Raw genomic sequence first — 43,740 nt, 5'->3', positions numbered from 1 at the left:
ATGTCGGCTACACCGCGCGCCACCACACCTTCTTCGAGATGCTCGGCAACTTCTCTTTCGGCGACTACTTCAAGGAAAGGGCCATCGAGCTCGCCTGGAACCTGGTCACGAAAGAGTATGGGCTCCCCGCCGAGAAGCTGATCGTCACCGTCTACTCGGAGGACGACGAGGCGCATTCGCTGTGGAAGCGGATCGCCCGCCTTTCCGACTCCAAGATCATCCGCATCGCGACCTCGGACAATTTCTGGGCGATGGGGGACACGGGCCCGTGCGGTCCGTGCTCTGAAATCTTCTACGACCACGGCGACCACATCCCCGGCGGCCCGCCGGGCTCGCCCGGCGAAGACGGTGACCGGTTCATCGAGATCTGGAACCTCGTCTTCATGCAGTTCGAGCAGGTCGCTCCCGGCGAGCGTCTGCTGCTGCCCAAGCCCTCCATCGACACCGGCATGGGGCTGGAGCGCATCTCGGCCGTCCTGCAGGGCACGCACGACAATTACGAGACCGACCTGATGCGGGCGCTGATCCGCGCCGTCGCCGATGCGACGGGCGTGGATCCCGATGGCCCGCGCAAGGCGAGCCACCGGGTCATCGCCGACCATCTGCGCGCCTCGTCCTTCCTGGTGGCCGACGGCGTGCTGCCCTCCAACGAGGGCCGCGGCTACGTTCTGCGCCGCATCATGCGTCGCGCCATGCGCCACGCCGAATTGCTCGGCGCCCGCGAGCCGCTGATGTGGCGCCTGGTCCCGGCGCTCGTGCGCGAGATGGGCCACGCCTATCCCGAACTGGTGCGCGCCGAGGCTCTGATCACCGAGACGCTGCGCCTGGAGGAAACGCGCTTCCGCAAGACGCTGGAGCGCGGGCTCGCCATGCTGGAGGACGAGACGCGCGACCTCGGCTCCGGCCAGAGCCTCAAGGGCGAGGTGGCGTTCACGCTCTACGACACCTACGGCTTCCCGCTCGACCTGACGCAGGACGCCTTGCGCGCCCGCGGCATCGGCGTGGACGTCGACGCCTTCAACACCGCGATGCAGCGCCAGAAGGAGATGGCCCGCGCCGCCTGGGCCGGTTCCGGCGAGGCTGCCACCGAATCCGAGTGGTTCGCGGTGCGCGAGAAGGTGGGGGCCACCGAGTTCCTGGGCTACGACACGGAGCGGGCCGAGGGCGTGGTCACCGCCATCCTGCGCGGTGGCCGCCAGGTCGACGCGCTGGCGTCGGGCGAGGAAGGCCTCGTGCTCCTGAACCAGACGCCCTTCTACGGCGAATCCGGAGGACAGGTGGGGGATTGCGGGCTGATGCTCGGCCCCGACGCCAGCCTGCGGGTCAACGACACGCAGCGAAAGCTCGGCGACCTTCTCGTCCACGAGGTCTCAGTGGAGAGTGGCCGCGTCGCCGTCGGCGATGCGCTGGAACTTGTCGTCGACCATGAGCGCCGGTCGGCCGTGCGTGCCAACCATTCCGCGACGCACCTCCTGCACGAGGCGTTGCGGCAGGTGCTCGGCGACCACGTGGCACAGAAGGGCTCGCTCGTCGCGCCGGAGCGCTTGCGGTTCGACTTCTCGCACCCCAAGCCGATCTCTCCGGAGGAGCTGACCCGGGTCGAGGCGATCGTCAACCGCGTCATCCGGCAGAACGAGCCGGTCGTGACCCGCCTGATGGCCGTCGACGAGGCGATCGCGTCCGGCGCCCGGGCCCTGTTCGGTGAGAAGTATGGCGAGGAGGTCCGCGTCGTTTCGATGGGAACGAACGCCGGCGGCCAGAATGCCGGGTCAACCTACTCCATCGAACTCTGCGGCGGCACGCATGTGGCGCGCACCGGCGATATCGGGCTGCTCTCCATCCTTGCGGAAGGGGCGGTCGCCTCCGGCGTCCGCCGCATCGAAGCGGCGGCAGGCGAGGCCGCGCGGCTGCACCTCGTCGGCGAGGCGCGCATCCTGAAGGACCTCACCGGCCTGCTGAAGGCGCAGCCCGGCGAGGCGGCCGAGCGCCTCGCCGGCCTGATCGAGGAACGGCGCCGGCTGGAGCGCGAGCTCAGCGAGGCGCGCAAGAAGCTCGCGATGGGCGGTGGCGCCGGCGCGGCGGCTGCGGACGGCGTCCAGGACGTCGGCGGGATCAGGCTTCTCGCCCGCGCTGTGAGCGGCATCGAGATGCGCGACCTGAAAAGCCTGGCCGACGAGGGCAAGAAGCAGATCGGCTCCGGCATCGTGGCCATCGTAGGCGTCGCGGAGGACGGCAAGGCCGGCGTCGTGGTTGGCGTCACCGGCGACCTCACCAGCCGCTTCAACGCCGTCGACCTCGTGCGCGCAGGGTCGGCGAAGCTCGGCGGCAAGGGCGGCGGCGGCCGGCCCGACATGGCGCAGGCCGGCGGGCCGGACGGGACGCGGGCCGAGGAGGCTCTCGCCGCCATCCAGGCCGCCGTCGCGGCCGCCTGACATGGCAAGCTCCGGCACGGCTGCCGAGCGCCGCGGGCGCCGGCGGCTGCGCCGGCGTGTCTACGAGATCCTCGAGGAGACAGTCCCGGGCGACAACACGGCAAGGCTCGTCCATGCCGGGCTGATTGCCTGGATCGTCGTCAGCGTCGCCAGCGTCGTTCTCGAAACGGTGCCGCAGCTGATGACGGGGTTCGGCCCGGTCTTTCGCGGGCTCGACGCCGTGTCGCTCGTCCTTTTCACGATCGAATACGGCCTTCGCGTCTGGGCTGCGCCGGACTATCCGCAGTATCGCCGCATGCGCCCCGCTCTCGCCCGGCTCGCCTATGCGCGCAGCCCCGCGGCGATCATCGACCTCGTCACCGTCGTGCCCTTTTACCTCGCCTATGTCATTCCCGCGGACTTCCAGGCCTTCGTCGTCTTCCGCCTGCTGCGCTTCCTGAAGCTGGCGCGCTACTCGCCTGGCCTGAGTTCGCTCTATGACGCCGTCGTCACCGAGCGGCGGGCGCTCACGGCCTGCCTCGTCATCCTGATCGGGGTGGTCGTGGCCACGGCATCCGTCATGCACATCGTCGAGCGTGGGGCCCAGCCGGACAAGTTTGGCACCATTCCGGATGCCATGTGGTGGGCCATCGTCACGCTTGCGACCGTGGGCTACGGCGATGCCGTGCCCATCACCTGGCTCGGCAAGCTGGTGGCCTCCGTCACGGCTGTGATGGGCCTCGTCATGCTCGCCCTGCCGGTCGGCATTATCTCTTCGGCCTTCCTCGAATCGATTCACAGGCGTGATTTCGTGGTCACCTGGGGAATGGTGGCGCGTGTCCCGCTGTTCGCCAGCCTTACCGCGGAGGAGGTGGCGCAGATCATGCGGTACCTGCATTCGCACTCCGCCGAGCCCGGCGAGGTGATCGTGCGTCGCGGCGAGGTGGGGCACAGCATGTACTTCATCGGCTCGGGCCAGGTGGCAATCGAGATGGGCAGCCAGCATGAGCACAGGCTGGGGGCGGGCGATTTCTTCGGCGAGGTAGCGGTGCTGCAGGCGGCGCGGCGCTCCGCGACGGTGCGGGCGGTGGTGCGCACGCAGCTCCTGGTGCTCGACGCTACCGACCTGCTGGTGCTGATGGAGTCGCGGCCCGACATCGGAGAGCGCATCCGCGCCGTGGCCGAGAAGCGCGTCGCCGCCGGGTCTTCCCGCACCGTCGAGCACAGGGAGGCGCTGGAGGAGATGTCGCCGAACGAGGAAGACGGCGCCTGACCGGGCTCGCTTCGGCCGTCCTCGCATGGCCGCCCGCGCCGGACCGCGCGTCTTCAGACGCGCTGTCGCAAGACGCGGGTCCGGAAACCCAGGCTCCACATTATCCGTCCGTGTCGTGGTCTGGATGCTGCCGGTTCTGGATGCGGCCGTCCCGCGTCGGCGGCGGATCGTCCGACGTCACCTGGCCCGGCAGGCCGGGGAGGGCGTCGAACCACGGCATACGGCTCTCGACGCCATAGGCGATCGTCGGCGGCACGCGCGCCGGTTCGTCGAGGCTGCCCAACGCCACGTCGATCATGTCCTCGGCCGTATAGCGGAACGTCAGAGGCGTGCCGCACTGGCGGCAGAAGCCACGCTCCACCGCGTCGGAGCTCATGAAAACGCCCGGCTCGCCGCGCGTCCATTCGAAGTCGGCCAGCTTCACGCCCGCGAGCGGCGCGAAGTAGGAGCCGAAGGCCTTCTGGCACATGCGGCAATGGCAGATGCTGGCCTTCTCGGGCGGCGCGTGCAGCGCATAGCGCACGGCCCCGCACTGGCATCCCCCGGTCAGCTTTCGCTCTCGCCCGTCCATTCCCGTCCTCCGCCACCCGGCGGCATCATCAGCCGTCCGGCGGTGGCCATGCAAGCACGGGCGGAGCTTGCAGCAGCACGTCCGAAGACGCGTGGTTTCATTCCGGTGTTGGAGCGCAGCGACGAAGCAACCCAAGGGTGGCGGAAGGGCCCAGACCTGGGTTGCTTCGCTGCGCTCGCAATGACGTCGGATGGCGTGAATTCCGCGCTCGTCATTGCGAGGAGCGCAGCAACGCGGCAACCAGAAGGTCGCGGCGGCCTCAGGCCGCCATCGCCTTTTTCAGGTTCTCGTCGATCTTGTCGAGGAAGCCCGTCGTCGACAGCCATTTCTGCTCGGCGCCGACGAGCAGAGCGAGGTCCTTGGTCATGAAGCCGGCCTCGACGGTGTCGACGCAGACCTTCTCCAGGGTGTCCGAGAAGCGGGCCAGCTCGGCATTGTCGTCGAGCTTGGCGCGGTGGGCGAGGCCGCGGGTCCAGGCGAAGATCGAGGCGATGGAGTTGGTCGAGGTCTCCTTGCCCTTCTGGTGCTCGCGGTAGTGGCGGGTCACCGTGCCATGGGCGGCCTCGGACTCGACGATCTTGCCGTCCGGCGTCATCAGCACCGAGGTCATCAGGCCCAGCGAGCCGAAGCCCTGCGCGACGATGTCGGACTGCACGTCGCCATCGTAGTTCTTGCAGGCCCAGACGTAGCCGCCCGACCACTTCAGCGCCGAGGCGACCATGTCGTCGATCAGGCGGTGCTCATAGGTGATGCCGAGCGCATCGAACTTCGTCTTGAACTCGGCCTGGTAGACCTCCTCGAAGATGTCCTTGAAGCGGCCGTCATAGGCCTTGAGGATCGTGTTCTTCGTCGAGAGGTAGACCGGGTACTTGCGGTTGAGGCCGTAGTTCAGCGAGGCGCGGGCGAATTCACGGATGGAATCGTCGAGGTTGTACATGGCCATCGCGACGCCGGCGTCCGGGAACTTGAACACCTCCTTCTCGATCACCGTGCCGTCGTCGCCCTCGAACTTGATGGTCAGGCGGCCCTTGCCGGGCACCTTGAAGTCGGTGGCGCGGTACTGGTCGCCGAAGGCGTGGCGGCCGACGATGATGGGCTGTGTCCAGCCGGGCACGAGGCGCGGCACGTTGCGGCAGATGATGGGTTCGCGGAAGATCACGCCGCCCAGGATGTTGCGGATCGTGCCGTTGGGCGACTTCCACATCTCCTTGAGGTTGAACTCCTTCACGCGTGCCTCGTCGGGCGTGATGGTGGCGCACTTCACGCCGACGCCGACCTTCTTGATGGCCTCGGCAGCCTCGACCGTCACCTTGTCGTTCGTCGCGTCGCGGTGCTCAACGCCGAGGTCGAAGTACTGCAGGTCGACGTCGAGATAAGGGTGGATCAGCTTGTCCTTGATCAGCTGCCAGATGATCCGGGTCATCTCGTCGCCGTCGAGTTCGACGACGGGGTTGGCCACCTTGATCTTCGCCATCGGCATATCCTCGCAGGCAGGGGTCCGGACCGGCCGGACAGGATGTCGGCGCCCCTATAGCACCCGCCCCGGAGGCGACCAAGCACGCCTTTGGAAGGAACGGCGGAAGGAATGGCGGAAGGAACGGCGCCTCAGCCGTGGCCCCGGACGGCGCCGTTCGCGCGCTCGGCGACCAGCGCCCATGGCTCGACGATGGCGCTGAAGCGGTCGGCCGGGGACAGCTCCGCGAGGGCGGTCCGCAGTTCCGCCTCGAACTCCTCGCGCCGGTCGGCCAGGCGGTCGGGCGAGGTCGCGGAGTAGGAATAGGCGCGGCCGACAATGTCGTCTGCTGTCAGCGTCTCGGTCATGACGAAGCCGTGCCGCTCCATGCAGGGGAAGGGAGAAGCGGCCATCACGGCCTCATGCGGCAGCCAGCCGGGCGCGCGCCGGGCGGCGCGGGCCGTGAGACCGCCGGTGTCGTAGGCCTCCGCCAGCCGGTCGTAGACGGCGCGCCAGCCGTCGTCCCAGAGGCGTTCGTCGCCGAACAGGACCACGGCACCACCCGGCTCGACCAGCCGCTCCAGCGCCTCCAGCGTCGGCTGGCGGTCCATCCAGTGGAAGGAGCGGCCCATGGTGACGATGCGGAAGGGCCCGTCGATGGCCTCCAGGTCGTCGGACGAGGCTTCGACGAGGGTCACCGTCACGCCCTCGCGCTGGGCGGCACTCCGGGCCGCGGCCAGCATGGCGGGCTCGGGGTCGAGCGCGACGACCTCGCAGCCGAGGCGGGCGAATGGCACGGCCAGCGTGCCGGGCCCGCAGCCGAGGTCGAGCACCCGGTCAGACGGCCCCAGCGCCGTCCGTCGCGCCACCCAGTCGATCAGGGCGGGAGGATAGGCGGTGCGGTGCCCGTAATAGGCCACCGCGCTGCGGAAGCGGTGTTTCTCGAAGGGTATCCGCCCGGGATCGTCGGCCATGGCCGGTTCCCCTCACTTGATGCCGAAGCCCAGATACTCCAGGCCGAATGCTCCTGCCCCCAGCATGACGGTGGACCACAGGAAAGCCGATGTCCAATTAGCGACCTGGAAGGCGAGAAAGGGCATGGTGCAGGCCCCGGCGACCAGGGGCACCACGGCCCGCAACGGGCCGACAAAACGGCCGAAGAACACGCCGGCCATGCCCCAGCGCTCGAAGAACGCGTGACCGCGCCGAAGCAGGCCCGGATTCCTGGACAATGGCCACATGCGCGAGATCGGCTCATGGAAGTGGTAGCCGAGCCAGTAGGAGAGCCAGTCGCCCAGTCCGCCGCCGATGGCCGCGGCCAGCCAGATGGGCCAGAACGAGATGCCGCTGACGCCCACCAGCGCCCCGATCCCCCAGAGAAGCACGGTCGCCGGGATGAGCAGGGAGAAGAAGGCGATCGATTCCCCGAAAGCGAGCAGGAAGACGATGGGGATCGCCCACTCCTCGTGCTCCTGCACGAACGCGATCACCGGCCGGGCGAACTCTGGCATCTCCACGCGGGCGGGCTCCTGGCTGATCCGGATCGAGGGCGGGGTCGAAAAGGCTCCGTCCTGACCGCCGGATGAGACAGCCAGGCCTGTGCCTCAGATGTTGCGCCGTGCCGGGGATGCAAGGCACCGGGATCGCCGGACCGTGAGCGGTTGCAGTCTGGCCACGGCGGGTGCCGGCCCCTAGGTTCCTGCCACACGCCACCGCCGGGCGCGAGTCGCCCGGCGCAGATCCGACAGGAGAGCCCCCCATGAGCGCCGCGCCCGCGCCGATCGAACTTTATTTCTGGCCCACCCCGAACGGGTACAAGGTCACGATCATGCTGGAGGAAGCAGGGCTTCCCTACACCGTCGTTCCGGTGAACATCGGCAAGGGCGACCAGTTCAAGCCCGAGTTCCTCGCGATCTCACCCAACAACCGGATGCCGGCGATCGTCGATCCCGCGGGTCCCGGCGGTGCGCCGATCTCGGTCTTCGAGTCGGGAGCGATCCTGCAGTATCTCGGCCGCAAGACCGGGCAGTTCTACCCGTCCGACGAGCGCCGGCGCGTCGCGGTGGAGGAGTGGCTGTTCTGGCAGATGGGGGGCTTCGGCCCGATGCTGGGCCAGACCCACCACTTCCGCATCTATGCGCCGGAAAAGGTCGAGTACGCGATCAACCGCTACACCAACGAGACCAACCGGCTCTACGGCGTGCTGAACAGGCGGCTCGCGGACAACGAATTCGTTGCGGGCGAGTACTCGATCGCCGACATGTCGATCATCGGATGGGCGCGCGGGTGGGAACGCCAGGGCCAGGACATCGCCGACTTCCCGCACGTGAAGCGGTGGATGGACACGGTGCTGGCGCGCCCCGCCGTCCAGCGTGGCCTGGCCGTCGATGTCAAGGATGACAAGCTTGACCTCAGCGCCGACAAATCCGCGCAATCCGTTTTGTTCAACCAGAGAGCGCGTTGAAGGAAGGTACTTCCGCCAGATTGTAGCGATGGTGAACGCCTTCTGAAGGCATTCCGGCCATTCTGGACAGATCCGGCCCATAATGCGTCAAATTGGGCCGGATTTTCCACTCAAATGCAGCTTTCGATTGAAACGTTCACAAATGATTCAGGGCGCGGATTCACGCACCCTTAGCAGAAATGCGGCTCAAATCTGTCTCATCCGAGGCGGCATTGCGTAGTCAAGCTGCCGGACTCAAGAACGAGGGCGATCCTGGATGGATCGAGGAGAGGACAGAGTTATGGCGCGTATGGAGATTGCCACCGACACCGCTGCGCTGCATGCCGCGCACGATGCAGATGGCCGGGCCTTTTTCGAACTCGGGATGATGTACGCGGCCGGCCGGTCGGTCGACGTGGACCGGATCGCGGCTCACAAGTGGCTGAACATCGCCGCGATGAGGGGCTGCCGCGATGCCATCCCGGTACGCTCTGAACTGGCGCACGAGATGACGTCCGACGAGATCGCCGCCGCCCAGCGCGAGGCGCGCCTCTGGCTCTCCCAGCACTGACGCGGGAGAGCCAGCGCGCCGGCTGGTTTTACTGGCAGACCTTGACGTTCCGGTAGCCTGCGACCTCACCGTACTCGTCGAAGAGCGGGCGGCGCTCGCGATGGCACACGACCGGTGGCGGCTCCTCGTAGACGACGACCGGGGGAGGCGCGGGTTCGGCATAGGCCGGGCGCGTGGCTCCAACGAGCGCGCCGCCGAGCAGCGCGCCGGCGGCCAGGCCGCCGAACAGCGCGGCATTGCGGCCTTCAGCGGCGACCGCGGGCGTCTGGGCAAAGGCCCCGCCCAGGACGGCCAGCGCGAGGCCGGCCGATACGATCCGTTTCATGGGACGTCCCCTTCATCATCGCCCTCGCTGGGCGGCGTGGGGGGCAGCATCGCCGCCATTCTTGAACGGTTCGTAAAGATTGACCGCAAGTGAACGTGATCGGTCTAATGCAAGGTGTCGCGGATCACGAACAGGCAAAACTCAGTGCAGCAGGGGCCGCCCGGGTACCGGCAACGCGGTAGCAGGTGCAGGCGGATTGGGTGAGGGCAGGGCGGTCACGAACCGTCAGGCGGCAGCGCGTGGAGCGGATGAGCCGGCGTCCCTCGAGCTCGTGCAGCGCCATTGTCACGCCCGCCCTGCGCACCCCGAGCGCCTTGGCGAGCCTTTCATGGGTGATGTTGAGTTCGTCCTCGCCGCCGCGGTCACAGACCTCCAGGATCCACCGCGCGAGACGGGGCACGAGGCGGTGTTGCGCATTGCAACCCGCCGCCTGCAGCGAGTGGTCCAGCAGCGAGGCGGCATGCTGCAGGCAGGTGCTCCGCAGCTCCGGCATCGCCGCCAGCGCCTCCTCAAAGCGCCGGCGCGCGATGCGGTAGCCGGACCCCGAGATCCGCATGACGGCGCCGTGCGCCGGAACGGACTGCCCGAGGACGAGGCCGATGCCGACGGCGTTCTCGGGCCCGATGAGCACGAGGTCGACGCCCCTCAGCCCCTCGCCGCCAACCAGCGCGGCGGTCCCGGTCTCCAGCATGTGGACGAACTGGATCTGCTGACCGGCCGTCATCAGCGTCGTGTCAGCGTCAAGGACCACGTAGTCGGACGACTCGAGCAAGGCGTCCCGTGTTTCATGAGACAGGCTGGTCAGCAGCGCGTTGACGGGTGCCGGCCGGTCCGGGGAAATCCTGTCCTGCTGAAGATTGCGAACGGCGTGCATGGCCTTCTCCCTGGAGAGGAGTGCAACCTGCCCTGCGGCTCCCCGAGGAGAGCAGGTACACAGCATCCGTCATCACAACGCCACGCTTGCGTTCGGGTTCACCGGCAAATCGCCGCAACCGAGCGGCGCTCCGGTCGAGAAGACTCATGTGAAGCGCTTAGTAAGTGAGATTGCGAGCCAATCCCGCCTTGAGTACGGTTATGTACTAAGATCATGCTCTCGCGTGATGGCGCTCAAGAACGCCGGCCGGCATCCATCAACTCGACGCCGTGCCATAGAAGCGGGCGGCTGCCTCAGGCGACACATAGCCCTCCCGTATGTCTTCCGCGAGGGCCTCGGGATCCCGCTTGCCGGGTTCGCCATAGCCGCCGCCTCCGGGTGTCGTGAGGAGGATGCTGTCGCCCGGCTCCAGCGTGATGTTGGCGAACTTGCTCGTCGAGACCTTGCCGTAGAGCTCCCTGACGGTGCTCCACTCGGCAGTTCCTGTCTTCTTGATGGCCGTGCCGCCATTGCCACCGGGCTCGCCGCCGAAGATGGCCCAGGGCTTCACCTCGTGCCGGTCGCTGCACTGGCTGCCGGTGATCGGCACGGCGGTCGCCAGCAGTTCGCGCCGGTAGCCGAGGCCTCCGCGCCACTGGCCCGCACCGCCGGAGTCGGTCAGCATCTCGCACCGGATGACGCGGAACGGGAACCGCGTTTCGAACACCTCGGTCGGGTTGAAGCGGCAATTGCCGTTGATGGCGATCACGCAGTCATTGCCGTCATGGCCGTAGCGGCCGCCCCAGCCGCCCGACATGATGTCGTAGCAGGCGAAGTATTCGTCATAGTCGGGATGATTGCCGCCGAAGACGAAGTTCGTCCCCGTGCAGCTTTCCGACGCCATGACCCGCTCGGGCACGCAGGCGCCCATGGCGCCGATCGTGATGTTGGCGAGGCGGGGATGCGTCTCGGTGTTGCCGGCCACGAGCGGGCCGGGATAGTCGACATTCGTCACGCGCCCGGGCGGGGAGACCACCCTGATCGGCCTGAACGCCCCGGAGTTCTTGGGAATGGCGGGGTCGGTGATGTGCAGGAGGCCGTTGTAGACGGCGCCCGTGGCAACGCCAAGGGTGGCGTTGATCGGCCCCCTGGCCTGCTTCGACGAGCGGTTGTAGTCGGCGACGATCTCGTCGCCGTTGACGTACATGTCGATGGCGACCGTGTAGGGCTTGTTCTCGATGCCGTCGTTCTCGACGATGTCGTGGAAGCCGTACTTGCCGTCGGGGAACACCGAGATCTCGGCCCGCATGCGGCGTTCGGCATAGTCCATCAGGTCCTCGCACGTGTCGCGGAACACCTGCTTGCCGTATTTGTGGATGATCTCGGTGATGCGGCTCACGCCGAGATCCACGCTGCCGATCATGGCGCGCAGATCGCCGTAGTTCTGGCGCGGCGTGCGGCAATTGGCGAGCAGCAGCTTCCAGACCTCCTCGACGTCCTCGCCCTGCTTCTGGATCTTCACCGGCGGCACCCGCAGCCCCTCGTGGAAGATCTCCGTCGCCTCGCCGCAGAAGGCGCCGGGCACCATGCCGCCGATCTCGGCGATGTGGCCGATGCACACGGCGAAGCCCATCAGCTCGCCGTCAACGAAGAACGGCTTGAAGAAGGTGTGCTCGGGGCAGTGCAGGCCGCCACGGTAGGGGTCGTTGTGGAGGATGACGTCACCCTCCTTCAGCGTCTCGAACGGGATCTCCTGGGCGCAGGTCTTGATGAGCAGCGGCATGCCGCCGATCATGGTCGGGCAGAACTCCGCGCAGGCAATCATGTCGCCCTTGGTGTCGGCGAGCGCGCAGGTGAAGTCGAGGCCCTCGTTGAAGATCGTCGAGTAGGACGTCTTCATCAGGAGGATGCCCATCTCGCGGCAAATCGAAACCATCGTGCTGTCGAGGATCTTCATCATCACCATGTCGGGCGGGCTGGTGCGCGCGGGGCGCGGGCCCTTGGCGATCTCGACGGGCAGCTTCGGCTGCACGATCGACAGGCGGAAATAATCCTCGCCATTCGCCGCCCTCAGGCCTGCCCATTCCACGCACCACGGCGTGCAGAAGAGCTGCTTTCGCCCGGCCGGCTCGGCCTTGATGCCCGGCCCGTAGACCAGCATCCCGCAATTGTCGCACTTGACGTATTTTTCGACGTAGTAGCCGTTGTCCGAGAAGCGCATCGCCTCACTCCGTCGTGTCGATCATCATGTGGCCGTGGTGGTGCATGGTGAGCCGGTGACCCGGCTCCAGCACCGTGACGGAGGCGGCTTCCTCGACGAGGGCCGGCCCTTTGACGCTCTGCCCCGCCTTCAGCGTCTCGCGCCGGTAGACCGGGACGCTGTGCGCTCCGCCGATGAACCAGACGGTGCGCTTCTCGTGCGGCTCGGGGGTCTCCGTGGACGCCTCCAGCACCGGCAGGTCGGGCTTCGGCGTCACGGCAATTGCTGTGACGGTGTAGTTGACGATCTCGATGATCTCGCCCGGCGTGGAGAAGCCGAAGCGGGCCTTGTGCGTGTCGTGGAACAGCGTCCACAGCCCCTCGAGACTGTCCTCGGAGAACCGGCCGATGGTGAGAGGCAGCTCGAGCTCGTAGTTCTGGCCGAGGTAGCGCATCTCCAGCGCCCGGTGCACCTCGATGCCGGTCTCGTAGCCCTGCGCCTTCAGTTCGGCGAGGCTTTCGGCGACCAGCTCGTCCATCACGGCATTGGCGCGGTGGACGTCGAAGCGCGTCGAGATCAGCTGCGTCGTGCGCTGCCTGTCGACCCGGGCGTTGGTCATGATGAAGCCATACGCCGAGAACTGGGCAGGATGGATCGGCACGATGGCGCGCGGGATGCCCATCTCGCGCATCAGCGCGCTCGCGTGCAGCGGCGTCGCGCCGCCGAAAGCGCACAGGGTGAAGTCGCGGGGATCGAGCCCGCGCTCGATCAGGACCGAGCGCAGCGCCCCCACCATGTTGTTGTCGACGATGCGCGAGATGGCGAGCGCGGTGTCCTCGACCGACTGGCCGAGCAGCGTCGCGACGTCGCCCACCGCCTTTCGGGCCGCCTCGACGTCGAGCGTCATGCGCCCGCCCAGGAAGTTCTGCGGATTGATGCGCCCGAGGAGCAGGTTGGCGTCCGTGACGGTCGCCTGCGTGCCGCCGCGGCCGTAGCAGGCGGGGCCGGGACGTGCGCCGGCGCTCTGCGGGCCGACCTGCAGCATGCCGCCCTTGTCGATCCAGGCGATGGAGCCGCCGCCGGCTCCGATCGTGCGAATGTCGATCATCGGCACCTGGATGGGCACGCCCCATTCGATTTCGAACGCGGTGGTGAAGCTCTCCTTGCGCCCGATCACGGTGGAGACGTCGGTTGACGTGCCGCCCATGTCGATGGTGACGAGGTGGTCGATGCCGAGCTGCTCGGTCACGTAGCGGCTGGCGATGACGCCTCCGGTGGGGCCCGACAGCACCATCTGCACCGGCGCATCCGCCGCCGCTTCGATCGTCATCTCCCCCCCGTTGGAGCGGATGATCACGGCGGGCGCCTTCAGGCCCGCATCGTCCAGGCGTCCGCGCATGGCGCGCAGCTGCTTGCTGACGACCGGCTTCAGGTAGGCGTCGGCGATCGTGGTCGAGGCGCGCTCATACTCCTTCCACTTCGGCAGCACGTCGTAGGAGATGGACAGCGCCTTCTCCGGCAGTTCCTCCGCCAGGATGTCGCGCACCCGGAACTCGTGGCCGGGGCTCAGGTAGGAAAAGAGCAGGCACACCGCGACGGCCTCGATCTCCGGGATCGCGCGGATCTCGGCCGCGATGCGGCGCACCTCGTCCTCGTCGAGCGCCTTGATGACGTGGCCGTAATTGTCCACGCGCTCGTCCAGCTCGAAGCAATGCCGGCGCTTGACCAGCGGCTTCGGCTTCACCCAGCTCATGTCGTAGTGGTACTTGCGGTTGCCGCGCTGGATGAAGGGCACGTCCCGGAAGCCCTTGGTCGTGACATAGGCGACCACGGCGCCCTTGCGCTCCAGGACCGCATTGGTGGCCACCGTGGTGCCGATGCGCAGATTGGCGAGCTTGTCGCGGGCGGGATGGCCGGCGAGGCCCGACAGGATGCCCGTCACCGGGTCCGTCGGCGTGGACAGTTCCTTCCAGACGTCGACCTTGCGGGTCGCGGGGTCGTAGGCGACGAAGTCGGTGAACGTGCCACCGACGTCGACGCCGAGAACGTGGCGCATGCTGCTCATGGCGGGACCCTGGACAAGAAGGAACGGGAAGGCGCGGGCAGGGCGGCCCGTGCCGCCCAGCGCCGTCAGGCCGAGGCGGGCAGGTCGGCGAGGACCCTGTCGAGGGCCGCACGCAGGCGCCGGCCGAGCTCGTCGATCTCGGCCTCGGTGATGATCAGCGGCGGCGCCATGACGAAGCAGCCGGCGAGCGGGCGGACGATAATGCCGTGCTCGAGGCCGGCTTCGTAGACCGCCTTGACGATGCCGCCCACCTTGAGGCTCGTCGCGGGGCCGGCCGGTCCGGCGCCGGGTTCGGCCACCTCCACCGCGCCCATCAGGCCGAACTTGCGGTTGCGCACGACCAGCGGGTGGTCGAGCAGACCGTCCAGCATCCGGTTCCAGTGCGGCATGATGCGCTTCACGTGGCCGAGGATGTCGCGCCTCTCGAAGACGTTCAGCACCTCGACGGCGACGGCCGCGGAGACCGAATGGCCATGATGCGTGCCGCCATGCGCGAACCAGCCCTTCTCCTCATTGCCCAAGTCGAGGCGGCGGTTCATCTCCTCGCCCATGACGATGCCGGCGATCGGCATGTAGGCACCGGTGATGCCCTTGGCGCAGGTGAGGCAGTCGGGCTCGATGCCCATCGCCTCGCTCGCCCACATCTCGCCCGAGCGGCCGAATCCGGTGACGACCTCGTCGCAGAAGAACTGGATGCCGTAGCGGCGCAGCACTGCCTGCACCTTCTGGAAGTACCCGCGCGGCGGCGGGAACATGCCCGACGACACGGAAACCGGCTCGGCGATCATCGCCCCGATCGTCTCAGGCCCCGCCTGCACGATCGCTTCCTCGAGCTCGACGACGAGCCGGTCGCAGAAGGCGTCCTCGCTCTCCCCGGGATGCGCGTCGTTGGGCCAGCTGGGGTGGCTGATCTGGACGGAGAAGCCCATCGGGATGCCGAAGCTGTTGTGCAGCTCGCTGCTGCCACCGAGTGCGGCGGTGGCGATGGTGGAGCCGTGGTAGCTCGCCTTGCGCGAGATCAGCTTGCGGCGGTCGGGCTCCCCGGCAAAGCCGTTGCCGTACCACATGAACTTGATCAGGTAGTCGTTCGCCTCGGAGCCCGTGGTGGCGAAGTAGATGCGCGGGTTCTTGACAGGCGAGATCGCCGCAAGCCGCTCCGTCAGCTCCATGATCGCCGGGACGGTGCGGTGGATGGCGCTGGGATAGACCGGCAGCGTGCGCAGCTGGCGCACCGCGGCCTCGATCAGGTCCTCGTCGCTGAAACCGAGCGAGGCGCAGTAGAAGCAGGACACCGCCTCGATATAGTCGCGGCCGGTTTCGTCGAAGACGAAGATCCCCTGGCCACGCTCGAATACGAGCGGCCGCTCCGACTTGAGCCGCCGAAGGTCGCTGAAGCCGAGCAGGACGGCCTCGTTGCGGTAGTTGCCTGACACGCGCAGGTTCATCGGCCGACCCTCCCCGATCGTTTTTCAAACGATAAAGGGGAGGGGAGGGCTGTCAATGGAGCCGCAAGCGCAGCGGCGGCGCGGCGGCGCATATCTGGTTTAGGCAAGAGGGGTGAGGCGATCCAAGCCACCGTCATCCCGTGCGCGCCGCAGCGCGAAGCGGTGCGGCGCAGACACGGGATCCAGGAACTCCGAAGCGTTGTGGGCCTGGATCCCGGCTCTCCGCTTCGCTTCGGCCGGGAAGACAGCACGCTTGCGCCTTGTGATCACCCCTCCTTCGCAGGCAGGTCGATTCCGGCCACCTTCGCGAACAGCCTCGCGACGGACGCATCGTCGTCGCGGCCCATGCCGGCCGCTGCAGTCATGAGGAACAGCTGCAGGGCGGAGGACGCGACCGGGACCGGGAAGGTGTTGGACCGGGCCATGTCGGCGATGATGCCGAGGTCCTTGGTGAAGATGTCAACGGCGCTGCGCGGGGAGTAATCCCCTTCGAGCACGTGTGGGATGCGGTTCTCAAACATCCAGGAATTGCCCGCCGAAGCGGTGATCACCTCGTAGACCTTGCCGATGTCGAGCCCGAGGCGGGCGGCAAAGGTTATCGCCTCGCAGGCGGCGGCGATGTGCACGCCGGCCAGGAGCTGGTTGACCATCTTGAAGGCCGCGCCGGTGCCCGGCTCCGGCCCGAGCTCGTAGAGGCGGGCCGCCATGGCGTCGAGCGCCGGGCGGGCGGCGGCGAAGGCCGCATCGGATCCGGAGGCGAGGATGGTGAGCGCGCCTTCGGCGGCGCGCTGCGCGCCGCCGCTGATGGGAGCGTCGAGGTAGTGCAGGCCCTTTGCCTCTACCGCCGCCGCGAGCTCCTTCGCCTTGTCCGGGCTCATGGTGGGGCTGCAGATCACCACCGCGCCGGGTTTCGCCTTGCCGAGCGCGCCGTGTTCGCCCAGCAGCGATTGCCGCGCCTGGTCGGCGTTGACGACCACGACGACGATCGCGTCCGCCCCCTCGGCCGCCGCTTCCGGGCTCGCGGCGGGCACCGCCGTGGGAAAGTCCGCCGTGAAGCGGGCGACGCTGTCGGCGCGGACGTCGTAGGCCCGCACCCGGTGGCCGGCGCGGGCCAGCGCCCCTGCCATGCCTGAGCCCATCGAGCCGAGGCCGAGGACGGCGACCTCCAGTGTCTTCGTCGCCTCGCCCGCTCCGCTCATGCGCCTGCTCCCTGTGGTTGTGTCGCCTGCTTGCCGGAATGGTGGAGCGAATCCGCGACTGCGCAAGTGGCGCGCCGCGCATGGCTGCCCCGGCGAGTGTCACCTGGGCGCGGGGGAGCGCGTCTGAAGACGCGCGGTCCACCGTCTGGAGCGCGGGTCTTCAGACCCGCTCTTGTTCCAACGCGCTCATGACGCGCGGTCCGGGAAGCGGCACGCCCTTGCCCGACTGGTATAATGAGTTCATAAGCACATCAGTGCCGGGGCACTCTGACGAAAGGACTCCACCATGACTGCGATCGCGCTCTTCGGGGCCGGCGGCAAGATGGGCTATCGGCTCGCCACCAACCTGCGCGGCTCGCGTTTCGAGGTGCGCCACGTCGAGGCGGCCGAAGCCGGGCGCCAGCGCCTGAAAGAGGGTCTCGGCTTCGAATGCCTGCCGGTAGAGCAGGCGCTGGATGGCGCCGACGTCGTGGTTCTCGCGGTGCCTGACACGGTCATCGGCAAGGTCGCCACCTCGATCGAGAAGCACCTGAAGCCCGGCACGATGCTCGTCATCTTGGACGCTGCCGCCCCCTTTGCCGGCCACCTGCCGGATCGCAAGGACCTGACCTACTTCGTCACCCATCCCTGTCATCCGCCAATCTTCAACGACGAGACGGACCCGGTCGCCAAGAAGGACCATTTCGGCGGCGTGGCGGCCAAGCAGCACATCGTCAGCGCGCTCATGCAGGGGCCCGAGAGCGCCTATCCGCTCGGCGAGGAGATCGCCAAGGTGATCTGGGCGCCGGTCATGCGCTCGCACCGCGTCACCGTGGAGCAGATGGCGCTGCTGGAGCCCGGACTGTCCGAGACCGTCTGCGCCACGCTCCTCGTCGTCATGCGCGAGGCCATGGACGAGGTCGTCGCCCGCGGCGTGCCGCGCGAGGCGGCGCGCGACTTCCTGCTCGGCCACATGAACGTGCTTGGCGCCGTGATCTTCGGCGAGGTCCAGGGCGTGTTCTCCGACGCCTGCAACAAGGCCATCGAGTTCGGCAAGCCGGTGCTGATGAAGGACGACTGGAAGAAAGTCTTCGAGCCCCAGGAGATCGCCGACAGCATCAGGCGGATCACCTGAACCGGGCTTGCACTGAAACGACGCATGGGAGGATCGGATGAGCGTGCTGCGCGGCGCGGTGATCGGGTGCGGCTTCTTCGCCGTGAACCAGCTGAACGCCTGGGCGGAGATCGAGGGTGCCGAGATCGTCGCCATCTGCGACCGGGACCCCGCCCGCCTCGCCCTCGTCGGGGACCAGTTCGGGATTACGGCCCGCTACACGGATGCCCGCGAGCTCCTCGCGGCCGGAGGCCTCGACTTCGTCGACATCGCCACGACGGTGCAGAGCCACCGGCATCTGGTGGAGCTCGCGGCGGCGCATCGGGTGCCGGTCATCTGCCAGAAGCCATTCGCATCCTCGATGGGCGATGCAAGGTCGATGGTCGCGTCCTGCGAATCTGTCGGCATGCCCCTGATGGTGCACGAGAACTTCCGCTGGCAGTCGCCCATACGCGCCGTGAAGCGCGAGCTCGATGGCGGCGCGATCGGCGAGCCGTTCTGGGGCCGGGTGACGTTTCGTTCCGCCTACGACGTATTCAGCGGCCAGCCCTATCTCGCCGAGGGCGAGCGCTTCATCGTCGAGGACCTCGGCATCCATGTGCTCGACATCGCCCGCTACCTCCTCGGCGACGTCCGCACGGTCACGAGCCGGCTGCGCCGTGTGAACCCCCGCATTAAGGGGGAGGATGTCGCCACCATGCTGCTCGACCACGAGAACGGCGCCACCACCGTCGTGGACTGCAGCTACGCCACGAAGCTGGAAACGGAGCTCTTCCCCCAGAGCCTGGTCGAGATCGACGGCACGGAGGGCACCATCCGCCTCACTGCCGGCTACCAGCTCACGGTGACGAACGGGGAGGGCACGCGCCACCTCGACGTGGAGCCACAGGTACCTGCCTGGGGCGGGAAGCCCTGGCACGTCATCCAGGACAGTGTGCGGGCCATCCAGCAGCACTGGATCGACTGCCTGCGCGAGGGCCGCGAGCCCGATACCTCCGGCCGCGACAACGTCAAGACGCTCGCTTTGGTGGAAGCCGCCTATCTCGGTGACAAGGCCCGCATGCCTGTCCACACCGACGAGGTGTGACGGCCCGGAGCGCGGGTCTTCAGACCCGCCGTTCCGACACATCGGTCGCAAGAGCGTCTGCAGGCGAGCGGTCCGGAGCTAGCCCTGGTGCGCGTAGAGCGCGGCGGAGCGATCCAGGTGGGCTGCCATGGCCTGCGCTGCGGCCTCGGGTTCGTGGGCGGCGACGTGGGTGACGATGCGCTCGTGCTCGGCCAGCGTAAAGTTCTCCTTGCCCGACCAGATCAGCATCTCCGTATGGTACTGGCGCAGCCAGGAGAGCATGGCCTCGCTCACCGCCTCGAAGATCGGATTTCCGGACATGGCGGCGAGCTTCGTGTGGAAGCGCATGTCGGCGCTCATGAAGGCGTCGGCGTTTCCCAGGCTGGCGCGCTGGCGCTCGAGCATCTCGCGCAGCACTTCCGTGTCGGCCTGCGTCGCGTTTCGCGCTGCTTCCCGCGCCATCTCCGTTTCGAAGAAGCGCCGCGCCGCCTTGAGATGCTCCAGCGACGCCGGCGAGGTGGACAGCATGATCTGCGCCGCCGTCTCCACCTGCTTCATCAGCGACCGGGCGGTCAGCTCCCGCACGCGGGCGCGCTCGCCATGCGAGATGGTGATGAGGCCAAGATTGGCGAGCGACTGCATGGCCTCGCGGATCGGCAGGCGGCCGACGCCGAACCGCTGCATCAGCTCGCGCTCAGAAGGAAGCGTGTCACCCGGCTGCAGTTCGCCGCCGGTGATGAGAGCTTTCAGACGGTCGAAGATCTCGTCGGCCAGCTTGCGCCGGACGATGCGTTCCGATGCCTCGATCATGGCGCGTCTCCCGCCGCCGGCGCTCGATTGCAATCGCAGGTCGGACGATTTACTCATCATACCAGTTGGGCGTCAACGCCGCCGCGGCCTTCGCCGTGGCCAGGTGCAAGCGGGTGCCATGTCGGACGAGCTGGTCAGGATCACGTACCGGATCGAGACGGCGGGCGATCCGAGGAGACTGGCGGACAAGATCGCCAGCGACCAGTCGACCGGAACGTTCGTTCCCGTCCCGGGCGAGACTCCCGAGCTGAAGGCGCGGGTTGCCGCGCGGGTGCTCTCAGTGACCGCGCTGGAGCCGCTGGCGTCGCCCTCCTTTCCGCAGTCGGGAGCACCGGCGGGAACGCCGTTCAACCGCGCCGACGCGGAGATCGGCTTCCCCATCGAGGCGGTCGGCACCGATCTCGCCGCCCTGATGACGATCTGCATCGGCGGCGCCTATTCAATCGCCGGCCTCTCCGGCATCCGTATCGTCGGGCTGAAGCTGCCGCAGACCTTCGCCGGTGCGCATCCCGGGCCGCAGTTCGGGACGGAGGGCACGCGCCGGCTGACCGGCGTACAGGGCCGGCCCGTCATCGGCACCATCGTCAAGCCGGCGCTTGGTCTTCGTCCTGACGAGACGGCGGCGCTCGTGGGTGAGCTCGTCGAGGCCGACGTCGACTTCGTCAAGGATGACGAGAAGCTGATGAGCCCGGCCTATTCGCCGCTGTCCAGGCGGGTCGAGGCGATCATGCCGCGCGTTCTCGACCGCGAGCAGCGCACCGGGCGCAAGACGATGATCGCTTTCGGCATCTCGCACGCGGATCCGGACGAGATGATGCGCAACCACGACGCCGTGGTCGCGGCAGGCGGCAATGCCGCCGTGGTCAATATCAACTCCATCGGCTTTGGCGGCATGGCCTTCCTGCGCAAGCGCTCGCAACTCGTGCTGCACGCACATCGCAATGGCTGGGACATCCTGACCCGCCATCCCGGGCTGGGCATGGACTTCTCCGTCTACCAGCAGTTCTGGCGCCTGCTGGGGGTCGACCAGTTCCAGATCAACGGCATCGGCGCGAAATACTGGGAGCCGGACGAGAGTTTCGTGCGCTCCTTTGCGGACGTGACGACGCCGATCTTCACGCCCGCTGACTGCGCCATGCCGGTCGTCTGCTCCGGCCAGTGGGGCGGGCAGGCGCCGGAGACCTATGCCCGCACGGGGCAAACGCTGGACCTTCTCTACCTTTGCGGAGGCGGCATCGTCAGCCATCCCGGCGGGCCGGCCGCCGGTGTCCGCGCCGTGCGGCAGGCGTGGGAGGCGGCTGTCGCGGGCATTGCGCTCGACGCCTATGCTCGCGAGCATCCGGAACTCGCCCAATCGCTCGAAAAATTCTCCGGGGGCAGCAGCGCATGACACGCCGCCTGATGGCCGGCACCGGCTGGAAGATGAACATGACGGCGGCGGGGACCGGGGCCTATGCCGCCGCGCTGGCCCCCCTCCTGGCGTCCTCCGACGTTTCTGGGATCGACCTCTTCGTTCTGCCGCCCTTCACCTCGTTGCACGCGGCACGGGAGGCCTTCGCGGGATCTCCGGTCCGCTACGGGGGCCAGAACATGCATTGGGACGAGGAGGGCGCCTGGACCGGCGAGATCTCCGCGCCGATGCTGGTCGAAGCCGGCTGCACCTACGTCGAGCTCGCCCATTCCGAGCGGCTCTACCATTTCGGCGAGACCTACGACCTTGTGCGCAGGAAGCTCAACACCGCGCTGGCACATGGTCTCACCCCCATCCTGTGCCTCGGCGAGGTCGGCGCCGAGCGCGACGAGGGAAGGGCCGACGATGTGCTGGCCTGGCAGGTGCAGACCGCGCTGGCCAACCAGCCACCGGGCCGCGTCGTGGACGTCGTGCTCGCCTACGAGCCGCGCTGGGCCATCGGTGCAGCCGATGCCGCTTCGCCCGACTATGTCGCCGAGCGCCACGCCGGGCTTCGTGCGCTCGTGTCGCGCATGGCGGGCGAAGAGGCCGCCGCCCGGACACGCATCCTCTATGGGGGGTCGGTGAACCAGCAGAACGGGCCTGGTCTCGTCGCGCTGCCCGACGTGGACGGGCTCTTCGTCGGCCGCGCCGCTTGGACCGCCGCAGGCTTTGCCGAGATTGCCCGGATCGTCGCCGAGGCTGCCCGCCGCAAGGCTGCGTGATGGCCGACCTGCTCCTGTCCTATTACGGCGACGATCTCACCGGCTCGACCGACGTCATGGAGGCGTTGTCCTCGGGCGGAGTGCCGACCGTGCTCTTCATGCGCGAGCCGTCTCCGGACGAATTGGCCCGCCTCGAGGGCGTGCGCGCCATCGGGCTTGCGGGCACGAGCCGAAGCGAGAGCCCGGCCTGGATGGACGAGCACCTCATGCGCGCCTTGTCCTGGCTGAAGGCGCAGGGAGCGGTGTTCTGCCACTACAAGGTCTGCTCGACCTTCGATTCCAGCCCCACGGTCGGCAGCATCGGGCGCGCCATCGACATCGGTGCGCAGGTCTTCGCGCAGGACTGCGTGCCGCTGGTGGTGGGCGCCCCGGCCCTGAAGCGATGGACAGCGTTCGGGCAACTCTTCGCCGGCTTCCGGGGCGAGGTGTTCCGCATCGACCGGCACCCGGTGATGAGCGTCCACCCCGTTACGCCGATGGACGAGGCGGATTTGCGCATCCACCTGTCCCGGCAGACGGCACGAACCATCGGCCTGGTCGACCTGCCCTCGCTCGGCGGGCGCGATCCCGACGGCGCTGTCGATGCCGCGCTGGCGGGCAAGCCGGGCGTGCTGCTGTTCGACGTCGCCGATCTCGGCTCGCAACGGCAGGCCGGACGGCAGCTCTGGCGCACGCGGCTCCCGCAAGGCACGTTCGTGGCCGGTTCGTCGGGCATCGAATACGCGCTGCTCGACGCCTGGGCCGAGGAGGGCATCGCGTCCGGCACCGCCTCTTTCCCGGCACCCGGCCCGGTGGACCGCATCGCGGTGGTGTCGGGCAGCTGCTCGCCCACGACCGAGCGACAGATCCACCATGCCGCCCGGGACGGCTTTGACGCCGTGGCCCTCGACCCGCGCCTCCTTGCCGCCGGTGGGCCGGAGGGCGAGGAAGCCCGCAGGGGCATCGCCGCTGGCCTTGCCGCGCTCTCGGCCGGGCGCAGCATCGTGCTCTACACCGCGCTGGGGCCCACGACGGATATGGGAGCCGAGATCGACCGGGATCCCGGAGCGCGGCACGCCATCGGCCGCGCGCTCGGCAGAATCCAGCGCCGGCTCGTCGAGGAGCAGGGGTTGCGCCGCGCCGTGATCGCCGGAGGCGATACGTCAAGCCACGCGCTGCGCCAGCTCGACGTGTTCGCGCTGACGACGCTGCTGCCGCTGCCCGATACACCGGGCTCGCCGCTCTGCCGGTGTTCCAGTTCCAACCCCGCTTTCGACGGGCTGCAGATCGCCCTGAAGGGCGGGCAGGTTGGAGGCGACGACTACTTTTCGCGGATCCGCGAGGGACGGGGGTAGGCCTGCCGGCGATTCCGGCCGGCCCCGCTGACAAACGCTTCTGCCGCCCCACATGGTCGGAATGGCCGCGCCCTTGGCCGCAGGAGCATCCGCATGCCACCGAGCCCCTTCCGCCTTGCCGCAGCCGCGGCATTCCTCGCCCTGCTCGCGCTGGTCTCCAGGCCGGCGGCTGCCGAGAGCGTCGATCTCGAACTCGTCTTCGCCGCCGACGGCTCGGGGTCGATCGACGACGACGAACTGCGTCTGCAGAGGCGCGGATGGGCTGAGGCGCTCGCCAGCCGTGAGGTGCTCGACGCCGTGCGCGCCGGGCCGCTGGGAGCGATCGCCGTGGCGTTCATGGAGTGGGGAGGTCCGCAGTCCCAGGTGCTCATCGTCGACTGGCACATCGTCCGCGACGAGCCCAGCGCCCGCGCATTCGGCGACAAGCTGCTCGCTGCGCCCCGTGGCGCCGTCGGGTGGAACTCGATCTCCAACGCCGTCGACTTCTCCGTCCGCCTTGCAGACGGCAATGCCATAGAGGGGACGCGCAAGGTGATCGACGTGTCGGGCGACGGGCCCAACATTGGCGGCCGGCCCATGGCGGAGGCGCGGGAAGAGGCGGTTGCGAAAGGCTTCACGATCAATGCGCTCGCCATCAGGCGCCCGGGCGGGCGGCCCGGCGGGCCCGGAGGGCAGAGCCTTGAGGACTACTACCGCGAGCAGGTGATCGGTGGGCCGGGAGCTTTCGTGGAGATCGCCGACGCGGAAAAGCCATTCGCGATGGCGGCGCGTCGCAAGCTGCTCAGCGAGGTCGCGGCGGTGCCGCCACCGGTGTCCGTCGCGGAGCGGTGACGCTCAGGGGCGCCCGCGTGCCCCGGTGCGGCGCTCGGCCGCGATCCGGTCGAGGTCGAGGAGGGCGGCCTCGATCTCATGGGTCATGTCGATGCTGAAGAGGTCGACGACGAGGAGCTCGTCCAGCAGGTCCTGACAAGGCACCGGCAGATCGCCCGTATGGCTTGCAGCAGCAGCTTCGAGCGCGATCTGGAGGGCCGCATTGCGGCTGGCCAGTCGCCAGCGCTGCTCGTTGGAATTCTTCGCCTTCATCGGATGTCTCCGCCGTGTCCAGAACAGTTGATCGGACCGGGTGTGTATACAATCGGTATGAGTACGCACTCGCGTCATCCCGGATGGTGGAACTGGTCCGCCGCCCATGCATTCCCGTCCCTCCAGTCCAGCAACCGGGGAGACCGGCATGAAGTCCCAGTTTATAGCCGGCGCCATCGTGGCGCTGCTCGCCGCAGGCGTTCCCGCCATGGCCCAGGGGATCGAATTCGGCCCCGGTGGGGTCCGGATCGACCGGGGTGACGAGGATGGCCGCTACCGTGACCGCAGCGACGCCGTGAGCCGGGGCGAGGCCGTCCGAATCGCCCGCGAGGAGGGGCTGCGTGACGTCGACGACGTGTCGCGCCGCGGTTGGCGGTGGATCGTGGACGGCAGCGACCGTCGCGGCCGCGACATCCGGGTGACCGTCGACGCCCGCTCCGGCAACGTCCTCGACGTCGAGCGCTTCTGACCCGCGCCGTGGCAGGCGCACTGCGCGAGCAATCCAATGAACCGGCCGGGCCGCGCAGGCCCGGGCGCCTGTCGCGCGTGCTGCGCCTACTCGCCCGGCCGGTGCGCCGTGCGCAGGGCGGGGAGGGCGGCATCGTGCTCGAGCCCTATCGCGGCTACGGCACGCGGCAGGAGGTTTTCCTGATCGGCCGCGCCTTCCGGCAGTCCACGGCCGACGGACCTGAGGGCGGCCTTGCGGGAGAGCTGCGCGATATCGCTCGAAGGTTGGTACGCCGGCCCGTTCGGGAAGCGCCAGTGACGGCGAGGATGGCCGGCGCGGAAGTGGCGACCCGGACCGACCGCGACGGCTATTTCCGGATCCGCCTCGCGCCGCGCGACGACCTCCCGGCGGATCGCTGCTGGCACGAGATGGAGGTCGTGCTGCACGACCCCGCCACTCCTGACTTGCCTGTGGTGAAGGCGGAGGGCGAGGTGTTCGTGCCACCTCCCGATGCGAGCTTCGTCGTCATCAGCGACATCGACGACACCGTGGTGAAAACCGGCGTCGCCAACACGCTTGCCATGCTCTGGCGCCTGTTCGTGCTCGACGCCGATGAGCGCACCGCCTTTCCCGGCGCGGCCGCGCTTTACCGCGCCCTGCACCGCGGCGACGACGGGCGTGACCGCAACCCGTTGCTTTACGTCTCCCGTGCGCCCTGGGGCACCTATGACGTGCTCGAGGAGTTCTTCCGGCTGAACGACATCCCGGTCGGTCCCATCCTGTTCCTGCGCGAATGGGGGGTGAGCTGGACATGGCCGTTCCCGCGCCGGGCGGAGAGCCACAAGCGCGACCTGATCGCCCACATGCTGGAAATCTATCGCGACCTGCCCTTCGTCCTCATCGGCGACAGCGGGCAGCACGATCCCGAGATCTACCGCTGCGTCGTCGAGGAAAATCCCGGCCGGGTGCTCGCCGTCTACATCCGCAACGTATCTCGGGACCGCGCGAGGCTGGCCGAGATCGAGGCCCTGGCCGCAGTCGTCGCGAAGGCTGGAAGCTCCTTTATGCTGGCCGCCGACAGCGCCGCGATCGCGTCTCACGCCCAGGGGTTGGGGCTCATGCCTGCCGCCGCGGCGGAGACGGTGCGGGAGGCTTCGCTCGCCGAGGGCGGGAGAGGGCGCTCGCGCATCCGCAAGCTGGCGCGCGGCACCGCCCGCGCCACCGCCAAGGCCGTCGAGCGGGGCGGCCTGGGGCCACTGGTGGGTCGCCCGGGAACGCCGCCCCGCAACGTGCTGGTCGAGCCGGAGAAGCGCGAGGATCCTTAGGCGGAGCGCGCGTCTTTGGACGCGCTTCCAGGAAAGGCCAAGGGCGGGTCTGGAGACCCGCGCTCCAGAGTTGCGTGGCCGCTCAGAGCCGCTTGCCGGTCGCCTTGTCGAAGAGGTGGACGCTGGCGAGGTCGGGGGCGAGGTGGATGGTGTCGCCGGGCTTCAGCTGCACGCGCTCGCGGAAGACGCCGGTGATCTCCTGCCCGGCCAGGCGGGCGATGACCTGCGTCTCCGAGCCGGTCGGCTCGATCACGGCAACCTGCACGGGGATGCCGTGCTCGGAAATCGAGAAATGCTCGGGGCGGATGCCGTAGACCGCCGCCTTGCCGGCCCAGCCGTCGGGAACACGGGCGAGCGGCAGCTTGGTCCCGTCGTTGCTGGTGAAGGCGGGGCCGCCGTCGGAGGCGCCGATAATGCCCTCGATCATGTTCATCGCGGGCGAGCCGATGAAGCTGGCGACGAAGAGGTTCGCCGGGCGGTCGTAGAGCTCCAGCGGCGGGCCGGCCTGCTCGACGTGGCCGTCATGCATGACGACGATCTTGTCGGCCATGGTCATGGCCTCGATCTGGTCGTGCGTGACGTAGACGGTCGTGGTCTTCAGGCGCTGGTGCAGTTCCTTGATCTCGGTGCGCATCTGCACGCGCAGCTTGGCGTCGAGGTTGGAGAGCGGCTCGTCGAAGAGGAAGACCTGGGGATCGCGCACGATGGCGCGGCCCATGGCGACACGCTGGCGCTGGCCGCCGGAGAGCTGTCGCGGCAGGCGCTCCAGGAGGGGCTTGAGCGCCAGGATCTCGGCGGCGCGGTTCACCTTGGTCTGGATCTCGTCCTTGCTCGCGCCCTTGAGCTTGAGGGAGAACGCCATGTTCTCGGCGACCGTCATGTGCGGGTAGAGGGCGTAGTTCTGGAACACCATGGCGATGTCGCGGGCCTTGGGCGGCAGGTCGTTCACGACCCGGCCGCCGATGCGAATCTCGCCGTCCGAGATCTGCTCCAGCCCCGCCACCATGCGCAGCAGCGTCGACTTCCCGCAGCCGGACGGCCCCACGAGAATCACGAACTCGCCGTCGCTGACGTCCACGGACACGCCGCCGATGACCTGGACGGACCCGAAGGACTTCTTGACGTTGCGAATTTCAACCGACGCCATCGCGACCTGCTCCCTATCGGCGCGGTAGGCCTTGCCCCGCGCCTCCCTGTTTCGCCCGTCCCGCCATCGCGCGGCCGCTCGCCGGCCGTCGCGTGCCCGTTCCTGCCGCAAGCATCACCGAAACCGGGCGCTCGGCAAGTGCGGCGGTGTGCAAAGTTGCGTTCGATCCGTCCGCCCGTTCCGCGTGCGGCTCACCAGCAGGTGAACCCGCCATCGGCGAGCACGATCGAGCCGGTCATCAGGCTCGACGCATCGGAGGCGAGGAAGTGCACGACGGACGCGATCTCGTGCGGCTGCCCGAGCCGGCCCATCGGCGTGTCCCTGAGCCATCCCGGGACGAGCTCGTCGGCGTTCTCCAGGGTCTGCAGCAGCGGCGTCTCGATATAGGTCGGTGCCACCGCGTTGACGCGCACGCCGAGGGCGCCCCACTCGGCCGCCAGCGACTTGGTGAGGTGGTGCACGGCGGCCTTCGACGCGTTGTAGTACGCCTGCTTCTGGGGCCGGTTGACGATGAAGCCGGACATCGAGCCGATGTTGACGATCGAGCCTCGCCCGGCCTTCAGCATGTGGCCGCCGAATTCGCGGCAGCACCAGAACACGCCGTTCAGGTTGACGTCGTTGACGTGCAGCCAGAGCTCGTCCGGTGTCTCCTCGCCGCCCTTGCCGCTGCGCGCGATGCCGGCATTGTTGACGACGGCGTCGATGCGCCCGTGCTTGGCGACGACCTCGTCGGCGACACGCTTCACGGCCGCCGGATCCGTCACGTCGAGCTCGACGACGTGAACGGCGTGGCCCGCCTTGCGCATCTCGTCCTGGCCCGCGGCTGCGACGTCGCGGTCGAAGTCGGCGATGATGGTGGTCGCCCCTGCTTCGGCGAGCGCCTGCACGCAGGCGAGCCCGATGCCGCGACCGCCGCCGGTGACCAGCGCAACGCGGCCATCCATCCGCAACTTCTCCAGGAACATGCGTACCTCCCGTCTTTTCTGATTTGGCGCACCGTGTCACCGCGAAGGCGGAGGGTCAATGGCACATGCCACAGGGGTCTGACATTCGCCAAACGCTCGGCTGAATGGGGCATTCCGGGCGTGCAGCGTTGCACCCTTGAGCGTGGCCGGCTTGCCGTATACCTGTTCAACGTGTTGGCCCGCTGGAGGTGGCATGGCGTTCGTCTCGGGCATCGTCGCGAGCTTCCTCGTCGCCTTCCCCGCGCTCATCTCCATCGTCAATCCGTTCGGCGGGGCGCTCATCTACAGCCAGATCACGGCAAGCCGGCAGCATTCGGAGCGCGTGACCCTGGCCTGGCGCATCGCGCTCTACGCCACCATCGTCATGCTGGCCTCGCTCCTCATCGGCGCGACACTGATGAGCTTCTTCGGGGTCAGCATCGAGGCCCTGCGCGTGGCGGGCGGGGCGGTGGTCGCCGCCAGTGCCTGGACGATGCTCACCGCGCCCCAGGTCAACGAGGACCGCAAGCAGGAGCAGGCCAGCTACGCGGGTCACGACGACGGCGGCGATGTCGCCTTCTTCCCGCTCACCATGCCGTTCACGACAGGTCCCGGCACCATCTCGGTCGCCATAGCGCTCAGCGCGAACAGGCCGGCGGAAGCGGTCGAGGTCGCGGCTTACTTCGTCGGAATGTCAGCTGCGGCGGCGGCCGTCGCCGTGTCGGTCGGCCTGTGCTACGCATCGGCCGACCGGGTGACCGACTGGCTGGGCCCAGCGAGAGCGCGCGTGTTCGCCCGCCTCTCGGCCTTCCTGCTGCTGTGCATCGGCACGCAGATCCTGATCACCGGACTGCAGGGCGTTCTGGCCGCCGCGCTCGTGCGCAACGGCTGAGTCGCCCCACCAGCTCACTGAAGAGGCGCGGGCTTGCAGTCGTGGACCTTGCCGTCGAGGCCGCGGTAGGTGCCGCTCTCGGCGTTATAGGACTTGAAGGTCGTGCAGATCAGCCCGCCCTTGGCCGTCTTCACCTTCTTCGGCTTCTCCGGCGCTGGTGCAGCCGTAGGCTGATCCGCGGGATCGCTGAGAGCGCCAGTGGCCGGCAGAGCAGCCGGTGTATCGGGCTCCGCGTCGGCCGTCATCTCGTCGGGCGGAAGGGCCGGTTCAGGCGCCGCAGCCGCCTGGGCTGGGGCAGCAGCCGGGGCCGCGGCTGCGGGCTGTTCGGGAGCGGTTCCAGTTGCCGCGACGCTCGCGGCCGGCAGCGGCGACGAAGCAGGTGCCGTCGCATGCTGCTCGGCTGTTGCCGCCTGCGGCGCCGGCGCGGCTGTCTGCACGGCATCCATTGCGGGCTTGAAGACCGGCGCGGGTTCGGCCGGAGGCGTCGGCGTGGCCGCAATGGCCTCGCCAGGTCGCAAGTCGGCCTGCAGACCGGCGCCACCCTTCGGACGCCCGAACTCCATCACCGCATAGAGACCACCGGTGATCACCGCAGCCGCGATGACCAGCCTGAGCAATGTCTTGAACCCCAGCATTGTGTCCCCTTACGCTGCGTTTCTTCCCTCCCGGGCGTTCCGCCGCTGTGTCCCGGTTAACGCCGAAATTCGGCCTAAAGCTGTCCATCGCTCGATTTCTCGTGGCGCATGTATGGTCCAGTCCGGATCACGGATGGAGCCAGTTTGCGCCACGCAGGCTTCTGGACGCCCCGGGCCTTCGCGTCCAGCATCGGACCGGATACCCTCCGGGGCAAGCGTTACGAACAGTGATCGGGCAATTCGATGCGCACCTCCCGCGTTGTTCAGGTGGTCGGGTGCCATGCGGAGGGCGAGGTCGGCGACGTGATCGTGGGGGGCGTGGCGCCTCCACCCGGCGACACGGTCTGGGAGCAGTCCCGCTTCATTGCCTCTGACGGAGCGCTGCGCAACTTCGTGCTCAATGAGCCGCGGGGTGGAGTGTTCCGGCACGTCAACCTGCTGGTGCCGCCGAAGGACCCGCGTGCGGCGGCGGGCTTCATCATCATGGAGCCGGCCGACACGCCGCCCATGTCCGGCTCCAATTCCATATGCGTCGCGACGGTGCTGCTCGACACCGGCATCGTGCCGATGACGGAGCCGGAGACGCGGTTCTTCATGGAAGCGCCGGGGGGGCTCGTCGCGGTCGCAGCCGAGTGCCGGGACGGCAAGGCGCATCGTGTCACCGTGCGCAACGTGCCCTCCTTCGCCGACAGGCTGGCTGCATCCCTGGAAGTGCCGGGGCTGGGCACGCTGACGGTGGACACGGCCTATGGCGGCGACAGTTTCGTCATCGCCGATGCCCATGACCTCGGCTTCGCGCTGACGGCCGACGAGGCGCGCGACCTCGCCGAGACCGGGATGCGCATCACCTCGGCCGCCAACGAGCAGCTGGGATTCCAGCATCCCGAACTCGCAGGGTGGGACCACATCTCGTTCTGTCAGATCGCCGCACCGGTGGTGATCGAGGACGGCATCGCGACCGGACTGAACGCGGTCGCCATTCGTCCGGGCAAGATCGACCGCTCGCCGACCGGCACCGGCTGCTCGGCCCGCATGGCGGTGCTGCATGCGCGCGGCGTGCTCAAGGTCGGCGACGTCTTCGTCGGGCGCTCGATCATCGGGTCCGAGTTCCGCTGCCGCATCGAGGAAGAGACCACCGTCGCCGGGCGCAGCGCGATCCTGCCGTCCGTCACGGGCCGGGCGTGGATCACGGGGACGATGCAATGGATGCTGGACCCTGACGATCCCTGGCCCTCGGGCTACCGGCTGTCCGACACCTGGCCGAGCCTCGGCCAATGATGCGCCGGGCCGGCGCGGGAGACGTCGCGCCTGCGCCGTCCTGACCAGGCGGGCTGGCGGCTCGACCCGTCCGCAAAGTCACTCCTGACGGATGCGCCTCGACACCGCTATGGTCCTGCCAAGCGGCCGCCCGAGCCGTTCGGGAGGAACCGCGATGATCGCCCAGCAGGACGCACGCGAGAGGCTGCGCGGCATCGCGCTCCTCGTCCTCTCGTCCTGCCTCTTCGGCTGCGTCGACGGGCTCAGCAAGATCCTGTCCGACCACCAGTCGGTGGCGCAGATCGTCTGGGCGCGATACGCGCTCGCCCTGCCGGTGCTCTTCGCCACCACGGCACCTCGCCAGTGGACCAGCCTCTTCCGCACCGGGCGCCCGGGCCTTCAGGTGCTGCGCGGGCTGGCGCCGCTCGTCATCAGCAGCACGATGGTGCTGGCGGTGCGCAACCTTCCCCTCGCGGAGGCGACGGTGATCCTGTTCGCGGGGCCGTTTCTCGTCGTGGCGCTGTCGGGTCCCATGCTGGGCGAGAAGGTGCCGGTGGCGAGCTGGATCGGCGTCGTCGTCGGGTTCCTCGCCGTGCTGATCGTCGCGCGCCCCGGCTTCGGCACATTGTCGGTCGCCGTCGTCTATCCGCTGATTGCCGCCGTGTTCTACGCCCTGTTCCAGATCTTCACCCGCAAGCTCGCCGCCGGGGGCGAGACGCCGTCGGGGACGCTCGCCTGGACGCTGGCGGTGGGTGTCGCGATCTCGACGCCCTTCGTGATCTGGACGTGGGAGCCGCTCGATGCGGCCCATACCTGGCTGATGCTTGGGCTCGGCCTCGTCTTCGGCATCGCACAGGTCCTCATGATCCGCGCCTTCGGGCTGGCGCCGGCGGGAGTTCTGGCGCCCTTCACCTACGCGCAGATCATCGCCGCGACGGTGTTCGGAGTGCTCGTTTTCGGGGCCGTGCCGGACCTCTGGACGCTGCTCGGGATCGTCATGATCATCGCCGCGGGCGTCTACGTGGTGCGCAGCCGCGGAGACTGATGTTTCGCGAGCGGTCCTTGTCGGAACCACGCAGCCGCGAGCGTCCTTTGCAGGGGAGGAGCCGGCCATGCTGTACGCCCTGCTGTGCTACGATTGCGAAGACGTTGCCATGAGCTGCGAGGAAAACGGATCGGTCATGGAGCGGATCGGCCGCGTGACGGAGGCCCTGGCATCCGCCGGGCGGCTCGGGCCCACGGCTCGCCTCCTGCCCACGACCGCTGCCACGACCCTTCGCAAGGGGCGCGAGGCCACCGTCATCGACGGCCCCTATGCCGAGACCAAGGAGCAGCTGCTGGGCTTCTTCCTGGTCGACTGCGCCGGGCTCGAAGAGGCCATCGCCACCGCGCGCGAGCTCGCCGAAGCCGGCGGCGGTGCAGGTGCATTCGAGATCAGGCCGGTGGCCTTCGCGCAGCCCGGGACCTTGCCGCGGTGACCGCCTCGGCCTGGATCGAGGCGGCGCTGGTTGCCGCGCGGCCGCAGGCGGTTGGCGCGCTGATGCGCTACTTCCGCGACCTCGACACGGCCGAGGAGGCCTACCAGGACGCCTGCCTGCGCGCCCTGAGAACCTGGCCCGAGAACGGGCCGCCGCGCGATCCAGCGGCGTGGCTCATCTTCGTCGGGCGCAACGCGGCGCTCGACAGGTCCCGCAAGCTGGCGCGGCAGCAGCCGCTGCCGCCGGAAGAGACGATCTCCGACACCGGCGACGCGGAGACGGACATGGCCGAGCGGCTGGATGATTCCCACTACCGCGACGACGTCCTGCGCCTGCTCTTCATCTGTTGTCATCCCGACCTGCCGCCGCCGCAGCAGATCGCCCTCGCGCTGCGGGTGGTCAGCGGCCTGTCGGTCCGCCAGATCGCGCGAGCCTTCCTGGTGAGCGAGGCCGCGATGGAACAGCGCATCACGCGCGCCAAGGCCAGGATCGCGCAGGCCGACGTCGCGTTCGAGACGCCCGGTCCGGTGGAGCGCTCTGAACGCCTGGGCGTGGTGGCGGCGATGCTCTACCTCGTCTTCAACCAGGGCTATTCCGCACCCGATCCCGACGGCGCGCGCGCCCCGCTCTGCGACGAGGCGATCCGTCTCGCCCGCCTGCTGCTGCGCCTGTTCAAGACGGAACCGGAGATCATGGGTCTCCTGGCGCTGATGCTGCTGCAGCATGCCCGCACCCGAGCCCGTTTCGACGCCTCCGGGCAGATCGTGCTGCTGGACAACCAGGACCGGACGCTCTGGTACCGCCGGATGATCGCGGAGGGGCTGGCTCTCGTGGACAAGGCCATGCGGCACCGCCGGCCCGGCACCTATCAGGTCCAGGCCGCCATAGCGGCGCTGCATGCGCGCGCCGCGACGCCTGCGGAGACCGACTGGACGGAGATCGAGCTTCTCTACGCGCTGCTGGAGCAGCTGCAGCCCTCGCCGGTCGTGACGCTGAACCGGGCGGTTGCCGTGGGGAAGGTGCGGGGGCCGCAGGCTGCCCTCGACCTGATAGACCCCCTCGCGGGCCGGCTCTCCGCCTATTTCCAGTTCCAGGGTGCCCGCGGGGCCTTTCTTTCCCAGCTCGGACGGACGGAGGAGGCCCGCATTGCCTTCGACCGCGCCATCGCGCTGGCCGGCACGCCGGCCGAGGCCGCCCATATCCGGCGGCATCTCGACCAGCTCGCCCCCTGAGATGAAGCGGACCTGCCGTGTCCATCCGCGCGTTTCCGGGCGGCGCGGGCAAGGCTAGTGTGGCGACCCCGCACGGAGTCTCCTCATGCACAGCCTGCCTGCCGGACCGCTCGACCAGGAGGCCTTTGCTCCGTTTGGCTCCGTGATCGAGGCGGCGGGGATATCCCGCCGCGTCAATGAGGGCAGGGGTCTTCGCACCGATGTCCCGGCGTCCCTCGTGCACAGCACGGGCGCGGCCTCGCCGTCGCTCGCCTTCTACGAGATCGCGCCGTCGCACTGGCCGGTGTCGCTCGCCCTCGTCGAGCGGCACCCGCTGACCTCGCAGATGTTCGTCTCCGTGGACGGGGGGGACTTCCTCGTCGCGGTCGCCCCGCTGGCCGGCGACGGCGGGCCGGACATGGAGCGCGCACGCGCTTTCATCGCCCGCCCGGGCAGCGGCATCGTCTATGCGCCGGGCGTATGGCACCTGCCGCTCGTCGCTCTGGAGCGCCCGGGACGTTTCCTGATGATGATGTGGGAGACCGGCACGGAGCGCGACTGCGAGGAGCGCACGCTGTCCCGGCCGCTGATGGTCGTGCCGGACGGCCACGGCTCGGCGGCGCCGCGGCCCATGGCGGACCCGCTTCCCCGGCCGTAGTCAGGCCGCTCCGCGGGTCGCCTCGGGCTGGAGTCCGCGGTTCAGCCGCCACATGGTGAAGTTGAGGATGCCGGCGAAGGTCACCCAGCAGAGGTAGGGCACGAGAAGCCACGCGGCGCCGGGCTCGACCGCGTGAAAGCTCACGATGGTCGCGAGGATGGCAATCCAGAGCAGGCACAGTTCAGCGAAGGCGAGGTCCATCCGCTTCAGGCTGAAGAAGATGCCCGACCACGCCGCGTTCAGCACGAGCTGGATCCCGTATATGGTGAGGGGAAGGGCGGCGCCCTCCCAGCCCGCCTTGCGCCAGACGAGCCATCCGGCGACGGCGATGGTGCCGTAGAGGATCGTCCAGGCCGGAGCGAAGAGCCAGTTCGGCGGACGCCACGACGGCTTCCGCAGTCCTTCGTACCACCGGCCGGGCGGGAACAGGACCCCGCTCAGGGCCGCGGCCACGCAGACCCCCACGAAGATCCAGAGTCCGAACCAGGAATCGTCCATTGCGATGTCCCCACCGATGCGTGCGGCCAGTGTGACCGTTCCCGGCCCGACAGGCCAGCGCCCAGAGATCGCAGGAGAAGCGCGTGCCCACACCGGGGGGCGTTTCGGGTCCTGGTAATTGACTTAATTCATGCCAAGCCGGGATGGCTGCGGCCGATGTTTCATTCGGAAGCTGAACCCGTTAGGCCCACGGCACAATCCCGGCACGGGCAATGTTAAGTTTACATTAGGTTTGGACTGCAAGTCTGCGGGTCATTAAAATTTGAGTCCAAACTCGCATATAGTTTAATGATCTGTTCGATCCGTACAGTTTGTCTCGAATGTGGCACGCGTTTGAGCGAAATCAGCGTTGACTGTCGTGCATAACTCGTCACTTGCGTTCATTTATATTTATAGAAGCTTGCGCAACCTGATTCACAGCCTATAATGCGTGTGAGTTAAACAAGTATGGATTCGAGGCCGCAATGGCGAAGCAGCCAGCCACGCCCCCGCAGGACGTTCCGCCCAGCCGGCGCCGTTGGTCGTCCTCGGACAAGGTCAGGATCCTCGAGGAGGCAATGGCCCCGGGAGCCACGGTCCTGGGAGTTGCGCGCAAGTATGGTGTCAGCGCGGTCTCGATTTACGCGTGGCGGAAGTCGTTGATGGGCGACGCAATCGGCCATGAGACGGCCGAACCTGCGAGTGGACGTGTGCCGTTGTCGGAAAGGCGAATTCATTCAGAGCGGTCGCGTCCGCAGGGCGGGTTGCTCTTTTCCTATGGTGACGTGCTGTCCTCCGGCGCGCGGCGCCCGGCCGGGGCTGCCGAGGACGATGTCGTGCGCGGACTCGAGCGTCGCGTGGCTGAACTGGAGGCGCGCTGCCGCACGTTGCAAGGCCATATCGATGCCTGGGAGGCGTCTCGGCGCAATCTGGGCGACGTGCTCCGCACCATTGGGTCACAATTGAATTTGCTGGCGCATTTCAGTGAGGCGGACCACGGACGCGGGGAGCCTGAAGGGGCTTGAACATCGGCGTCCAACGTGGTGACCGTTAACCAGCTCTGCTCGTAGGTTATCGTCAAGTTTTTTCAATTCTTGACGTGGGCAGGACCCGCTCTCCATACACTCACTTAAAGTCAATTGAACCGGCTTGCGGTCGTGTACTGGAGCGCGCAGTGAACCATCCCGGAGTACACCGGAGCCTTCACGAGGCCGAGCTGCGCATCATGGCGCGATGCGCTGAGAAGCCCTGCGCGAGGCTCGATGTCAGCGGCATCGACCGGATGACCCTGCAGCTCCTGGCCGCGCGCGGCTGGCTGGAGCCAGTCTCCCTGGATGGCCGCGAGGCGTTCCGTCCGACGGCATCCGGGCTGATTGCGCTCAGCCTCGCCCAGCTGACGGCAGCCGGGTAAGTCTGGCAGATCGCGGCCCTGCCAGGTCGCCAGGATCTTCTGCAGCACTGCAGAAGGCGGATCATTTCTTCCGGGCGTTCGTCCGCCGCGCGACGTTGACCGCCACCGCGCTGCGCACGATAGCCATGAACGCGTCTTCGTCGACCTGCTCACCCCGGCGGATGTCGATGGCGCGGCGTGTGCCGCCCCCGAAGCCGGCGTTGAACACTCCGGAGGGATCCTCCAGCGCGGCGCCGTGGGCGAAGGTCAGCTTGACGTAATCCTTGTAGACCTCGCCTGTGCACAGGATGCCGTCGTGTTCCCAGGTCGGCACACCCGACGGGTTCGTAGGCTTGACCCACTTCACGGTCTCGACGACGGCGGGATCAGCCTTCCGTACCAGGGCGCGCATGCGCGCCAGCACGTCGCCGCGCCAGTCGGCGAGGCTCGCGATCCGGGCATCGATGCGCGCGGAGGCGTCGTCCTGCTCGCTCATGTGTCCTCCTGCAGGACCGGTGCATTGACCCCGGCAGGCGCCGCGCCCCGCGTGCCAGAATCGTCCGGAGGCGGCCGGAGATCAACCCGTGATCAGCCGACCCCGGGTGCCTCGTGGCCGGTGCGGGCGACATATTCCGTGTAGCCGCCACCATACTGGTGCACGCCGTCCGGCGTCAGTTCCAGGACGCGGTTGGACAGGGAGGCGAGGAAGTGCCGGTCGTGGGAGACGAACAGCATCGTGCCCTCGAACTGGGCCAGCGCGTCGACGAGCATGTCCTTGGTGGCCATGTCGAGGTGGTTGGTCGGCTCGTCGAGGATCAGCAGGTTCGGCGGGTCGTACAGCATGAGCGCCATCACCAGCCGGGCCTTCTCGCCGCCCGACAGCACCCGGCAGCGCTTCTCCACGTCGTCGCCGGAGAAGCCGAAGCAGCCGGCCAGCGTGCGCAGGGAGCCCTGGTTGGCCTGCGGGAAGCTGTCTTCCAGCGTCTCGAACACGGTCCGTTCGCCGTCCAGGAGCTCCATGGCGTGCTGGGCGAAGTAGCCCATCTTGACGCTGCTGCCGAGCGTGACGCGTCCTGCGTCCGGCTGCGTCGTGCCGGCCACCAGCTTGAGCAGCGTCGACTTGCCGGCGCCGTTGATCCCCATGATGCACCAGCGCTCGCGGCGCTGGACCTGGAAATCGAGGTCGGCATAGATACGCCGGCTGCCATAGGCCTTGTGCACCCCCTTCAGGCTGACGACGTCGTCGCCGGAGCGCGGGGCAGGGGGGAACTCGAAGGACACCGCCTGCCGCCTGCGCGGCGGCTCCACCCGCTCGATCTTGTCGAGCTTCTTCACCCGGCTCTGCACCTGCGCGGCATGGGATGCGCGGGCCTTGAAGCGCTCGATGAACTTGATTTCCTTGGCGAGCATGGCCTGCTGGCGCTCGAACTGGGCCTGCTGCTGCCGCTCGTTCATCGCCCGCTGCTGTTCGTAGAAGCCGTAGTCGCCGGCGTAGGTCGTCAGCGATCCGCCGTCGATCTCGACCACCTTGCGGACGATCCGGTTCATGAACTCGCGGTCGTGCGAGGTCATCAGCAATGCGCCTTCGTAGCCGCGCAGGAAATTTTCCAGCCAGATCAGGCTTTCGATGTCGAGGTGGTTGCTCGGCTCGTCCAGCAGCATCACGTCGGGGTTCATCAGGAGGATGCGCGCCAGGGCGACGCGCATCTTCCAGCCGCCGGAGAGCGCGCCGACATCAGCGTCCATCATCTCCTGGGTGAAGCTGAGGCCGGCGAGCACCTCCCGCGCGCGGCCTTCCAGCGCGTAGCCGCCGAGTTCCTCGAAACGCGCCTGCACCTCGCCGTAGCGCTCGATCAGCCCGTCGAGCTCGTCCATGCGGTCGGGGTCGGCCATGGCACCCTCGAGGGCGTGCAATTCCGTCGCGACCACGCTGACCGGGCCGGCCCCGTCCATCACCTCGGCCACCGCGCTGCGGCCGGCCATCTCGCCCACGTCCTGGCTGAAATGGCCGATGGAGATGCCCCGGTCGACGGACACCTGGCCCTCATCCGGCGTGTCGCGCCCGGTGATCATCCGGAACAGCGTCGACTTGCCCGCTCCGTTGGGGCCGACCAGCCCCACCTTCTCGCCCCGCAGAAGCGTGGCGGACGCCTCGATGAAGAGGATCTGGTGGCCGTTCTGCTTGCTGATGTTCTCGAGGCGAATCATGGAATCCCGCTGACCGGCCGTCCCGCGCCGCCCTTGCGGCCAGACAGGCGCCAGGGGCACCCGCTTCGCGCCGGGCGTTCAATGCCGGCAGGCCCGGCACACGCAGACGGAAATGACGCTGGCGGAGACGGAGGGATTCGAACCCTCGATAGGGCTTTACAACCCTATAACGGTTTAGCAAACCGCCGCCTTCAGCCACTCGGCCACGTCTCCGGCGGGGATTTCCCTACCGTCCCGGCGCGGGCGGGTCAAACCCTAAGTCGGGGCGGGACCCCGCGCCCGCAGCCGGTCAACGCGTTGCCGCGGCCGCCTGCACCGCCTTGAGCAGTGTCGGCGACGGGTGCGCGTCGGCGGGGTGGTACCCGGTGGCCTTCTGGAAGGCGTGGATGGCGGCGCGCATGGCCGGCCCGATCTTTCCGTCGGCAACGCCGTCATAATAGCCGAGCGCCGTGAGGCCGCGCTGCAGGGCCGCCTGCTGTGCCCGGGTGAGCACCGGGTCGTCCTTGGGCCAGGCGGGAGAGGTGGCGCCGTCGATGGCGTCGGCCAATAGCCCGACGGAGAGCGCGTAGGAATCAGACGTGTTGTATTCCTTCAGGACGAAGAAGTTGGCGGTGAGCAGGAATGCGGGCCCTCTCGCCCCGGCGGGGAAGTAGAGGGTCGCCTGTGCATCCCCCGGCCAGGGCCCGCCCTCGGCCGGCACGACGCCAGCGGCCTTCCACTGCGCCAGCGTCTGGCGGTGAGCGGCGTAGTCGAAGCCTGGCGGGATGACAGCGGGTGCGCCCCACGGCAGGCCTCGCGTCCAGCCCTCGGCCTCGAGCAGATGGCCGATAGAGGCGAGCACGTCCCCCGGGGACGCCCAGATGTCGCCCCGGCCGGGACCGTCGAGCTTCACCGCGTGGGCGAGGAAAGTGGACGGCATGAACTGCGGTTGGCCCATTGCGCCCGCCCAGCTGCCTGTGAGCCGCTCACGCGGCAGGGCGCCGGTTTCCAGGATGGTGAGCGCCGCCACGAACTCCTGGGCGTAGAGGGGGCGCTCGGGGTGCGCAAAGGCGAGGCTCGCGAGCGAGCGCAGCACGTCCTTGCCGCCGCCGAAGCGGCCATAGTCCGTCTCCATGCCCCAGATCGCGAGGAGGATCGCCCCGGGCACGCCCGTGCGCTCCGCCACGCGTTGCGCCGCTGAGCCCCAGCGCTCCGCCTCCGCGCGCCCGCGGGCGACGCGTGCGGGCGCGTCGCGCTCGCGGACATAGGAGCCCACCGAGCGCAGGAACTCCGGCTGCGCGGCTGGTACGCCCACGATCGACGGATCCGGCTTCAGGCCGGCGACGACGGAATCGAAGGTGACGCGACTCACGCCTGCCGCTTGGGCCTGAGGCCACAGCGTCTCCAGAAACGAGGAGAAGGTGCCGACCGCCTGCTGCGCCGCCGCTTGTCCCGGCTGCTGCGCCCGGGCCGGCGCGGCTTCGAGCCCGGCGGTGCAAAGGCAGGCGAGGGCGCCGGCCACGGACAACAGGCGGATTCGCGTGCGCAGCCGGGGGGTGGCAGGGCAGGTCATGGCGGCGATTCCCCCGGGCTTCTGCGGGGAAAGTGGGTTGCCGCCGCCGGAGCGTCAACGCCGGACGGCGGTTGAGGTCCACGCCGATTCTGCCGCGGGGAACGGCTTGGACCGAGCAGGGCGCCACGATTTTCGCCATGTCTCGCCGGAATTGTCCTCCAGTTGATGTCGTCAACGTTTCATCAAGATGATCCCGCAGTTTAGCCGGATCCGGCCATATCACTGTGAAACAACGATGTTTTTGGCTTTTTCGGCCGAAACCGTGTTTGTTGCACGTTTGCAACGCGGGTCTCCAATTGGCCCCAATTAGCCAAAAACGACCGTGAGTTTAGTTGATTGAGCGGTGGGGCTAGCTAAGGTTGCGTCGTGACAGGGATTCACCTGTCGCGAGTTAGGGCCTCCGCCAGAAACGGGGGCTCGTCGGACAGGGTTCGTCACTCTGCGCTGTGGGGCACAACGCGGCCGACTCGGCGGGGCGATCGACACTTTTGGAGGTCAGTATGAAGCTCACCAGGAGCCTTCTGCTCGGGACGGCCGCAGGTTTCGCTGCGGTGGCCGGGGCTCAGGCCGCGGATCTTCCCGTGCGGAAGGCTGCGCCTGTCGAATATGTGCGCGTTTGCTCGCTGGGCGGCGGCGCGTTCGTTGGTTATGTCATCCCGGGCTCGGACGTCTGCCTGCGCGTGGGTGGTTTCGCTCGGTACCAGTACACCTGGAACCCGCCGAGCAACTCGCTCATCAACGTGCTTCCCGGTGGCATCGTGGCACCTGGCGTCTACGGCGCCCGCGGCTACAACCAGCGCTTCTCCGGCCAGTCGGCCACGGGCGCCCTGGTTCTCGACGCCCGCACGCAGACGGAGTACGGCCTCGCCCGTGCCTTCATCGACATGCGCGTCGGCGAGGGCTTCAACGAGTCCGGAGCCTACATCGACAAGGCGTGGTTGCAGCTGGGCGGCTTCCAGGCCGGTAAGTACCAGTCGTACTTCGACTTCTTCGCCGATGCCTACAACAACATCGGCCAGCTGGGATCCGACCACTCTGCCATCGGCGCGGCCTACACCGCGATCTTCGGCAACTTCTCGGCCGCGATCTCGATCGAAGACTATGTCGGCACGGATGGCGTGGCTTCCTCCACGTTCTCTCTGCCGAACTACTACGGTCTTGCTCCGGTGCCCGGCTCGCTGGTTCCCGGCGGCTACCGTGTTCCCGACGTGATCGGCCGGTTGCTCTATGCCGACGCCTGGGGTCAGGTCCAGCTGACTGGTGCCCTGCACCAGGTGCGCGCCACGACCTTCGACGTGTTCGGCACTCAGGACGACAACACCAAGTACGGCTGGGCCGTGCAGGGTGGTGTGAAGCTCAACACGCCGATGTTCGGCCCGAGCGACGCGCTCTACCTGCAGGCTGCCTACACCGAGGGCGCGCTCCTCTATGTCGGCGCCAACGGTACGCGTGGCTTCGGCCAGTCGAACCAGCTGACGGTCGGGTCCGACGCTCTCGCCACCGGCGACGGCGGCAGCCTCAAGCTGACCAAGGGCTGGAACGCTCTCGCGGCGTTCTCTCACACCTGGACGCCGACTGTGTCGACGGCCATCTGGGGCGGCTACACTGCGGTCGACTACTCCGGCAGCTACGTGACGGGCTCGGTTGACCCGCTCACGGGTATCGGTCTGCCGGGTCGTGACTTCCACTACTGGCAGGTCGGCGCCCAGGCCAACTGGAGCCCGATCCGCAACCTGACGGTGGCGGGCACGGTGAACTACGTGAACACCCAGGCCAAGCGCGTCGCCTTCGACGCGGTTGCTCTCGGCGGCGACACCTACCTGCGCCGCAGCACGGACGGCGTCCAGTTCGCCATCCGCGTCCAGCGCGACTTCTGATCCTTCCCAGGATCGGTACCTTCAGGCCCCGGCGCGCATGCGCCGGGGCTTTTTCATGTCCGGGGTAATGCCCTCATCGTGAGAACCGGACGCGCGCTGCAACTGTTGGTCGGTACGTTTGTGGTCCACCGGCCACGCGGTTATGTCATAAACATGTAATACTTCGATCTGGCCAAATGGCGGCCTGTATTCGGCCTGCTGCGATGGTAATGCAGACGATGTTTCAGGGCCTGTTTCGGGCCGTCATTTCAAGACTTCCTATTGACGGGGTTTTTCATGCGATCCTTTGCGACCGTTTCCGGTCTCGCTCTGCTTGTGGCGAGCGCAACCGTGGCCCAGGCGGGCAGCCTGCCCACCAAGGCCGCCCCCGCCGAACCCGATTATGTCCGCGAATGCACGATCGGGAAGTTCAAGGGCTTCCTGATCCCCGGCAGCGAGACCTGCCTCAAGCTGGGCGGGCGTGTCCGCGCCGAGGGCTATTACAACGAACGTTTCACCCGCGTGGCTTCGGACAACGTCACCCGGTTCCGCATCCGCGGCTACCTCAGCGCCGACACCATGACGCCGACCGAGTATGGCGGCCTCAGCAGCCGGATCCGGATCTACGTCCAGCAGACGACGGGCGGTACGCTCCCCAACACGACCGCGACGGTCAACGCCGACGGCGCCTATATCGACTACGCCTTCGTCCAGTTCGCCGGCTTCACGTTCGGACGCTACCTGAACTCCTACTACGACTTCGCGCAGATCCCCGGGAACAACGTGTCCTATGCGCTGGGCGGCTCGAACGGCCGTGGTTCCGACCTGCAGGGTCTGACCGGCCCGGTGGCAGCCGCCTACACCTATAATTTCGACGACGTCGCGGCGACCATCGCGATCGAGGACCCGACGGCCCGCCGGGCGGGCATCACGGTCAGCGGCGCCGGCGTGGCGATGGACCCGAATGCGGGTGCCAGGGTGCCGGACATCATCGGCCGCCTCGAATACTCGCAGGGCTGGGGCACGCTGGCGCTCACCGGCGCGCTGCATCGGGTGTCGTACACCGCTGCCACCGACTCCGAATGGGGCTACGCCGGACAGCTGGGGGCCAAGATCAACCTTCCGATGCTGGAGAAGGGCGATTTCATCGTCGCCACCGCCGCCTTTGCGGACGGGGCGAGCTCGTTCACGGGCATGGCGAGCAACGCCTTCCAGAACGAATCCGTCCGCGCTGGCACGGTCAGCATCGTCAGCTCCGATGCCATCCTCAACGGCAAGAAGCTCGAGACGTCGAAGACGTGGTCGCTCTACGGCGGCGCGGTGCACTTCTGGATGCCGACCGTGTCGCAGAGCGTCTTCGGCTCTGTCGGCAACGTCAACCAGTTCGGCACAGCCCTGGACGGCCGTGTGTTCAGCGGCGGCACCCAGGTCGCATGGAAGCCCGTGAAGGGGCTGGAGATCGGCGTGGAGGCCGTCTACGCCCGCATCGGCAATCTCGGCAAGGGCAAGGTGGTGACCGCCTCCGACAGCAAGGACGACTGGACCGGCCGCATCCGCCTGCAGCGCGACTTCTGACGCGCGAGGCCGCTCGATCTGAAGCCCCGGCCCCCGGCCGGGGCTTTTTCGTTTCCGAGGGATTCGCGCCGGCTCGTGCCGGAAGCCGCCGGCAGGGCATCGGAGCGGGAGTGGATCCCGCAACCTCTGGTTAACACCACAACCGACATTGCAACCATAAGTATTCATTTCTGTGATTTCTGTGTCACATCTCCCGCTGCATCGTTTTCGACCGCACCATTCCACGCATTTCGCCGTTGAAACGCCAGTCGCCGTCCGACATCGTCCACTCGTTCTTCCTGCGGGCGGCCAATTTCACCTGCAGGTGCGATTTTTTC

Annotated in this window: 41 protein-coding genes, 1 tRNA gene and 1 pseudogene; 23 read left to right on the top strand and 20 right to left on the bottom strand. The window is 68.1% G+C overall.

The annotated features are described in order from the left end of the window. On the top strand, positions 1 to 2,432 hold a 2,432-nt coding region (alaS, locus tag AC5JCN_RS10350), incomplete at its 5' end, for an alanine--tRNA ligase (RefSeq protein WP_495754941.1). 1 nt (position 2,433) lies between these two features. Continuing rightward, positions 2,434 to 3,684, top strand: coding sequence for a cyclic nucleotide-gated ion channel (locus AC5JCN_RS10345; RefSeq protein ID WP_495754940.1), 1,251 nt, complete (start codon positions 2,434 to 2,436; stop codon positions 3,682 to 3,684). A 100-nt stretch (positions 3,685 to 3,784) separates the two neighbouring features. Here AC5JCN_RS10345 and AC5JCN_RS10340 read toward each other — a convergent pair whose 3' ends face one another. From AC5JCN_RS10340 to AC5JCN_RS10325, 4 genes are all read right to left on the bottom strand, one after another. Continuing rightward, positions 3,785 to 4,255, bottom strand: coding sequence for a GFA family protein (locus AC5JCN_RS10340; RefSeq protein ID WP_495754939.1), 471 nt, complete (start codon positions 4,253 to 4,255; stop codon positions 3,785 to 3,787). Between the two features lie 259 nt (positions 4,256 to 4,514). Beyond that, positions 4,515 to 5,729, bottom strand: a complete 1,215-nt coding sequence (locus AC5JCN_RS10335; RefSeq protein ID WP_495754938.1) for an NADP-dependent isocitrate dehydrogenase — start codon at positions 5,727 to 5,729, stop codon at positions 4,515 to 4,517. A 131-nt stretch (positions 5,730 to 5,860) separates the two neighbouring features. Further along, positions 5,861 to 6,682: a class I SAM-dependent methyltransferase gene (locus AC5JCN_RS10330; RefSeq protein ID WP_495754937.1), complete on the bottom strand. Its 822-nt coding sequence runs from the start codon at positions 6,680 to 6,682 to the stop codon at positions 5,861 to 5,863. A 12-nt stretch (positions 6,683 to 6,694) separates the two neighbouring features. Beyond that, complete coding sequence (locus AC5JCN_RS10325; protein WP_495754969.1) at positions 6,695 to 7,219, bottom strand: DedA family protein; 525 nt, start codon at positions 7,217 to 7,219, stop codon at positions 6,695 to 6,697. Between the two features lie 248 nt (positions 7,220 to 7,467). Between AC5JCN_RS10325 and AC5JCN_RS10320 the strand changes: the two genes are divergently transcribed. Further along, positions 7,468 to 8,172: a glutathione S-transferase N-terminal domain-containing protein gene (locus tag AC5JCN_RS10320; protein WP_495754936.1), complete on the top strand. Its 705-nt coding sequence runs from the start codon at positions 7,468 to 7,470 to the stop codon at positions 8,170 to 8,172. Positions 8,173 to 8,452: 280 nt separating this feature from the next. Further along, the gene (locus tag AC5JCN_RS10315) at positions 8,453 to 8,722 is read left to right on the top strand and encodes an SEL1-like repeat protein (RefSeq protein ID WP_495754935.1); all 270 of its coding nucleotides are present in this window, start codon (positions 8,453 to 8,455) and stop codon (positions 8,720 to 8,722) included. A gap of 28 nt (positions 8,723 to 8,750) precedes the next feature. Here AC5JCN_RS10315 and AC5JCN_RS10310 read toward each other — a convergent pair whose 3' ends face one another. From AC5JCN_RS10310 to ltnD, 6 genes are all read right to left on the bottom strand, one after another. Further along, complete coding sequence (locus tag AC5JCN_RS10310) at positions 8,751 to 9,047, bottom strand: hypothetical protein (protein WP_495754934.1); 297 nt, start codon at positions 9,045 to 9,047, stop codon at positions 8,751 to 8,753. 124 nt (positions 9,048 to 9,171) lie between these two features. Next, positions 9,172 to 9,921 carry a Crp/Fnr family transcriptional regulator gene (locus tag AC5JCN_RS10305; protein WP_495754933.1) on the bottom strand — a complete coding sequence of 250 codons (750 nt, stop codon included), beginning with the start codon at positions 9,919 to 9,921 and terminating at the stop codon, positions 9,172 to 9,174. A 256-nt stretch (positions 9,922 to 10,177) separates the two neighbouring features. Continuing rightward, positions 10,178 to 12,121, bottom strand: a complete 1,944-nt coding sequence (locus AC5JCN_RS10300) for a hydantoinase B/oxoprolinase family protein (protein WP_495754932.1) — start codon at positions 12,119 to 12,121, stop codon at positions 10,178 to 10,180. Positions 12,122 to 12,125: 4 nt separating this feature from the next. Continuing rightward, positions 12,126 to 14,165 carry a hydantoinase/oxoprolinase family protein gene (locus AC5JCN_RS10295; RefSeq protein ID WP_495754931.1) on the bottom strand — a complete coding sequence of 680 codons (2,040 nt, stop codon included), beginning with the start codon at positions 14,163 to 14,165 and terminating at the stop codon, positions 12,126 to 12,128. A gap of 65 nt (positions 14,166 to 14,230) precedes the next feature. Next, positions 14,231 to 15,610, bottom strand: coding sequence for an aminotransferase class III-fold pyridoxal phosphate-dependent enzyme (locus tag AC5JCN_RS10290; RefSeq protein ID WP_495754930.1), 1,380 nt, complete (start codon positions 15,608 to 15,610; stop codon positions 14,231 to 14,233). A 266-nt stretch (positions 15,611 to 15,876) separates the two neighbouring features. Next, positions 15,877 to 16,809 carry an L-threonate dehydrogenase gene (ltnD, locus tag AC5JCN_RS10285; protein ID WP_495754929.1) on the bottom strand — a complete coding sequence of 311 codons (933 nt, stop codon included), beginning with the start codon at positions 16,807 to 16,809 and terminating at the stop codon, positions 15,877 to 15,879. A 286-nt stretch (positions 16,810 to 17,095) separates the two neighbouring features. Between ltnD and AC5JCN_RS10280 the strand changes: the two genes are divergently transcribed. Both AC5JCN_RS10280 and AC5JCN_RS10275 read left to right on the top strand, forming a co-directional pair. Next, positions 17,096 to 17,923, top strand: coding sequence for a phosphogluconate dehydrogenase C-terminal domain-containing protein (locus AC5JCN_RS10280; RefSeq protein WP_495754928.1), 828 nt, complete (start codon positions 17,096 to 17,098; stop codon positions 17,921 to 17,923). 37 nt (positions 17,924 to 17,960) lie between these two features. Then, positions 17,961 to 18,989, top strand: a complete 1,029-nt coding sequence (locus tag AC5JCN_RS10275) for a Gfo/Idh/MocA family protein (RefSeq protein WP_495754927.1) — start codon at positions 17,961 to 17,963, stop codon at positions 18,987 to 18,989. Positions 18,990 to 19,067: 78 nt separating this feature from the next. Here the strand turns inward: AC5JCN_RS10275 and AC5JCN_RS10270 are convergent, their stop codons facing one another. Next, positions 19,068 to 19,778, bottom strand: a complete 711-nt coding sequence (locus AC5JCN_RS10270) for a transcriptional regulator NanR (RefSeq protein WP_495754926.1) — start codon at positions 19,776 to 19,778, stop codon at positions 19,068 to 19,070. A gap of 130 nt (positions 19,779 to 19,908) precedes the next feature. On the opposite strand from AC5JCN_RS10270, the gene oiaX reads away from it, so the two are divergent. The 4 genes from oiaX to AC5JCN_RS10250 all read left to right on the top strand — a co-directional run bounded on the left by oiaX (position 19,909) and on the right by AC5JCN_RS10250 (position 24,118). Then, positions 19,909 to 21,168 carry a 3-oxo-isoapionate-4-phosphate decarboxylase OiaX gene (gene oiaX / locus AC5JCN_RS10265; protein ID WP_495754968.1) on the top strand — a complete coding sequence of 420 codons (1,260 nt, stop codon included), beginning with the start codon at positions 19,909 to 19,911 and terminating at the stop codon, positions 21,166 to 21,168. Continuing rightward, the gene (locus tag AC5JCN_RS10260; protein ID WP_495754925.1) at positions 21,165 to 21,953 is read left to right on the top strand and encodes a triose-phosphate isomerase family protein; all 789 of its coding nucleotides are present in this window, start codon (positions 21,165 to 21,167) and stop codon (positions 21,951 to 21,953) included. Before oiaX ends, AC5JCN_RS10260 begins: the two co-directional genes overlap by 4 nt. Then, the gene (locus tag AC5JCN_RS10255; RefSeq protein ID WP_495754924.1) at positions 21,953 to 23,287 is read left to right on the top strand and encodes a four-carbon acid sugar kinase family protein; all 1,335 of its coding nucleotides are present in this window, start codon (positions 21,953 to 21,955) and stop codon (positions 23,285 to 23,287) included. Before AC5JCN_RS10260 ends, AC5JCN_RS10255 begins: the two co-directional genes overlap by 1 nt. A gap of 93 nt (positions 23,288 to 23,380) precedes the next feature. After that, positions 23,381 to 24,118 carry a DUF1194 domain-containing protein gene (locus AC5JCN_RS10250; RefSeq protein WP_495754923.1) on the top strand — a complete coding sequence of 246 codons (738 nt, stop codon included), beginning with the start codon at positions 23,381 to 23,383 and terminating at the stop codon, positions 24,116 to 24,118. Between the two features lie 3 nt (positions 24,119 to 24,121). On the opposite strand, the gene AC5JCN_RS10245 is transcribed toward AC5JCN_RS10250, so the two are convergent. Then, complete coding sequence (locus AC5JCN_RS10245) at positions 24,122 to 24,370, bottom strand: hypothetical protein (protein ID WP_495754922.1); 249 nt, start codon at positions 24,368 to 24,370, stop codon at positions 24,122 to 24,124. 148 nt (positions 24,371 to 24,518) lie between these two features. Here AC5JCN_RS10245 and AC5JCN_RS10240 point away from each other — a divergent pair, with 148 nt between their 5' ends. Beyond that, positions 24,519 to 24,839, top strand: a complete 321-nt coding sequence (locus AC5JCN_RS10240) for a PepSY domain-containing protein (RefSeq protein WP_495754921.1) — start codon at positions 24,519 to 24,521, stop codon at positions 24,837 to 24,839. 8 nt (positions 24,840 to 24,847) lie between these two features. After that, positions 24,848 to 26,143 (top strand): App1 family protein phosphatidate phosphatase, encoded by a 1,296-nt coding sequence (locus AC5JCN_RS10235; protein ID WP_495754920.1) that lies wholly within the window; start codon positions 24,848 to 24,850, stop codon positions 26,141 to 26,143. Between the two features lie 82 nt (positions 26,144 to 26,225). Here the strand turns inward: AC5JCN_RS10235 and AC5JCN_RS10230 are convergent, their stop codons facing one another. Both AC5JCN_RS10230 and AC5JCN_RS10225 read right to left on the bottom strand, forming a co-directional pair. After that, the gene (locus AC5JCN_RS10230; RefSeq protein ID WP_495754919.1) at positions 26,226 to 27,290 is read right to left on the bottom strand and encodes an ABC transporter ATP-binding protein; all 1,065 of its coding nucleotides are present in this window, start codon (positions 27,288 to 27,290) and stop codon (positions 26,226 to 26,228) included. 191 nt (positions 27,291 to 27,481) lie between these two features. Next, positions 27,482 to 28,255, bottom strand: coding sequence for an SDR family NAD(P)-dependent oxidoreductase (locus tag AC5JCN_RS10225; RefSeq protein ID WP_495754918.1), 774 nt, complete (start codon positions 28,253 to 28,255; stop codon positions 27,482 to 27,484). Between the two features lie 193 nt (positions 28,256 to 28,448). Between AC5JCN_RS10225 and AC5JCN_RS10220 the strand changes: the two genes are divergently transcribed. Continuing rightward, the gene (locus tag AC5JCN_RS10220) at positions 28,449 to 29,126 is read left to right on the top strand and encodes a MarC family protein (protein ID WP_495754917.1); all 678 of its coding nucleotides are present in this window, start codon (positions 28,449 to 28,451) and stop codon (positions 29,124 to 29,126) included. A gap of 14 nt (positions 29,127 to 29,140) precedes the next feature. On the opposite strand, the gene AC5JCN_RS10215 is transcribed toward AC5JCN_RS10220, so the two are convergent. Then, positions 29,141 to 29,761 carry a hypothetical protein gene (locus tag AC5JCN_RS10215; protein ID WP_495754916.1) on the bottom strand — a complete coding sequence of 207 codons (621 nt, stop codon included), beginning with the start codon at positions 29,759 to 29,761 and terminating at the stop codon, positions 29,141 to 29,143. 243 nt (positions 29,762 to 30,004) lie between these two features. On the opposite strand from AC5JCN_RS10215, the gene AC5JCN_RS10210 reads away from it, so the two are divergent. The 5 genes from AC5JCN_RS10210 to AC5JCN_RS10190 all read left to right on the top strand — a co-directional run bounded on the left by AC5JCN_RS10210 (position 30,005) and on the right by AC5JCN_RS10190 (position 34,365). Continuing rightward, positions 30,005 to 31,039: a trans-3-hydroxy-L-proline dehydratase gene (locus AC5JCN_RS10210; RefSeq protein WP_495754915.1), complete on the top strand. Its 1,035-nt coding sequence runs from the start codon at positions 30,005 to 30,007 to the stop codon at positions 31,037 to 31,039. A 154-nt stretch (positions 31,040 to 31,193) separates the two neighbouring features. After that, positions 31,194 to 32,063: a DMT family transporter gene (locus AC5JCN_RS10205; RefSeq protein ID WP_495754914.1), complete on the top strand. Its 870-nt coding sequence runs from the start codon at positions 31,194 to 31,196 to the stop codon at positions 32,061 to 32,063. Between the two features lie 67 nt (positions 32,064 to 32,130). Continuing rightward, entirely contained in the window at positions 32,131 to 32,496 is a 366-nt protein-coding gene (locus AC5JCN_RS10200) for a YciI family protein (RefSeq protein ID WP_495754913.1), read from the top strand. After that, positions 32,493 to 33,728: an RNA polymerase sigma factor gene (locus AC5JCN_RS10195; protein WP_495754912.1), complete on the top strand. Its 1,236-nt coding sequence runs from the start codon at positions 32,493 to 32,495 to the stop codon at positions 33,726 to 33,728. The genes AC5JCN_RS10200 and AC5JCN_RS10195 overlap by 4 nt, the downstream gene beginning before the upstream one ends. Positions 33,729 to 33,813: 85 nt before the next feature. After that, on the top strand, positions 33,814 to 34,365 hold the full coding sequence (locus tag AC5JCN_RS10190) for an ureidoglycolate lyase (protein WP_495754911.1): 552 nt from the start codon (positions 33,814 to 33,816) through the stop codon (positions 34,363 to 34,365). On the opposite strand, the gene AC5JCN_RS10185 is transcribed toward AC5JCN_RS10190, so the two are convergent. Beyond that, positions 34,366 to 34,863 (bottom strand): TspO/MBR family protein, encoded by a 498-nt coding sequence (locus tag AC5JCN_RS10185; RefSeq protein WP_495754910.1) that lies wholly within the window; start codon positions 34,861 to 34,863, stop codon positions 34,366 to 34,368. It abuts the gene before it with no gap. 464 nt (positions 34,864 to 35,327) lie between these two features. On the opposite strand from AC5JCN_RS10185, the pseudogene AC5JCN_RS10180 reads away from it, so the two are divergent. From AC5JCN_RS10180 to AC5JCN_RS10170, 3 genes and pseudogenes are all read left to right on the top strand, one after another. Next, positions 35,328 to 35,495, top strand: a pseudogene (locus AC5JCN_RS10180) (transposase); the annotation flags it as partial. Positions 35,496 to 35,504: 9 nt separating this feature from the next. Continuing rightward, positions 35,505 to 35,867, top strand: a complete 363-nt coding sequence (locus AC5JCN_RS10175) for a hypothetical protein (protein ID WP_495754971.1) — start codon at positions 35,505 to 35,507, stop codon at positions 35,865 to 35,867. Positions 35,868 to 36,016: 149 nt separating this feature from the next. Next, positions 36,017 to 36,253, top strand: a complete 237-nt coding sequence (locus AC5JCN_RS10170; protein ID WP_495754909.1) for a hypothetical protein — start codon at positions 36,017 to 36,019, stop codon at positions 36,251 to 36,253. A gap of 61 nt (positions 36,254 to 36,314) precedes the next feature. On the opposite strand, the gene AC5JCN_RS10165 is transcribed toward AC5JCN_RS10170, so the two are convergent. From AC5JCN_RS10165 to AC5JCN_RS10150, 4 genes are all read right to left on the bottom strand, one after another. Next, positions 36,315 to 36,728, bottom strand: coding sequence for a DUF1801 domain-containing protein (locus AC5JCN_RS10165; protein WP_495754908.1), 414 nt, complete (start codon positions 36,726 to 36,728; stop codon positions 36,315 to 36,317). Between the two features lie 92 nt (positions 36,729 to 36,820). Beyond that, positions 36,821 to 38,440 (bottom strand): ABC-F family ATP-binding cassette domain-containing protein, encoded by a 1,620-nt coding sequence (locus tag AC5JCN_RS10160; RefSeq protein ID WP_495754907.1) that lies wholly within the window; start codon positions 38,438 to 38,440, stop codon positions 36,821 to 36,823. 119 nt (positions 38,441 to 38,559) lie between these two features. Continuing rightward, positions 38,560 to 38,653 (bottom strand) — tRNA-Ser (locus AC5JCN_RS10155). Positions 38,654 to 38,729: 76 nt separating this feature from the next. Continuing rightward, a complete protein-coding gene (locus AC5JCN_RS10150) occupies positions 38,730 to 39,992 on the bottom strand; it encodes a lytic murein transglycosylase (protein WP_495754906.1) in 1,263 nt (420 codons plus the stop codon). Between the two features lie 500 nt (positions 39,993 to 40,492). Between AC5JCN_RS10150 and AC5JCN_RS10145 the strand changes: the two genes are divergently transcribed. Continuing rightward, positions 40,493 to 41,869 carry a porin gene (locus AC5JCN_RS10145; protein ID WP_495754905.1) on the top strand — a complete coding sequence of 459 codons (1,377 nt, stop codon included), beginning with the start codon at positions 40,493 to 40,495 and terminating at the stop codon, positions 41,867 to 41,869. Between the two features lie 276 nt (positions 41,870 to 42,145). Further along, positions 42,146 to 43,423, top strand: coding sequence for a porin (locus AC5JCN_RS10140; protein WP_495754904.1), 1,278 nt, complete (start codon positions 42,146 to 42,148; stop codon positions 43,421 to 43,423). The last annotated feature ends 317 nt before the right edge of the window (positions 43,424 to 43,740 follow it).

This window comes from Alsobacter sp. (genome assembly GCF_059501845.1).
The sequence above is the reverse complement of the archived record's forward strand: the minus strand, read 5'-3'. Positions and strand labels throughout refer to the sequence as shown.

Bases quoted from the DNA above. Each gene is read 5' to 3' on its own strand.
- AC5JCN_RS10345 (WP_495754940.1), top strand. From the start codon at position 2,434: ATGGCAAGCTCCGGCACGGCTGCCGAGCGCCGCGGGCGCCGGCGGCTG.
- AC5JCN_RS10340 (WP_495754939.1), bottom strand. From the start codon at position 4,255: ATGGACGGGCGAGAGCGAAAGCTGACCGGGGGATGCCAGTGCGGGGCC.
- AC5JCN_RS10335 (WP_495754938.1), bottom strand. From the start codon at position 5,729: ATGGCGAAGATCAAGGTGGCCAACCCCGTCGTCGAACTCGACGGCGAC.
- AC5JCN_RS10330 (WP_495754937.1), bottom strand. From the start codon at position 6,682: ATGGCCGACGATCCCGGGCGGATACCCTTCGAGAAACACCGCTTCCGC.
- AC5JCN_RS10325 (WP_495754969.1), bottom strand. From the start codon at position 7,219: ATGCCAGAGTTCGCCCGGCCGGTGATCGCGTTCGTGCAGGAGCACGAG.
- AC5JCN_RS10320 (WP_495754936.1), top strand. From the start codon at position 7,468: ATGAGCGCCGCGCCCGCGCCGATCGAACTTTATTTCTGGCCCACCCCG.
- AC5JCN_RS10315 (WP_495754935.1), top strand. From the start codon at position 8,453: ATGGCGCGTATGGAGATTGCCACCGACACCGCTGCGCTGCATGCCGCG.
- AC5JCN_RS10310 (WP_495754934.1), bottom strand. From the start codon at position 9,047: ATGAAACGGATCGTATCGGCCGGCCTCGCGCTGGCCGTCCTGGGCGGG.
- AC5JCN_RS10305 (WP_495754933.1), bottom strand. From the start codon at position 9,921: ATGCACGCCGTTCGCAATCTTCAGCAGGACAGGATTTCCCCGGACCGG.
- AC5JCN_RS10300 (WP_495754932.1), bottom strand. From the start codon at position 12,121: ATGCGCTTCTCGGACAACGGCTACTACGTCGAAAAATACGTCAAGTGC.
- AC5JCN_RS10295 (WP_495754931.1), bottom strand. From the start codon at position 14,165: ATGAGCAGCATGCGCCACGTTCTCGGCGTCGACGTCGGTGGCACGTTC.
- AC5JCN_RS10290 (WP_495754930.1), bottom strand. From the start codon at position 15,610: ATGAACCTGCGCGTGTCAGGCAACTACCGCAACGAGGCCGTCCTGCTC.
- ltnD (WP_495754929.1), bottom strand. From the start codon at position 16,809: ATGAGCGGAGCGGGCGAGGCGACGAAGACACTGGAGGTCGCCGTCCTC.
- AC5JCN_RS10280 (WP_495754928.1), top strand. From the start codon at position 17,096: ATGACTGCGATCGCGCTCTTCGGGGCCGGCGGCAAGATGGGCTATCGG.
- AC5JCN_RS10275 (WP_495754927.1), top strand. From the start codon at position 17,961: ATGAGCGTGCTGCGCGGCGCGGTGATCGGGTGCGGCTTCTTCGCCGTG.
- AC5JCN_RS10270 (WP_495754926.1), bottom strand. From the start codon at position 19,778: ATGATCGAGGCATCGGAACGCATCGTCCGGCGCAAGCTGGCCGACGAG.
- AC5JCN_RS10260 (WP_495754925.1), top strand. From the start codon at position 21,165: ATGACACGCCGCCTGATGGCCGGCACCGGCTGGAAGATGAACATGACG.
- AC5JCN_RS10255 (WP_495754924.1), top strand. From the start codon at position 21,953: ATGGCCGACCTGCTCCTGTCCTATTACGGCGACGATCTCACCGGCTCG.
- AC5JCN_RS10250 (WP_495754923.1), top strand. From the start codon at position 23,381: ATGCCACCGAGCCCCTTCCGCCTTGCCGCAGCCGCGGCATTCCTCGCC.
- AC5JCN_RS10245 (WP_495754922.1), bottom strand. From the start codon at position 24,370: ATGAAGGCGAAGAATTCCAACGAGCAGCGCTGGCGACTGGCCAGCCGC.
- AC5JCN_RS10240 (WP_495754921.1), top strand. From the start codon at position 24,519: ATGAAGTCCCAGTTTATAGCCGGCGCCATCGTGGCGCTGCTCGCCGCA.
- AC5JCN_RS10230 (WP_495754919.1), bottom strand. From the start codon at position 27,290: ATGGCGTCGGTTGAAATTCGCAACGTCAAGAAGTCCTTCGGGTCCGTC.
- AC5JCN_RS10225 (WP_495754918.1), bottom strand. From the start codon at position 28,255: ATGTTCCTGGAGAAGTTGCGGATGGATGGCCGCGTTGCGCTGGTCACC.
- AC5JCN_RS10220 (WP_495754917.1), top strand. From the start codon at position 28,449: ATGGCGTTCGTCTCGGGCATCGTCGCGAGCTTCCTCGTCGCCTTCCCC.
- AC5JCN_RS10215 (WP_495754916.1), bottom strand. From the start codon at position 29,761: ATGCTGGGGTTCAAGACATTGCTCAGGCTGGTCATCGCGGCTGCGGTG.
- AC5JCN_RS10210 (WP_495754915.1), top strand. From the start codon at position 30,005: ATGCGCACCTCCCGCGTTGTTCAGGTGGTCGGGTGCCATGCGGAGGGC.
- AC5JCN_RS10205 (WP_495754914.1), top strand. From the start codon at position 31,194: ATGATCGCCCAGCAGGACGCACGCGAGAGGCTGCGCGGCATCGCGCTC.
- AC5JCN_RS10200 (WP_495754913.1), top strand. From the start codon at position 32,131: ATGCTGTACGCCCTGCTGTGCTACGATTGCGAAGACGTTGCCATGAGC.
- AC5JCN_RS10190 (WP_495754911.1), top strand. From the start codon at position 33,814: ATGCACAGCCTGCCTGCCGGACCGCTCGACCAGGAGGCCTTTGCTCCG.
- AC5JCN_RS10185 (WP_495754910.1), bottom strand. From the start codon at position 34,863: ATGGACGATTCCTGGTTCGGACTCTGGATCTTCGTGGGGGTCTGCGTG.
- AC5JCN_RS10175 (WP_495754971.1), top strand. From the start codon at position 35,505: ATGGGCGACGCAATCGGCCATGAGACGGCCGAACCTGCGAGTGGACGT.
- AC5JCN_RS10165 (WP_495754908.1), bottom strand. From the start codon at position 36,728: ATGAGCGAGCAGGACGACGCCTCCGCGCGCATCGATGCCCGGATCGCG.
- AC5JCN_RS10160 (WP_495754907.1), bottom strand. From the start codon at position 38,440: ATGATTCGCCTCGAGAACATCAGCAAGCAGAACGGCCACCAGATCCTC.
- AC5JCN_RS10150 (WP_495754906.1), bottom strand. From the start codon at position 39,992: ATGACCTGCCCTGCCACCCCCCGGCTGCGCACGCGAATCCGCCTGTTG.
- AC5JCN_RS10145 (WP_495754905.1), top strand. From the start codon at position 40,493: ATGAAGCTCACCAGGAGCCTTCTGCTCGGGACGGCCGCAGGTTTCGCT.
- AC5JCN_RS10140 (WP_495754904.1), top strand. From the start codon at position 42,146: ATGCGATCCTTTGCGACCGTTTCCGGTCTCGCTCTGCTTGTGGCGAGC.